Raw genomic sequence first — 57,671 nt, 5'->3', positions numbered from 1 at the left:
CTTGGTGGAACGCGCTCCATGCTGATCCGCGCCTTCTCCTATGAATATATGATGCTGGGGCTCGCCACCGCTGTCTTCGCTCTTTTTGCCGGAGGCGTCTCGGCATGGTTCGTGATTGCCCGTATCATGAAACTGCCGTCCAGCTTCCTGCCGGACGTCGCAATCGGTACACTTGTCGTTGCACTGGTAATGACGGTCGGCATCGGTCTCATCGGCACATGGCGCATTCTCGGCCAGAAGGCCGCCCCGGTTCTTCGACAGGCCGGAGAATAACCTGCGCAAGAGGCCAAAGGCGCTACGACCGGAAAAGTTGTGCGCCACTTAACTTTTGCGATTAAATCTTGGTAATGATCCCAAAAACGTTATCGCTTTTCGCGCATACGGTGTTTTTTCGCCGTTTGAAGGTCTTGTAACTGCGATGGGATCGTCTCATATTCTTCGATAGGCTTGCTGTAGCTCCGCAGCGGCGCCTGGGATATACTCCGCGAGACGGTCATATCCCGACACCGTAGGTATTTCGGAGCTCAAAAGAGGAAACAATGGCTGACTTCAACAACTACCAGAACCGCATGGCCCAGGGCCGTGTACAATCTGGTGCGATGATCGATGAAGGTCTTCGCTCCTACATGCTGAGGGTTTATAACCTCATGGCGCTTGCACTGGTCATTACCGGTGTGGCTTCGTTCGGCACATATACTCTGGCGGTTTCCAATCCAGCATTCGCACAGCTTCTCTATGCGTCCCCGCTGCGTTGGGTCGTCATGTTCGCCCCGCTGGCACTGGTATTCTTCCTTAGCTTCCGCATTCAGAAGATGAGCGTTCCCGCAGCGCAGGCGACCTTCTGGGGCTACGCCGCCCTGATGGGTATCTCGCTGTCGTCCATCTTCCTGGTCTTCACCGGCCAGAGCATCGTTCAGACGTTCTTCATCACCGCTGCTTCCTTCGGCGCGCTGTCGCTTTACGGCTACACGACGAAGAAGGACCTGTCGGGCATGGGTTCGTTCCTGATCATGGGTCTCTTCGGCCTGATCATCGCGTCGATCGTCAACATCTTCCTGCAGTCTTCTGCAATGGGCTTTGCGATCTCCGCAATCGGTGTTCTGATCTTCGCAGGCCTGACGGCCTACGACACCCAGAAGATCAAGGAAATGTACTTCGATGGTGACGACGTCGTGGTTGCCGGCCGCAAGGCCATCATGGGCGCCCTGACCCTTTACCTCGACTTCATCAACCTGTTCATGTTCCTTCTTCAGTTCCTCGGAAACCGGGACGACTAATAGTCTGGAACATCACATGCGAAAGGCGGCCAATGGCCGCCTTTTTTGTATCCCTACATCGCTACACTCTCGACTGGGTCAATCGACCAGCTTCAGCACCTTGTCGAAAACCCGCAGCACCTGCGGCAATTCGTGGCCGCGCTTCAGAATGCGGCCATCCGTGTTGATTACGCAGTAAGCGCCCTGCTTGGCGGCCAGCTTGGGATTCTTCTCGATCCTGAAAAGCGGCATTTCGCCGGAGCGCTTGAATACGGAAAAGACTGCCTTGTCCTTCATATGGTCGATGGCATAATCGCGCCATTCACCCTCGCCCACCATGCGCCCATAGATGCGCAAAATGGCATCCAGCTCCCGCCGGTGAAACGTGACCGGCAGTGGGTCCTTGCTCTGTTTATATTCCCGGAGATCGACGACTGTTGAGCCTTCCCGTGGTGAAGAATGTGCACGGTGCAAATCCGGCTGATCGGTCATCAGGCAACCTCGCTCAACTGCTTATGACGTTTGCAAGACAGTCTGTCCCTGCCCGGCTGAAATTGCAAGCCCGCATATCGCGCCGAAAAAACCAGAATGGCGGTAATAATTTAGGCAGGTCAGAAAGGTGCAAATGCCGTATTTCGGACAAATCATGGCCCGAATTCGATGGAATATTGCTATTGTCAATTGATGCCTAGGCACCAAGATGACCCGGTCCGGTGCATTGACCCTTTACCCCCAGCCCCCAATGCCCGGACCGGATCTCCCCCAGCTTTCGCAGGGAACTTCACTCACTCAGCTTGCATCAGAACATTCGCGCCGACGATGGCCGAAGGGTTGCCCGATGCATCCGTAGTCTGCAGAAGAACTGCGCATCCGCCCGATTTCGCCTTGCTCATCACACTGGCAGGAAGTTTGACGGTCATCGCAGTGCCATCCCACATGCTGACGGTCTGAACGTCGTAGACGCTGTGCCAGTAGGAAATCTTCTTACCCTGATTTTCGCCCTTCTGGACGTCGACCACCTGCTCGCGCGTGAAATAGGCCACCACGACATCGGCCTTGCCTTGTCCGGCACCGATATCGATTTCGATTTCATCGCCGACGCGCTTGGTGTCCACGGGAACGTTGAGCCCCTCGCCCGCCTGTTTGAAGTCATCAAGGCGCTTGTAGATCGACTGGAGGTCCGCACCCTTCACATGGTCGCGCCCGTTCACCACCGCCTGCGGCGTATAGACATTGTTGCGACCGAGCGCTTTGGCGTAACCATATTGCCGCTCGGTATTTTCTTTGGAGGCGAGCGAATCCGCCCAACCTAGATAATTCCAGTAATCGACATGGTAGGACAAGCCAACGACATCGCCGTTCTGAATGAGCTTGCGCAATGTGGCATCAGCAGGCGGGCACGATGCACAGCCTTGCGATGTGAAGAGTTCGACAACGCCTTTCAGTTTTTCCTGCGCGTAAGCGGAATGCCCGAACAGCACGCCAAGCACGCATAGCGAAAGACCGACCGTCCGAGGTCTGTTTCTGAAAAGCCCTGATATCGGCGGCCGAAATTTCTGCGGCATTTACGAGAACCCTTGTCTGGATGCCAATCCAGACCATTGATGCAATCAATCTATGTCGGGACGCAAGGCGGAAAATAGCCCCGAAGCTTGTTCAAGAGAAAGTCACGATGGGGTGAGGGTGATCACATTAGATCACGCTGCAATAGCTGAGCTGTGCGCGTCTCAGGCTAAACCACCGCACGCAAAAACGCCGGGATAGCTCCCGGCGTTTTTTGTCGTCAAATGAATGATCAGGCAGCCAGATCGCGAAGAACGGTCTGGAGAATGCCGCCATTGTTCATGTAGGTCACTTCGTCCAGCGTATCGATGCGGCAAAGAAGCGGAACTTCCTTCACCGTGCCGTCGCCGTAAGTGATCTTGGCAATCTTGGTTTCGCGCGGCTTGATATCGCCTTCGAGACCTTCGATGGTGACGGTTTCGTCGCCCTTCAGGTTAAGGCTGGCCCAGGTCGTGCCTTCAGGCAGCGTGAACGGAACGACACCCATGCCGACGAGGTTCGAGCGGTGAATACGCTCGAAGGACTGCGAGATGACGGCCTTTACGCCGAGCAGGTTGGTGCCCTTCGCCGCCCAGTCACGGGAAGAACCGTTGCCATATTCAACGCCTGCAAAGATGACGAGCGGAACGCCCTCTTCCTTGTACTTCATGGCGGCGTCGTAAATCGACATCTCTTCCTTAGATGGATAATGGATGGTGTAACCACCTTCCTTACCGTTCGGCCCAAGCATGTGGTTGCGGATGCGGATATTGGCGAAGGTGCCGCGCATCATGACTTCATGGTTGCCACGGCGTGTGCCGTACTGGTTGAAGTCCGCAACGGCCACGCCGTTGTCCGTCAGATATTCACCAGCCGGGGAAGCAGCCTTGATCGAACCGGCCGGAGAAATGTGGTCGGTGGTGATCTTGTCGCCGAAGAGACCGAGGACGCGCGCGCCCTTGATATCCTTGAGACCGGAGCCGCTCTTGCCCATGCCAACGAAGTAAGGCGGGTTCTGAACGTAAGTGGACTGATCGTCCCAGGCGTAGGTCTGACCCGCCGGAACCTGAACAGCCTGCCAGTTTTCGTCGCCCTTGAACACGTCCGCATATTTGGTTTCGAACAGTTCGCGGGTCACGTATTTCTGGATGAACTCCTGCACTTCCGCAGAAGAAGGCCAGATGTCCTTCAGGTAGACAGGGTTGCCGTCACGGTCTTCACCGAGCGGTTCCTTGGTCAGGTCGGCCTGAACCGTACCGGCCAGAGCATAAGCAACGACCAGCGGCGGAGAAGCGAGGTAGTTCGCCTGAACGTCAGGAGAGATACGGCCTTCGAAGTTACGGTTGCCGGAAAGAACGCCAGCCGTGATCAGACCCTTGTCGTTGATCGTCTTGGAAATCGGCGCAGGCAGCGGGCCGGAGTTACCGATGCAGGTCGTGCAGCCGAAACCGACCAGGTTGAAGCCGAGAGCGTCGAGTTCCTTCTGGAGACCGGATTTCTCGAGATATTCACCAACGACCTGAGATCCAGGTGCAAGCGAGGTCTTCACCCACGGCTTGGACTTCAGGCCCTTGGCAACCGCGTTACGGGCCAGAAGACCGGCAGCGATCAGAACCGATGGGTTGGAAGTGTTGGTGCAGGAGGTGATGGCGGCAATTGCCACATCGCCGTGACCCAGATCGTAGCTTTCGCCTTCAACCGCGTAACGGTTGCTCAGCTGACCCGGCTTCTTGTAGTCGTTTTCGAGAGCCGTCGCGAAGTTGGGCGCGATGGTTTCGAGCGGCAGGCGGCCTTCCGGACGCTTCGGGCCAGCCATGGACGGTACGACGTCGCCGAGATCCAGTTCCAGCGTGTCGGTGAAGACGAGCTGCGAACCGTCATTGTCACGCCACATGCCCTGAGCCTTGGAATAGGCTTCGACCAGTGCGATACGGTCCTTGGTGCGACCGGACATGTTGAGATAGCCGACGGTTGCTGCATCGACCGGGAAGAAGCCGCAGGTCGCGCCATATTCCGGGCCCATGTTGCCGATGGTTGCACGGTCTGCAACAGGCAGCGTGTCGAGGCCGGGACCGAAGAACTCTACGAACTTGGAAACGACGCCCTTCTTGCGCAGCATCTGAACGACGGTCAGAACGAGGTCGGTCGCGGTGACGCCTTCCTTCAGCGTGCCCGTCAGCTTGAAGCCGACGACTTCCGGCAGAAGCATGGAGACCGGCTGGCCGAGCATGGCAGCTTCGGCTTCGATACCGCCAACGCCCCAGCCCAGAACGCCGAGGCCGTTGATCATGGTCGTGTGGCTGTCGGTGCCGACGCATGTATCCGGATAAGCGGTTGTCTCGCCATCCTCATCCTTCGTCCAGACGGTCTGGCCGAGATATTCGAAGTTCACCTGGTGACAGATGCCGGTGCCCGGAGGAACGACGCGGAAGTTCTTGAACGCCTGCTGGCCCCACTTCAGGAAGCGGTAGCGCTCACCGTTGCGCTGGTATTCCAGCTCCACGTTGCGGGCAAATGCGTTCGGATTGCCGAATTCGTCGACGATGACCGAGTGGTCGATGACGAGATCGACGGGAACGAGCGGGTTGATCTTTTCAGGATCGCCACCGAGTGCCTTGATGCCGTCGCGCATGGCGGCGAGGTCGACAACTGCCGGAACGCCGGTGAAGTCCTGCATCAGAACGCGTGCGGGGCGATAAGCGATTTCAGCTTCCTTGAGACCCTTGTTCTCCAGCCATGCAGCAACGGCTTCGATGTCCGACTTCGTTACCGAACGGCCATCTTCGTTGCGCAGAAGGTTTTCGAGGAGAACCTTCATGGAGTACGGCAGGTTGGCGACGCCCTTCAGGCCGTTCGCTTCCGCCTTCGGAAGGCTGTAATAGACATAGTCCTTACCATCGACGGTGAGAACTGAACGACAATTGAAACTGTCGAGAGATTTAGCCACGGTTATAAACCCCGCTTCCTCTGATAGCCAACACGCGCGTGCGGACACCTATGCACTATCATGCACATCAGGATGCGGGTACGGTCATTTCCGCTGTCCGCACGAGAGGTTGCTTGTCACAACCTGCAGGTCCGGCGCTATATGATGATCACGCCGACCGCTGGCGTGGTTGAGACCCATATAGATAATTTCCCCGAAACGTGCCAGACCAACAGACGACCTAAATCGATTTTTTTTCGATCGAGATGATTAAAATCTTAAACGAGGCCAGAGAGTGCATTTGATAGCAGAAAATCTTGGCGCCAGACGGGGCGAGGATTTTATATTCATGAATGTTTCCCTCCAGTTAACTAATGGAGAAGCACTGCTTCTGACTGGACCGAACGGCTCTGGAAAATCCACCCTTTTGCGCGTCATTGCAGGCCTCATGACCGCTGAACGCGGCACCGTAAAGATAGCCGGCAAAGGAGTTGAACAGGGCGCTCGTCCCGCAGAGGCCAGCCACTATCTCGGCCACCGCAATGCCATGAAGCAGGAACTCACGGTCAACGAAAACCTGTCTTTCTGGAAGAGTTTTCTGGGCAATTTCAATGCAGGTCATGCGCTTTCGGTCGAAGAAGCCGCCGAGGTCGTCGGGCTCTCCGGCATCACGCACCTGCCCTTCGGCTATCTTTCCGCTGGCCAGCAGCGGCGATTCGCAATGGCCAAGCTGCTTGTCGCGTGGCGACCAATCTGGATACTGGATGAACCGACGGCGGCACTCGATGCGCAGGCAGACCAGATGTTCACCGGGCTGGTCAAAGAGCATCTCGGCCGAGGCGGCATGGTCATCGCGGCAACCCATCAGCCGCTCGGGCTGGACAATGCGAAGGCTTTGCGCATGACCGGCTTCGCAGGCGTGGAGGGCATCTGGGAATGATGACTCTTTTCTTGCGCGATCTGAAGCTCTCCATCCGTGCAGGCGGAGGTGCGCTCATCGGCGTTCTGTTCTTCATGACGGTCGTTGCCGTCATTCCTTTCGGCGTTGGGCCAGACCTCAATCTCCTGTCGCGGATAGGACCGGCCATTGTCTGGATCGGTGCGCTTCTTGCTGCGCTGCTGGGTCTTGACCGGCTGTTTCAGGCCGAGCGGGACGATGGTTCGCTCGACCTCATTCTGATGCACGAAAACCCGCTGGTTCTGACCGTCTTCATCAAATGCCTGGCTCACTGGGCCGCCACAAGCCTGCCGCTGGTCATCGCATCTCCTCTTCTCGGGCTCTTCATGAATATGGGTGAGGTGGCAATCGGCGCGGTGATGTTGACGCTCCTTGTCGGAACCCCTGCCCTCACATTCATCGGCGCAGTGGGCGCGGCAGTTGCGGTTGCCTTGCCGCGCGGGGGATTGCTGGTTTCGATCCTCGTTCTGCCACTCGCCATTCCCGTTCTCATCTTCGGCGTAAGCGCGTCTTATGCTGCGGTCCAGGATCCCGCGCCGTTTCTGCCGCCCTTCATGATCCTTGCGGCGATCACGCTCTTTTCATCGGTAATTGGCCCCTTCTTCGCAGCTTTGGCGCTGCGCAGTTCCACGGATTGATAAGGATCAATTGCCGAGGCTCCTTCCTCATTGTAGAAAGGCCAAGCTTCAGGTCAGAAAGACGCCATGAACGATACGAGCCTTGCAATCAAGAAATTCAGCGATCTCGCCAATCCCACCCGGTTTCTGGCACTGACCGCACGCATTCTGCCCTGGCTGGCAGCGCTGTCTGCGCTCTGTCTGCTGGCAGGTCTCTATCTGTCTTTCACGACGGAAGGCGATTATCAGCAGGGCAACACCGTGCGCATCATGTATGTGCACGTCCCAGCCGCATGGCTTTCGATGATGTGCTACACCGTCATGGCGCTTTCGGCCATCGGCACGCTGGTCTGGCGGCATCCACTGGCCGATGTCAGCCACAAGGCGGCAGCCCCCATCGGTGCCGCCTTCACCCTGATTGCGCTCATCACCGGTTCGCTCTGGGGCAAACCCATGTGGGGAACATGGTGGGTGTGGGATGCGCGGCTCACCTCCGTTTTCATTCTTTTTCTGATGTATCTCGGCCTCATCGCCTTCAATAAGGCGATGGACGATCCATCCAAGGCAGCGCGCGTCAGCGCCGTGCTCATCCTCGTCGGTTTCGTCAATATCCCGATCATCAAGTTCTCGGTGGAATGGTGGAACACGCTGCATCAACCCGCCAGCGTCATGCGCATGGATGGCCCGGCAATCGACCCGGAATTCCTCTGGCCGCTTCTGACCATGGCGATTGGCTTCACGCTTCTGTTCTTCACACTGCATGTGGCCGCCATGCGAAATGAGATCCTGCGCAGACGCATCGCCGCGCAACGCCGTCTGGCCGCGCGCGTTGCGGGAAGAGGGGCATGACACCATGAGTCACACATTCTACATCGGCATGTCCTACGCCATGACCGGGCTCATCGTCACCGCACTGATTGCCTGGGTCTGGCTTGATGGGCGCGCCCGCATGAGAGAAATCGCGCAACTGGAAGCCTCTGGCATCCGCCGTCGCTCCAGACCGGCAAAATCAGAGGCGCCATCCGCATGACTGATAAGGATGCCTCCGCCCGCCCTGCATCGCGGGGTCGATCACGCTATGTCCTGGCGCTTCTGCCCCTGCTGGTTTTCGCAGGCTTCGCTGCCGTTGCAGCCAAGATGCTTTACGAGCAGGACGTCAACGGCCTCGATGTCAGCGCCATTCCCTCGGCATTGATCGGCACCAAGGCGCCTTCTCTGGCGTTGCCGCCTTTGGAAGGCGCTAATGTTCCGCCCCTGACCGATACGGCGATCAAGGGCAAGCTGACGCTGGTGAACGTCTTTGCATCCTGGTGCGTCCCCTGCAGGCAGGAACATCCGATGCTGAAGGAGCTGTCAAAGGATGAGCGGCTCAATATCGTCGGCATCAATTACAAGGATAAATCCGACAACGCCCTTCGTTTTCTCGGAGAGCTCGGAAACCCTTACGCCGCCATCGGCATCGATCCGAACGGCAAGGCTGCTATCGACTGGGGCGTTTATGGCATTCCGGAAACCTATCTCGTCGGACCGGATGGCACCATCATTTACAAGAAAGTCGGCCCAATCGACGCTGCGACCTATGATCGCGAACTGATTCCGGCAATCGAAAAAGCGATAGCAGGCGACTGATCAGCCGCCCGGAAGCGCGCTCTGCCATTCCTTGATCGCATCGAGCGGCCAGACAAGCATGACCACGTTCAGCGTCAGATTGTCTCGAATGAGCCAACCGGTGAAAATCTCGAAGAATATGGCGATCAGAAACGTCAGCCAGACAGGAACGCGCGCGGCAAAAAGGAAGCCGAGCGCCATGAAGACCGTATCCATCGCCGAATTCAGGATGCTGTCGCCGCTATAGCCAAGCGCCATGGTAGCGGTGCGGTAACGGTCTATGATGATCGGCGAATTTTCCAGAATTTCCCAGGCAGCTTCCACCAGAACGGCAGCGGAAAGCCGGAAGGACAGTGGCTTTGTGCGAAACAGCAGCCAGGCGAACCAGTAGAACAGGAAGCCGTGGATGATGTGGGAAGGCGTGTACCAGTCTGCGATGTGCTGGGAATTGCCCGGCGTATTCACGCCCGGCTCGAACAGTTTCACATAGCCGCATTCGCAGATCGGAACGCGGCCCATCGCATAGAGAATAACGGTCTGCAAAAGCAGCAGCCCCGCCGCGACACCGAACCATTTGAGCGAGGACGAACGGGAGGCAGGCAGTTCTGCAAGTGTCATTTCTCGTCCTTGTTCAATGGCTCGAGCGAGTGGCGCATGACGAGCGGCATCTGCGCCATGGTGAAGATGATGGTGATGGGCATGGTGCCCCAAACCTTGAAGGCAACCCAGTTATCGGTGCTAAAATTGCGCCAGACGACTTCGTTCAGCACTGCCAGAAACAGGAAGAAGATACCCCAGCGCAGCGTCAGCTTGCGCCAGCCCTCATCCGTCAGCTTGAAGGCGGAATTGAAGACATAACCGAGCAAAGACTGGCCGAAGAAAAGCCCGCCCAGCAGGATGACGCCGAATAGCGTGTTGACGATGGTCGGCTTCATCTTGATGAAGGTGTCGTTTTGCAGATAGAGCGTCAGCGCGCCAAAAACGAAAACGACGATGCCAGAGATCAGCGGCATGATCGGCAGGGTGCGCGTGAGTATCCAGGAAACCGAGAGCGCCAGCGCCGTAGCGATCATGAAAAGACCGGTGGCAATGAAGATCGGCCCGCCGAATTCGTGCAGCACAGGCAGCTTTTCAGCCAGCCACTCGCCCCGGGAATTGGCGAAAAAGAAGACCACGAGCGGCCCGAGTTCGAGCGTGAATTTCAGAAGCGGGCTGATTTCCCGCACCATCTTTTCGCTTTCGCGCTGATTGCTTTCCACGTCCATACTCAAACTCCTGCAATCGCTTTGGCGAAATCGTCCGCTTCGAAGGGCTCCAGATCGTCCACGCCTTCGCCGACGCCGATGAAATAGACCGGCAGCTTATGCTTGGCAGCGATGGCAACGAGGATACCGCCGCGCGCCGTGCCATCCAATTTTGTCATAATCAGGCCCGAGACCCCGGCAACGTTGCGGAAAATCTCCACCTGATTCATGGCGTTCTGCCCGGTCGTCGCATCCAGAGTCTGAAGCACGGTGTGCGGCGCCTCGGGATCGAGCTTGGTGAGAACACGCACGATCTTTTCCAGCTCCGCCATCAGCTCCGTCTTGTTCTGGAGACGACCAGCGGTGTCGATGATCAGGACATCGCTCTTCTTTGCCCGCGCCTGTTCATAGGCATCGTAAGCGAGACCCGCCGCATCCGCCCCAAGCTTGGTGCCGATGAATTCGGAGCCGGTGCGATCCGCCCAGATTTTCAGCTGCTCGATGGCGGCCGCACGGAACGTATCGCCCGCCGCCAGCATGACCTTCAGGCCGGAGCCCGAAAGCTTGGCCGCAAGCTTGCCGATGGTCGTGGTCTTGCCCGTGCCATTGACACCAACGACGAGGATGACATGTGGCTTGTGCGAAAGATCGAGCTCCAGCGGCTTGGCGACCGGCGTCAGAACCTTGGTGATTTCCGCCGCCATGATCTTGGCCACGTCTTCGCCGCTTACATCCTTGCCATAACGTTCGGACGACAATGCGCCGGTAATGCGCATGGCGGTCTCGACACCCAGATCGGACTGGATCAGCAGATCTTCCAGCTCATCCAGCGTGTCGTCATCCAGCTTGCGCTTGGTGAACAGCGCCGAAATCTGGCTCGTCAGCTGCGATGAGGTACGCGCGAGACCGGCACGCAGGCGCTGGAACCATGTCAGCTTAGCTTGAGGGGCGGCCTCGACGGGCTCAACGCGATCCGCAGCGGACGAGAAGCCCTTTGGCAGAGCAGCCGGAACGGCAGAGGCACCCAAGACTTCCGGCTCTTCGTCGACAGCTTCGGCCTCATCCAGCAGATCGTCCATCGCGGTTTCATCGAGCGGCGCGTCCGGCGAGACCTCATCGTCGGTAACGCCATCGACCGCCTCCCCGGCGGCAGCTTCCGCCTCCAGAAGCGACAGCGGCACCATGCCGATATCTCCGACTTGGTCGGCACCGGGCAGAAGCGGAGCATCCTCGTCTCCTGCTACTACAGGCTGAGCGACATCATCGGCAGCATCGGACGCCGGACCACCGGCAGTTTCCATCTCGATGTTGGAAACAGGGTCTTCGGCGGGCAGCGTATGGGCTTCGGCTTCGCTCAAAGCCTCTTCGAAGGAACTGCGCTCTTCCTGATGAAGCGTGGCCTCTTCACCCTCGGGCTTATCGGTTTCGGCCTTGTCCTTGCCGAACGAAAAGACTTTTTTGATGAAGCCGAGGGCCATGACTGTTCCGTCTCTTAATTCTTCAGGCCGCTTGCGCCGTCAGACATTGCATTTTCAAGTGCTTACCGTTGTGACCCGTAATCACAACCCGCGCAAGAGTGCGCGGCGCAAGATCGGGTACAGCGACAAGGGTAAAGTTGTCCGTATGGGCAAAACCGTTGTTTTCAACCAGTATTGTCTGCTCGCTACCCACCATCGCGCCTAAGTGATTAACGCGCAGAACCTCTCCGCGTTCACGCAGTTTTGCCGCCCGCTCCTTGACCAAGGCTCGATTCAGTTGCGGCATGCGGGCAGCAGGTGTTCCGGGGCGCGGGCTGTAGGGGAAGACGTGAAGGCTGGAAATGCCGCATTCCTCCGCAAGCGTCGCCGCATTCTCCGCCATTTCATCGGTTTCCGTGGGGAAACCTGCAATCATGTCCGCACCGAAAGCGATATCGGGACGCAGAGCCCGGACATCGCGACAGAAGCGAATGGCATCGTCGCGCAAATGGCGGCGCTTCATGCGTTTCAGGATCATGTCATCGCCATGCTGAAGCGACAGATGCAGATGCGGCATGAAGCGCTCTTCATCCGCAATCAAATCCATCAAATGCCTGTCCGCCTCGATGCTATCGATGGAGGACAGCCGAAGCCGCAAAATATCCGGCACCTGCTTCAGCAGTGTTTTTGCCAGATACCCCAGCGAAGGTTCGCCCGGCAAATCTGCGCCGTAGCTCGTCGCATCGACCCCGGTCAGCACGATTTCGCGATAACCGCTTTCCGTCAGCTTGCGCGCCTGCTCGACAACGGCCCCCATGGGAACCGAGCGGGAATTGCCGCGACCATAGGGAATGATGCAGAAGGTGCAGCGATGGTCGCAACCATTCTGCACCTGAATGAAGGCCCGCACATGCCCATCGATGTGCTTCACCATCTGCGGCGCGGTGGCCTTCACGCTCATGATGTCGTTGACGCGAAGCTTTTCTTCCGCGGACACGCCAAAATCCGGCAATGCACGATAGGAGGTGCTTTTCAGCTTCTCCTCATTGCCCAACACGGCGTCCACTTCCGGCATATCGGCAAAAGTCTGCTTTTCCGTCTGGGCGGCACAACCGGTGACGATGATGCGCGCATGCGGATTGTCGCGCCGCGCACGGCGAATGGCCTGACGTGCCTGCCGCACGGCTTCGCCCGTCACGGCGCAGGTATTGACCAGCACGGCATTGTTCAGCCCTGCCTTCTCGGCCTCGGCCCGCATCACTTCCGATTCATAGGTGTTGAGGCGACAGCCGAAGGTTATGACCTCGACACCGCTCATAAGGCCTCCTGCTGAGCCTCTGCATCGCGCGCCCAGCTGCCCGTGACAGGATCGACGCGCCCGGCCCATTCCCATTCGGCAGGCCCTGTCATGATGACGTGATTATTCTCGCGCCATTCGATGGTCAGCGGAATGCGAACCGGGCTGGAAGCAACGTCGATTTCAACAATGCGACCCGTTCGGCCGGTTCTTGCCGCAGAAACAGCGGCGGCACAGGCAGCCGAGCCGCAGGCAAGCGTCAGACCTGCGCCACGCTCGAATGTGCGGGTACGCAAGGCGCTATCGGAAATGACCTGCGCCAGCGTGATATTGGCCTTTTCCGGAAACATGGGATGGCTTTCGAGCAGCGGCCCCATCCGCTCCAGATCGAACTCCATGGGATCGCAGTCCACCCAGAAAACGGCATGCGGATTGCCCATGGACATAGCTGCAGGCGAATGGAGGATCGGGTTATCGATTGGCCCGATCTGCAATTCGATGCGGCTGGTATCGTGAAACTCTTCCGACAACGGAATGTCGCTCCAGCGAAAACGCGGCGTCCCCATATCGACGGAAATCATGCCGTCTTCATTCTCGGTGGCATTCAGAATGCCCGCCACGGTCTGGAAGGTGAAAGCCTTTTTGCCGGTCTCGGACGCCAGCGCCTGTACGACACAACGCGTGCCGTTGCCACAGGCCTGAGCCTTGGTGCCATCGCAATTCAAGATATCGATATAGGCATCCGTACCATCGACGCGTGGATCGTGGATCGCCATGATCTGATCGAAAGCGGTGTCTGCATCCGCGTTCAAGGCGATAGCCGCCTGCGGCGTCACCATGTCTTTACGGCCACGCATATCGACAACAAGGATCTTGTTGCCAAGCCCGTTCATCTTCGCGAATTCAACCGTCTGCGTCATGATATTGAACCTGTTCGAGATCAGCGGAGCATTTCTCCCGCATTTTGCCTCTATATGGCGGAATTGCGAGAGGATTACCACCCGCCAGCCAGAAACAAAACACCCCCGGAGCGATCCGAGGGTGCAGAGTTTCTCAAGCGAAATCGCTATTTACTGCCACTCGCGCACATCGACGAAGTGGCCGGCAATGGCAGCGGCAGCCGCCATAGCGGGTGAGACCAGATGCGTGCGGCTCTTGTAACCCTGACGGCCTTCGAAGTTGCGGTTCGAGGTCGAGGCGCAGCGCTCGCCCGGTGCCAGACGGTCGTCATTCATGGCAAGGCACATGGAACAGCCCGGCTCACGCCATTCGAAACCGGCCTCGAGGAAAATCTTGTCCAGACCTTCCTTTTCCGCCTGCTCCTTCACAAGGCCGGAGCCCGGAACGATCATGGCAGACACGGTCGGTGCAACCTTGCGGCCTTCCACGATCTTTGCGGCAGCGCGCAGATCCTCGATACGGCCATTGGTGCAGGAACCGATGAAGACGCGGTCGATGGCGATATCCGTCATCTTGGTACCCGGCTTCAAGCCCATATAATCCAGCGCACGCCATTTGGAATTGCGTTTGTTCTCTTCGCCGATGTCTTCGGGGTCGGGAACAATGCCCTGAACCGACACCACATCTTCCGGCGAAGATCCCCAGGAAACGATGGGGGGCAAGTTGGCTGCATCCAGCACCACAACCTTGTCGTAATGCGCGCCCTCATCGGACTTCAGCGTCTTCCAGTAGGCGATTGCCTGCTCCAGCGTCTCGCCCTTCGGCGCGCGTGGCTTGTCCTTGATGTAGTCGAAAGTCGTTTCGTCAGGCGCGATCAGACCCGCGCGCGCACCGCCCTCGATCGTCATGTTACAGACCGTCATGCGGCCTTCCATGGAGAGCGAGCGGATCGCTTCACCAGCAAACTCGATGACGTGGCCCGTACCGCCAGCGGTGCCGATTTCACCGATGATGGCAAGAATGATGTCCTTGGCGGTCACGCCGTCCGGAATTTTGCCATCGACACGCACCAGCATGTTCTTGGCCTTCTTCTGGATCAGCGTCTGCGTTGCCAAAACGTGCTCCACCTCGGAGGTACCGATACCGTGCGCCAAGGCGCCGAAAGCCCCGTGGGTGGAAGTGTGGCTGTCGCCGCAGACGATGGTCATGCCCGGCAGCGTGAAGCCCTGCTCGGGGCCAACGATGTGGACGATGCCCTGACGCTTGTCGCGCTCTGAATAGTATTCGAGGCCGAATTCCTTGGCGTTCTGCGCCAGCGCTTCGACCTGAATACGGCTTTCTTCGTTCTTGATGCCTTCCAGACGGTCGGCGGTGGTCGGTACGTTATGGTCCACCACGGCCAGCGTGCGGGTGGGCGAATGAACGGGACGACCGGCCATACGCAGGCCTTCGAAAGCCTGCGGCGACGTCACCTCATGCACCAGGTGACGGTCGATGTAGAGAAGACAGGTTCCATCTGGATCGCGGTTGACGACGTGATCATCCCAGATTTTATCATACAGAGTACGCGGTGCGCTCATGGCTTTATCCATTCGATTTTTTGAAAACAGGAATTGGGTCTTGGAATAAAGGCTGACAGCCTTATCAGGCCATCAGGCGAACGTAAGTCGGCTGTTGAGCGCCCCGGCGATGCGCGCGAAAAAGCGTGCCGGCAGACGCTTGTGGTCCTGCAACACGAAAACATTTTGCGCGAGACATCCGAATTTCGATCCCATGGCGGATGTCATAGCAGATCGGCATTTTCTCGGCAACATACATCCGCACGCGTGTCGGCGCGAAGACAGGTGAGTGACCAGCTTCGGAAATAAACGGGATTTTTCTTCGCGGGGAAAGATTTCCCGTTTCGTGCGTTAGGGGTTGCGCATAGTCAACTTCACGATGTTATAACGCGACCGTGAACGGGGCTGGGACACCTTATCGCATCGTGGCTGCATGTGATTTGCAGCCGACAGGGGAGGATACGTCTTGGTATCTGAAAAAGCACTCATCTCAAAAATCACATGGCGGCTGATGCCGTTTCTGGGGCTTCTTTACCTGATCGCCTATATCGACCGCCAGAATGTCAGCTTCGCCAAGCTGCAAATGGTCGGCGACCTTGGCCTCAGCGAATATGCCTATGGTCTTGGCGCATCGCTGTTTTTCATCGGCTACTTCATTTTCGAGGTGCCGAGCAACCTGCTGCTCAACCGCTTCGGCGCCAGACTCTGGTTTGCCCGCATCATCATCTCCTGGGGCCTCGTGACTATTGCTCTGGCCTATACCACCAGCCCGACCATGTTCTATGTCCTGCGCTTCCTTCTCGGCGTCTGCGAAGCGGGCTTCTTCCCCGGCGTTCTCTACCTTCTGACACTCTGGTTCCCGCGCGATTATCGCGGCCGCATGGTCGGCCTGTTCATGATCTTCAGCGCGCTCGCCAACGCCATCGGCGCACCGCTTGGCGGAATGTTGCTCGATCTGGATGGTCTGTGGGGTTATGCGGGCTGGGAATGGGTCTTCCTCGCAACGGGTATTCCTGCCATCATTGCAGGCATCGCCACCATTTTCTATCTGGACGACACGCCGGAAAAGGCGCGATTCCTGTCGCGCGAGGAAAAAGATTGGTTGCAGAAGCGCATCGCCTCTGAAAACTCCGGCATGGAAGAACATGCCGAAGATGGCTTCCGCGCGCTGATCAACCCACGCGTCCTGTTCATGTCGCTTTGCTATGTGGGCTTTCCGCTGGCGGCCTATGGTCTCAGCTACTGGCTGCCGACAATCGTGAAAAGCTTCGGTGTGTCCAACACCGCCAACGGCTTCATCAATATCATTCCATGGCTGGTTGTCGCCGTTGCCCTCTATGTCGTGCCATCGGCTGCCGACCGGTCGGAAAAGAAGACCGCATACATCGTCGCCCCTGCCTTCATCGGCGCTGTCTGCCTGCTGATGTCGGCGCTTCTCACCTCGCCCGCTCTGCAATTTGCTTTCCTCTGCGTCGCAGCAGCAGGCATTTTTGCGGGTCAGCCCGTGTTCTGGAGCCTGCCGGGTCGCTTCCTCAAGGGGGCAGGCGCAGCGGCGGGCCTTGCAGCCATCAACTCGGTCGGCAATCTCGGCGGCTTCGTCGCCCAGAATGTCGTGCCATGGATCCGCGATGAAACGGGCAGCACGATTGCACCTATGTTCTTTCTGGCCGCATGCCTCGCCATTGCAGGCGTTCTCGTCATCATTGCGGGCCGCATGATCGCGTCCCAGCTGCAATCGCAAACCGGTTCTCACGCCTGACCGGAAAGCGCATTCAACGTCCCTGCTTGCGGCGCATTGTCTTTTCGATGCGCCGCAGGATCAGTGAAAGCCCAAGCGTCAGAATGAGATAGACGTAAGCGACGATCAAATAGGTCTCGAAAAAGCGAAACGAACCAGCCGCATAGACCTTTCCAAGCTGCGTAATATCCGCCACCCCAAGAACCGAGACCAGCGAACTGTCCTTCACCATCGAAACGAAATCGTTGGAAAGCGGCGGAAAGATCGTGCGGATGGCCTGCGGGAAGGTGATGAGACGGAAGCGCTGGTAGCGGCTGAGGCCAAGCGCCTTTGCAGCCTCACCCTGGCCAACATCGACCGCTTCGATACCGGCACGAAATATTTCCGCAATGAAAGCGCCATAGCACACGGTCAGTGCAAGGATCGCCCGCCATGTCAGCGAAAAATCCCGAACCATCATCGGCTCAACCCACCCCGCCTGCACCAACGGCGTCAGCAGCCAGTTAATGCCATCCACGAGCACCGGCGCACCGGCGAAAGCGATGTAAAACAGCACGACGAGGATCGGGATGCCGCGCATGGTTTCGATGTAGAAGCGCGAGATTTGCCGCAGCACGATATTATCCGCCATGCCGAGCACCGCGATGAACAGCCCGCATAGGCACGCCAGAAAGAAGGCCACCAGCGTAACGAATATCGTCATGCCGATGCCGTTGATGACGGTGGTGAAAACCTGCGCATAAATGCCGTTGACGGCGATGACGACAGCCAGCACAACGCCGATGCCGATCAACGCCACCAGCCACCATGGAAAATCATCGGCTGCATGGCGGGAACGCGGACCCGTCACGCCGCAAACCCTTGCGAGCATAGGTAGTTCATCGGCTTATTCGCCAAGCTTGTAATCCAGGAACCATTTCTTATCCAGCGCGGCAAACGTGCCATCCGCCTTCAGTGCCACAATGGCAGCATTGATCGGACCGACGAGATCCGACCCCTTCTTGAAGATGAAACCGAAATCATCACCACCCAGAGGGCCACCGATCAGCTTCAGCTTGCCGTCGGAAGCATCGACATAGCCCTTGCCAGCAACGCCGTCCGTCAGAACCAGATCGACATCCCCCGCCCGCAAGGCCTGCACCGTCGCACCGAAAGTCTCCATCAGCTTGACGCGCGGGTTCTGCTCGTTGCCATCGAGAATATCATAGACGGCGGTATAGAAAGGCGTCGTACCCGCCTGCGCGCCCACGAGACCCTTTTCGAAAGCGGCAAAACTCTTGGCATCGGTGAAGCGATTTTCATCCGCCCGCACCAGCATGAACATTTCCGAGCGCATATAGGGAACAGAGAAATCGACCTTCTCCTTGCGCTCTTCCTTGATGCTGATGCCGGTCATGCCGATATCATATTGCCCAGCGGAAACCGCGGGTATCATCGCATCCCAGGATGCATTCTGATACTCGACTTTCGCGTTCAACCGCTTTGCGATCTCATTCATCGCATCATATTCCCAGCCAATGGCCTTACCCGTCTTCGGATCAACGAATTGCAAAGGCGGGTAGGCGTTCTCCGTCACAACCAAAATTTCCTTGCCCTTCAGGTCAGGCAAATCGGCAGCGGATGCCAGAAACGGCGAAAACACGGCGGCGGCAAAAGCGATGAAAAACGAGCGTCTGAACAATTTGGTTCTCCTGCGAACAGCGCTGGAAAATGACACGCTTTAAAGCCGCGGCGCAAGAGATTTACGTTCAAAGAAAGCGGCGCGGTTAGAATACCGCTAGGTCTCCTAACGTGAATTTTGCCGGAATGCCCGTTCAACCTCACCGCCTTGCGTCATCCTGGGGTTTGAGCCACTCTGGAGCGTGTACTCAGCTCTTCCGTTCAGCAATGAACTGCGCTGCCTCGGCAAGTGTCTCTGCCTTATCCCCATAAGGTCTCAGCAATTCCGCAGCCTCGACTACCAGTCCGCGTAGTTTCGCGCGTGCCCATTCTTCTCCGCGCAGGCCGACCAGCGTGCCTTTGCCGCGCGCAGCGTCCTTGCCGGTCGCTTTGCCCATCGTGGCGACGTCGGAGGTGAGGTCCAGAAGGTCGTCGGCGAGCTGGAAGGCGAGGCCGATTTTTTCGCCGAAGCTCCGGAGTGTTTTTCTGTCGGAAGCATCGTTTCCGGCGATGATTGCTCCTGCCTCACAGGCAAAACGCAGCAGCGCGCCCGTCTTCATAGCCTGCAAAGTCAGGATGCCGGTTTCGTCTGGCGCCTGCTTTTCTGCGGCAAGATCAAGCGCCTGTCCGCCTGCCATTCCGCCGATCCCGGCAGCGCGTGCGAGCGAAAGCACGAGGGCCGTTTTCTGATCTCCAGAAAGCTGCGTTTCCGGGGCCGCGATGATGTCGAAGGCCAGCGTCAGAAGGCTGTCGCCTGCGAGAATGGCGGTGGCTTCGTCGAATTTCTTATGCACGGTGGGCTGGCCACGGCGAATGTCATCGTCGTCCATGGCGGGCAGGTCGTCATGAACGAGCGAATAGCAGTGCAGACATTCGAGTGCGGCACCCACCCTCAACGCGGCGTTTTCGTTACCGCCCAGCAGCTTTGCCGTCTCGATGACGAGGAAGGGGCGTAGGCGCTTGCCGCCGTTCAAAACGCCGTGGCGCATGGCGGCAAGAAGATTGGCCGGGCGAGCGATTTCGTCCTCGCCCGTTGCATCGGCCAGCAGTTCCGCCAGCAGAGCTTCCGTCTTCATCGCATTGTCGCGCAGCCGCATTTCGAAGGTCATGGTGAGCGTTCCTTGTGTCAGCGGCTGTTTCGCATGGGGAAAAATGGCTGGCAAATGTTTTGTGTAACGAGGGCGGAACTTCGTTATCGTGAGTAGCCTTGATGGTTCATGCGGAATATGAAAGGCTTGATCTGAACCAGTGGGGACGGGATTTGAGCAGTACGCCGGACAGCGAGACGGATTATGAAGCGCGACCGGAGGATGGGAGCAAGCCGAAGGTGGATGTCCGAAACCTCGTCAAACGCGTGGTGATCTTTTTCGTCGCTCTGTTCATCCTGCCTTACCTGCTGATCCCGGTCTATGCGCTTCCATTCATCCGTCCCGTTTCGACATTGATGCTGGCTGATCTTGTCACCTTCCAAGGCTATGACCGTCGCTGGGTGCCGCTGGAGGATATTTCGCCGCGCCTGGTGCAATCGGTGATGATGTCCGAGGACGGACAGTTCTGTTCCCATGGCGGCGTAGACTGGAACCAGATGCAGACGGTGGTGAATAGCGCACTGGAAGGTGAATCCACGCGCGGCGCAAGCACCATCCCCATGCAGACGTCCAAGAACCTGTTTCTGTGGAATGGCCGCTCTTTCATTCGCAAGGGGCTGGAACTGCCGCTTGCCGTCGTCTCGGATTTCGTCTGGTCCAAGAAGCGGATGATGGAGATTTATCTCAACATTGCGGAATGGGGTCCCGGCATCTATGGCATCGAAGCCGCTGCGCAGCATCATTTCAAGGTGCCCGCTTCGAAGCTGAGCTCGCGTCAGGCGGCCCTTCTTGCTGTTGCCCTGCCCAATCCCATTGATCGGGTTGCAAGCAAACCCGGTCGCGGCATGCAGCGTCTGGCTGGGTTGATAGAGCGCCGGGCCAGGGGTTCCGGCGCCTATGTCGGTTGCGTCCTGAACTAAGCCGTATCAGCTTTTCGAAAAGATATAGTCGGTTTCCTGGACCAGCGTCTCGCCGGGGCGGAGGATCGCCTTCGGGAAGTTTTCGTGGTTGACGGAATCCGGCCAGATCTGCGTTTCCAGGCAGAAGCCTGCGAAGGGGCCGTAATGTCTGCCATCATGGCCGGGAACGGCGGTGTTCAGCTTGAAGGCGGTGTAGAGCTGGACGCCGGGTTCGGTGGTGTGAACTTCAAGCGACACGCCGGATGCCGGTGCGTGGACGCGGGCGACCTTGCGCTTTGCCACACGTTCTGCCGAGAGGCAGAAATTGTGATCGTAAAGAACCTGCTCGCCATTCTCCTCACGCTTCATCGGCGTGGTCTTCCGTAAATCGAAGGCCGTGCCTTCCACGGAGCGGATTTCGCCGGTCGGAATCTGGCGGTCGTCCGTCGGCAGATAATGGTCGGCGGCGATTTCGATTTCGTGACCGAGAGCGGTTTCGGCTCCATCCAGATTGAAGTAGGAATGTTGGCAGATATTGGCGATGGTCGGCTGGTCCGTCGTCGTCTCGTAGAGAACCGAAAGCACGCCGCCTTCGCGGATCGTGTAGGTCGCGGTAATGGTGCAGTTGCCGGGATAGCCGGCGCGGCCATCGGGATCGATGATTTGAAGCACGACGTGGCTTGGGCCATGCTCCATGATCAGCCAGTTGCGCTTGCCGGTGCCGTCGCTGCCGCCGTGGAGATGAGTGATGCCCTTCTCGTTCAGTTCAAGCTGATAGCTCTTGCCATCGATGGAGAATTTTCCGCTGTCGATGCGGTTGGCATTTCTGCCGGGTGTCGCGCCGAAATAGGATGAGTATTTTGGATAATAATCGAAATTGTCGAAGCCGAGCACAAGCGGCGGCTGATGGCCTTCGAGGCGCACATCCTGAATGACCGCGCCCCAGGTGATGACCTTTGCGGTCAGGCCACCGGCGGAAATGGTAACCCGCTCGACCTTTTCACCTGTTGGCGTGAAGCCGAAATTTTCCCGTGCGGCCGCTTCGCTCATCCCGTTCTCTCCAAATCGGTTCAGTTGCGCCGGAGGTTGCGTCATTTTCCGGCCCGGCGCAACGTCTGAATGCAGAGCCGATCAGGCAGCCTTATCGCCGATATTGTCCAACTCGTATGGTGTGGTCTGGTAGATTTCGTTGATCCAGTTGCCGAAGAACAGATGCGCGTGGCTGCGCCAGCGATTGAGCGGCGTGAGTGACGGGTCGTTGTGCGGGAAGTAGTCATGCGGCAGCTTGATCGGCACGCCGGAATCCACATCGCGGAAATACTCGTCCGACAGGGATGTGGAATCATATTCGACGTGATTGAACATATAGAGACGCTTGCCGCGCTTTTCATGCACCAGACACACGCCCATCTCTTCGGATTCCATCAGGATTTCAAGATCGGGATGTTTTTCGATATCGGCACGCCGAACTTCCGTCCAGCGTGATACCGGCACCTGAAAATCATCGGAGAAACCGTTGAGATAGATGGAGGCAGGGCTGAGATTGCGGTGGCGGTAAACGCCGAAGGCCTTTTCCTTCAAGCCATGCTTGGGCACGCCGTGGAAGTGGTAGATGGCCGCCATCGCGCCCCAGCAGACGTTCAGCGTCGAATGGACATTCGTTTCCGTCCACTCGAAAATCTTCCGCATTTCATCCCAATAGGTCACGTCCTCATAAGCCAGCGTTTCCACGGGCGCACCGGTGATGATGAAGCCATCGAATTTGCGGTGGCGCACCTCTTCCCATGTTTCATAGAAGGAAAGCAGGTGTTCTTCCGGCGTGTTCTTGGCGCGGTGCCCGCCGATACGGATCAGCGACAGCTCCACCTGAAGCGGCGAAGCGCCGACGAGGCGCGCCACCTGGACTTCCGTCTTGATCTTGTTCGGCATGAGGTTGAGAAGCCCGATCTGGAGCGGGCGAATATCCTGACGGATCGCCATGGTCTCGGTCATCACCCGCACGCCCTCGTTCACGAGGGTCTCAAAAGCAGGCAGCGTATCGGGAATCTTGATGGGCATCTCGAACTCTCACTTTCAGGCGCAAAGCCGTGAAAACAAAAAAACCGGCAGCGAAATCGCGACCGGTCCTCGGAAATTGCCTGTTTCCTCGACCCTTTAGCGACTTCTTTAAAGTGGCTGCAAGCCGGTCGGCAAATCACCACTGGCGGCTGTCATAATCCTGTCCGGGCTAAAAATCAATATCGACGGTCTGCTGGCGGTTTCAGCCTTCCTTGAGGGGTCGTTTCACGATAAGGCAGGGCATGACTTCGGATCATTTCACCATTCTGCTGGGCGGCGATATCGTCGTGACCGACCGGTTGCGCCAGTCGGTTGCGGACACACGCGTCATCGCAGCCGATAGCGGCATGCGCCACGCCGAGCCTCTCGGTCTTACGCCAGAGCTTTGGATGGGTGATTTCGATTCCTCGGATTCCGATCTCATCAAGCGCTGGCCGGATGTTTTGCAACAGCCCTTTCCGGCAGCCAAGGGTGAAACGGACGGCGAGATTGCCGTGTCGGAGGCTTTGGCGCGTGGCGCCAAGCGGCTGACGCTTGTGGGTGCCCTGGCGGGTGAGCGGTCGGATCATGCACTGTTCCATCTGCTTTACGCGGTGGCGCTGGCGGAGCGTGGTTTCGACGTGACCTTGACCTCCGGCGAGGAGGAGGCTTTTCCGTTGCTGGACAAGGAACTGGTGCTGGATCTGCCTGCCGGGTCTCTCTTTTCCGTGGCGGGATTTACCGCGCTCGAGGGGCTCGACATCGAGAATGTCCGCTATCCCCTCACCGATTTCGCGCTTGCCTTCGGCTCGTCGCGCACTATTTCCAACGTGGCTGAAGGGCAAGTGCACCTTCGCCTCAAAAGCGGCAAGGCCATCGTCCTTGCCCGTCCCTATGATTTGACCGGAGCCTGATGCCTTGGCACCTCCCATTTTGAAACTCGACGATATCAAGCTGACCTTCGGCGTGACGCCGCTTCTGGACGGCGCCAATTTCCAGGTGGAGCCGGGCGACCGCATCTGCCTTGTCGGTCGCAACGGTTCCGGCAAATCGACGCTGATGAAGATTGCTGCCGGTCTGGTGGAGGCACAGTCCGGAGAGGTTTTTCGCCATCCCTCCGCTACGATCCGTTATCTGGAGCAGGCACCGGATTTTGGTGGTTACGAGACGGTGCAGGCCTATGCGGAATCCGGTCTCGGGCCGGGGGATGATGCCTATCGCGTCACCTATCTTCTGGAGCATCTGGGGCTGACCGGACAGGAAAATCCGGCGAGCCTTTCCGGTGGAGAAGCCCGTCGCGCAGCGCTTGCGCGCGTCATGGCGCCGCAGCCGGATATCCTGATGTTGGACGAGCCGACCAACCATCTCGATCTGCCCACCATAGAATGGCTGGAAGGCGAATTGCAGCAGACGCGCAGCGCGCTGGTGCTGATCTCGCACGACCGCCGCTTTCTTGAAAAGGTTTCGACGGCAACGGTGTGGCTCGACCGCGGGCAATCCCGTCGCCTCAATCGCGGCTTTGCCCATTTCGAGGAATGGCGCGACAAGGTTCTGGAAGAGGAAGAGCTGGAACAGCACAAACTCGGCAAGGCTATCGAGCGTGAAGAACACTGGATGCGCTATGGCGTCACGGCGCGGCGCAAGCGCAACATGCGCCGTGTGGGCGAACTGCGGGACATGCGCGCGGCCTATCGCGGGCACACCGGCCCACAGGGTACCGTGCAGGCAACGGTTACGGAGGGTCGCGAATCCGGCAAGCTGGTGATCGAAGCGGATACCATCACCAAGTCCTATGGGGATCGCACCATCGTTGCGCCCTTCTCCCTGCGCGTCAATCGCGGCGATTGCATCGGCTTCGTCGGCCCCAATGGTGCTGGCAAGACGACGCTTCTGAAGATGCTGACGGGCCAGCTGGAACCGGATAGCGGCACGGTGAAGCTCGGCACCAAGCTCGAAATCGCCACTCTCGACCAGAAGCGTGAGGACCTGAACCTCGAGGATACGCTTGCTCATTACCTGACGGACGGGCGCGGCGACAACCTGCTGGTCAATGGCGAGGTCAAGCATGTGACCGGCTATATGAAGGACTTCCTGTTCCAGCCGGAACAGGCGCGCACGCCGATCCGCAAGCTTTCCGGCGGTGAGCGTGCACGCCTCATTCTGGCGCGCATTCTAGCCAAGCCGACCAATCTTCTGATCCTCGATGAGCCGACGAACGATCTCGATATCGAGACGCTCGATCTGTTGCAGGAAATCGTCGCGAATTTTTCCGGCACCGTCATTCTCGTCAGCCACGACCGCGATTTCCTCGACCGCACGGTGACCTCAACCATCGCACCCGCCAACCCGGATGCGCCGGATGGACGCTGGATCGAATATGCTGGCGGCTATTCCGATATGATGGCGCAGCGCAAAGGCGCTGCCGATGACAAGCGCCGGGCGGAAAAGCAGGATAAGGCGAAATCCACCGCAAGCACTGCTGCGGCTTCGGAACCGTCCAAGGCCAAGGGCAAGCTGTCCTTCAAGCAGAAATTCGCGCTCGAAAATCTGCCCAAGGAGATGGAGCAGACGCAGGGCGAAATTGCCAAGCGTGAGGAACGCATGGCCGATCCGCAGCTCTTCGCCAAAGACCCCGGCGCATTCAACAAGCTGGCCGACGAGATGGCAAAGCTAAGGCACAAGCTGGAGGCCATGGAAGAAGAGTGGCTGGAACTGGAGATGCTGCGGGAAGAGCTGGAAGGATAAAAATTCCTGCTCTTGTTGGGATCGTCTCTCCTTAACCGTCTTTGACAGGTAAGCGAATTTACGTTTTCCTATTCAAAACGGGAGGAACCCAGACCATGCGCATGATTTTCGTCAATTTACCGGTCAAGAATATCGAGGCGTCGAAAGCGTTCTTCACCGCGCTCGGCTTCAGTTTCAATCCGGAATATTCGGATGAGCGCACGCTCTGCATGATCGTGGAGAAGAACATCTTCGTCATGCTTCTTCAGGAAGAGCGGTTCCGGGACTTCATCAACGGCGATATTGCGGATGCCAATAGCAGCACCGAAGTCTTGACCTGCCTTTCAGCCTCCAGCCGCGACGAGATAGACAGCATGCTGGCGACGGCGCTCTCTTCGGGCGGGCGCGAATGGAAGCCGGTGCAGGATCATGGCTTCATGTATGCAGGCAGCTTTCAGGATCCTGACGGGCATGTCTGGGAACTGGTGCATATGACCGAGCAGGCGTAACGGCTTGCGCCTTGCCAACGGCCTCATGTGCGATTACATCTTCGCGAAGATCTAACGGGGTGCTTTGTCTTGAGAGACAGGGCTGAGAGGCATCTGCCAACCCGAAGAACCTGATCCGGTTAACACCGGCGGAGGGATTAGACGGCTTCCATCCAGACGCCTATTCCCGTTTGCCCATTCGAGGAGGTGTCTGATGCTGCGTCGTTTGTTCCTGTCTGGCCTTGTTGCCTCGTCGTTTCTTCTGCCCGGCCTCGCCGCAGCGCAGGATAAGAAGGTACTGACGGTCTATACTTACGAAAGCTTCGTTTCCGAATGGGGTCCCGGCCCCAAGGTCAAGGAGGCTTTCGAAAAAACCTGCAATTGCACCGTCAATTTCGTCGGTGTGGCCGATGGTGTTGCGCTGCTCAACCGGCTGAAGCTGGAAGGTACGGGCTCCAAGGCGGATGTCGTCGTGGGTCTCGATACGAACCTCATTGCCGAGGCAAAGCAAACCGGACTTTTCGAAGCTTCGGGGATCGATAGTTCTTCCGCAAAGGTGCCGGGCGGCTTCAAGGATGATGTGTTCGTTCCCTATGATTACGGCCACTTCGCCGTCGTCTACGATACGCAGGTGACGAAGAACCCGCCGAAAAGCATGAAGGAACTGGTCGAGGGCGACCCGTCCCAGAAGATTGCCATTCAGGACCCGCGCACATCGACGCCGGGCCTCGGGCTTCTGCTCTGGGTGAAATCGATCTACGGAGATAAGGCGCCGGAAGCCTGGGCGAAGCTCAAGAACCGCGTTTTGACGGTGACGCCGGGATGGTCGGAATCCTACGGCCTGTTCACCAAGGGCGAGGTGCCGATGGTGCTTTCCTACACCACCTCTCCTGCCTATCACATGGTTGCCGAGCATAGCGAGCGGTATCAGGCAGCGAGCTTCGAGGAAGGCCATTACATCCAGATCGAAGTGGCCGGTATTCTGAAGAATGCGCCGGACAAGGAGCTTGCCAAGCAGTTCCTCGCTTTCATTCTGACGCCGGGCTTTCAGGATGCGATTCCGGAAAACAACTGGATGATGCCGGTGACGGCAACGTCCCAACCGTTGCCGGATGCATTCAGCAAGCTCGTCCAGCCGACGAAGACGTTCCTGATGTCGCCTGAAGAGGTGGCAAAGAACCGCAAGGCGTGGATCGACGAATGGCTGACGGCCATGAGCGTGAAGTAAGCGCGAAAGGTCGCGTTACATGATCGCGCGCAGCGACAGACGCAGGTTCTTGATCGGCGGCACGGCGGCATTCATCACCGTGCTTCTGTTCATTGGGCTCGCCGTCGCTGCGCTGCTGGCTTTCGATACGGGTGCTGCTTCGGAGGCTCTTTTCGATACCTATACGTTGCGCATCCTACGCTTCACGCTCTGGCAGGCGACGCTTTCGACTGTGCTTTCAGTCGTTCTTGGATTGCCCGTGGCGCTGGCGCTGGCGCGTCAGGCCGATTTTCCCGGTCGCATCTGGATCATACGGTTGATGGCGGTTCCCATGGGGTTGCCAGTCATTGTAGGCGCTCTCGGGTTGATTTCCATCTGGGGCAGGCAGGGTTTGCTGAACACGGCGCTGCTGGCCGCGGGTGCGGAGCAGCCCTTCAGTATTTATGGCTTGTCTGGCATTCTCATCGCCCATGTCTTCTTCAATCTGCCGCTTGCCGTGCGCTTCTTTCTGGCAGGGCTTGAGAGAATACCGGGCGAGTACTGGCGGATGAGCGCCAGCCTTGGCATGGGCTCATGGTCCGTTTTTCGCTTTATCGAATGGCCGGTCGTTCAGCGGCTGGTGCCGGGTGTTGCGGGTCTCATCTTCATGCTCTGCGCCACCAGCTTTACCCTCGTCCTGCTGCTTGGCGGAGGGCCAGCAGCGACGACTATCGAGGTTGCGATCTATCAGGCGCTTCGGTTCGATTTCGATCCGCCGCGCGCCATCGCCCTGTCATTGATGCAAATCGTCATGACGGGCCTTCTGCTCGTGCTTCTCTCGCTTTTGCCTGTAGCGGATGCCGAAGGGCAAACGTATGGGCGTAACGCAAGACGGTTCGATGGTGGCCGCATTCTAACGCGCCTGTGGGATGCAACGGCAATTCTGCTCTTGATCCTTTGGGTTGGCTTGCCTTTGGTCGCGGTAGCGGCCTCAGGCGTAACAGCAGATTTAACGCGGCTTCTCGGCACGCAGATTTTTCTTCGTGCGGCTTTGACCAGCCTGTCGATTGCGGTCGTCTCGGCGTTGCTGGCAACGTTGATTTCGGTCGCTCTCAGCCGGGCGCGTCAGGTAATCACCGAAAACAGGAAAGCGGGTGTATCCGCCAGATTCCTGTCCGCCTCTTTCGGCGCAGGCGCATCACTCGTTCTCCTCCTGCCGCCCGTCGTTCTTGGCAGCGGCTGGTTTCTGCTCCTGCGTCCGCTTGGCGATGTCGCGGTTTATGCTCCGGCGCTGGTGGCACTCATCAATATGCTGATGGCCTTGCCCTTTGTCATGCGGGTGCTAGAGCCAGCCTTCATCACGCATCAGGCTCGAACGGGGAAGCTATCGGCAAGTCTCGGCATGAGTGGTCTGTCGCGTTTCCGCCTTATCGACTGGCCAGTGCTCTGGCGTCCGTTCGCCATGGCCTTTTCCTTCGCGATGGCGCTTTCACTGGGTGATCTCGGTGCCGTTGCACTTTTCGGCTCTGAGAGTTTCGTGACGTTGCCTTGGCTGGTCTACAGCAATATGGGCAGTTACAGAACCAATGATGCGGCGGGCTATGCCTTCATTCTGGGTGTCATCTGCCTGTGTCTGGCGGCGGGCGGTGTCTCGCGACAATCCAATCCAGCAAAGGCGGCGGCATGAGTGAGCAGGCATCGGGCGTCCGTCTGGACAAGGTAGCGCTGACGCTGGGCGAACAGGATTTTTCCTTCGATTGCCTGTTCGAAAGCGGCAAGGTAACGGCGGTCGTTGGGCCATCCGGTTCAGGCAAGTCGACACTGCTCAATCTCGTTGCCGGTTTCGAAAAGCCGGATTCCGGGCGCGTTCTGATCGGGCAAGAGGATGTGAGCAATCACGATCCTGCCGAGCGTCCGGTTTCGCTGATCTTTCAGGACAATAATCTCTTCGCGCATCTGGATGTCTTCACCAATGTCGGGCTTGGCATCGATCCATCGCTTCGGCTTTCGCAGGCGCAACGTGAATCCATCAGGACCGCTTTGGAACGGGTGGGGCTTGCCGGTTTCGAGAAAAGGCTGCCTTCCAGCATGTCGGGCGGTGAGCGTCAGCGCGCCGCGCTTGCCCGCGCGCTCGTGCGCAAGCGATCCATCATGCTGCTGGACGAGCCTTTCGCAGCGCTCGATCCGGGTCTGCGGGCGGGCATGGCGGCGCTTTTGAAAGAGTTGCATCTGGAAAGTAACAATACGGTTCTACTCGTCACTCATCACCCGGATGACATACGTCGTCTTGCCGATGAGGTGGTTTTTCTTGGCTCCGGCAGAATCGTTTTTCAGGGAGACACGCAGTCTTTCTTCGCTGCGACGGATATTCACGAAATCGGTACTTTTCTTGATCTTTAGCCTGCCGCAGTGCCACAATTTGGACGCGGCGCGGTGTCAACCCTGCAAATACACACTGATGGTCCGCATATTTTGCACTTGCGAATCTGAACCAACTATTTGAGAAATATGCCGACACCATCTTTCGTCAGAATATTTCCACGCTATGGATCGTTTTCGCAGTTCGAGCATTTGTGTGCCCATCGGGGTAAATCTGGTATTCTGGTCTGCTTATAACGGATGATCAGGAACGTTAGGAGCAGACTGGCAGAATGATGACGCGTGTGAAGGCCTTAGAGGGCCGCACCTCCGGTCAGACAATTGTAAACAGGGTCAGGTCGGGCCGGGGCATTATCGCCCTGACCGCAGCATCGCTTATGCTTACGTCCTGCCAGTCGCTGTTCAGCCCCGCCTACCAGTCTTCGCTGAAACCGTCCGACAATCCGCAAACCGTGGAAGAGGTGCAGAAGAACGATCCGCGCGCGCAGATGGGCGCGCGTGAGCATCCGCGCATCGTGGCGAGCTATGGCGGCGAATATCATGACGACAAGACCGAACGTCTCGTTGCCAGAATTGCAGGTGCGCTGACGGCGGTTTCTGAAAACCCGCAGCAGTCCTATCGCATCACCATCTTGAATTCTCCGGCGATCAACGCCTTCGCCCTTCCGGGCGGCTACCTCTATGTGACGCGCGGTCTTCTGGCGCTTGCCAATGATGCGTCGGAAGTCGCAGCCGTTCTTTCGCATGAAATGGGTCACGTAACGGCCAACCACGGCATCGAGCGTCAGCGCCGCGAAGAGGCCGAAGTCATCGCGAGCCGTGTGGTGGCGGAAGTTCTGTCCAGTGATCTTGCTGGCAAGCAGGCGCTTGCGCGCGGCAAGCTGCGTCTTGCCGCCTTCTCGCGCCAGCAGGAATTGCAGGCGGATGTCATCGGCGTTCGGATGCTGGGCGAGGCGGGCTATGACCCCTACGCCTCTCCCCGCTTCCTCGATTCCATGGCGGCCTATGCGCGCTTCACCTCCGCCGATCCGGATAGCGACCAGAGCCTCGACTTTCTTTCGAGCCACCCGAACACGCCGCAGCGTATTGAGCTTGCCAAGCGCCATGCCCGCGCCTTCGGGCAGGAAGGCGAGGTGGGTGACAAGGGTCGCGACTGGTTCCTGAATGGTATCGATGGTTTGCTTTATGGCGATAGCCCGCAGGAAGGTTATGTCCGCGGCAACACGTTCCTGCACGGCAATCTCGGCATTCGCTTCGATGTACCGGACGGTTTCCAGATCGACAATAAGGTCGAAGCCGTTCTGGCGACGGGGCCGGGCGATATGGCCATTCGATTCGACGGTGTGGCCGACCCCAAGCAGACGAGCCTGCCGAATTACTTGACCAGCGGCTGGGTTGCCGGTTTGCTGCCGGAAACGGTTCGCGAAATTCAGGTGAATGGACTGCCCGCCGCCACGGCCCGCGCCAGCGCGGACAAATGGGATTTCGATGTCACCGTCATTCGCGTCGGTGACCAGATTTTCCGCTTCCTGACGGCGGTGCCAAAGGGTAGCCCACAGCTGGATACGGTGGCGAACGTTCTGCGTTCCAGCTTCCGCAAGATGACGCCATCGGAAATAGCCGCGCTGAAGCCGCTTCGCGTGCGGGTAATAACCGTAAAGCCCGGCGAAACTGTTGCGTCTCTCGCCGCGCGCATGATGGGTACGGACCGGAAACTTGAACTGTTTCGCGTTCTCAACGCGCTCAGCACCACGGCTGCGGTTCAGCCGGGGCAACGAGTGAAGATCATTGCGGAATAAAGCACCCTAAATCGCCTGAACCGAGGGCACGTCGAAGACTTCGCCCGGTCGCATTGCGCGGAAGCGCTCGGACGAGACGCCCTGATCGCCAAGTGCCGCCTTGAGCGCGATGATGGGTGCGTCGATAGACTCATCCGTCAGCTGCACCGTGCCCCAGTGATGACCGCACGCATATTGGGCGCCGCAAATGTTCATGCCTTCTACCGCTTCCGCCGGGTTCTGGTGCTGCCCTTTCATGAACCAGCGTGGCTCGTAAGCGCCGAAGGGCAGGTTGGCGAGGCGGAAGCCGCCATGCTTCTTTGCCGCGGCGTGGTAATTCATGCCGCTGTGAAAGCCCGTATCGCCGATGTGGTAAATCTTGCCGCCCGGCGTTTCGATGACGAAGGCAGCCCATAGCGCCATCCGCCGGTCGTTCAAACCACGCGCGGACCAGTGATGGCAGGGCTCGAAATGGATTTTGACATCGGGACTGACGGCAAGTGCATCGCCCCAATCACCGACTGAGATTTTTGCGGCCTGCACCCTGGTACGGATGATCGCGTCATTGCCAAGCGGTGTGACGAAATACGGTTTGTGATCGACATGCAGCCGGTGCAGCGTGTCGAGATCGAGGTGGTCGTAATGATTATGCGTCACCAGAACGAGATCGATCGGTGGCAGGTCTTCGAAACGGATGCCCGGCGGATTGACGCGCTTCGGTCCCGCAAAGCTGAAGGGGCTGGTCCGTTCCGACCACACCGGATCGACCAGAATGTTCAGGCCCGCCGTCTGGATCAGGAAGGATGCGTGGCCGACGAACGTCACGCGGAGGTCTTTTCCCTCAACGCGCTGGTCCGGCTTGGCTGTGGGAAAAGGGCTCGGATAATTTTCCGGCCATTGCGCCCGCTGGCCGTTGAAACGCCATTTTAAAAGATCGCCAAAGCCGTTCGGCTGCTCCCCATCGGGGTTGAAGAAGCGCACGCCGTCGAAATGGTCGGAAATAGGACCGTTATAATAGGCGCTGGCATAGGAGCGGCTGGCAAAAATGCCGCCGCTGGCTAAAAGCAGGCCGCCAATGGCGGAGAGGCGAAAGAAGTTTCGGCGGTTCATGGATAAGCTATAGGAGGGTGACGGGCTGTCTACAAGCGTTCGAATAGGGGAAGATGAAGCTTTCACGAAGACGTCAATTTGAAGGCGTTTCAGCGAAAAGGCCCGACTTGCCTTGACTTCCCCGCGCATTTCATGTTTATCCCGCCCGATCAGCTGGCAGTTTCAAGACTCCAAGCCGCCGACCGGGACCCGCAAAGGTATAAAGAGATCCCGGAGGTCAACACCCGACAGCGCGATGCGCCCTCGGGTGGTTTTTGGCTATGCTCGCTCTTGGGCGTCTTGTTTTTGATAGCAAAAGCACCGACGTTTCGGGTAACCCGAAACGAAGAAGGATGAAACGATGTTTGAAAACCTCCAGGACCGCCTTGGCTCCATTCTGAATGGACTGACCGGCCGTGGCTCGCTTTCGGAAGCCGATGTTTCCGCAGCGCTGCGTGAGGTTCGCCGTGCGCTTCTGGAAGCGGACGTGGCGCTGGAAGTCGTTCGCTCCTTCACCGACAAGGTGCGCGAGAAGGCCGTCGGTGCCTCGGTTCTCAAATCCATCAAGCCCGGCCAGATGGTCGTCAAGATCGTTCATGACGAACTTGTCGAGATGCTGGGTTCCGAAGGCGTGTCCATCGATCTTCACGCCCCTGCGCCCGTCGTCATCATGATGGTTGGTCTTCAGGGTTCGGGTAAGACCACGACCACCGGCAAGATCGCCAAGCGCCTGACGGACCGCGAAAAGAAGAAGGTGCTGATGGCATCTCTCGATACGCGGCGTCCGGCAGCGCAGGAACAGCTGCGTCAGCTCGGCGTGCAGACCGGTATCGATACGCTGCCGGTTATCGCGGGCCAGTCGCCGACCGATATCGCCTCGCGCGCCGTGCAGGCGGCAAAGCTCGGCGGCCACGATGTCGTGATCCTCGATACCGCCGGTCGTACCCACATCGACGAGCCGTTGATGTTGGAAATGGCCGACATCAAGAAGAATTCCAAGCCGCATGAAATCCTGCTGGTCGCGGATTCGCTGACCGGTCAAGACGCCGTCAATCTGGCGCGCAACTTCGATGAGCGCGTCGGCATTACCGGCCTCGTGCTGACCCGTATGGACGGCGACGGCCGTGGCGGTGCAGCCCTTTCCATGCGTGCCGTCACCGGCAAGCCGATCAAGCTGATCGGTACCGGCGAGCGCATGAACGAGCTGGATGAGTTTCATCCACGCCGTATCGCAGACCGTATTCTTGGCATGGGCGACATCGTTTCGCTGGTCGAAAAAGCGGCAGAAAATATCGATGCCGAAAAAGCCCGCGCCATGGCCGAGAAGATGGCCAAGGGCAAATTCGACCTCAACGATCTGGCAGAGCAGCTTGGCCAGATGAAGAAGATGGGCGGCATGGGCGGCATTATGGGCCTGATGCCCGGCATGGCTGGTATGAAGGACAAGATGGCCGCATCCGGCATGAACGACAAGATGTTCGACCGCCAGATCGCCATCATTTCCTCGATGACCAAGGCCGAGCGCGCCAACCCGGATATTCTGAAACATAGCCGCAAGAAGCGCATCGCTGCCGGCTCCGGAACCGATGCTGCCGAAATCAACAAGTTGCTCAAGATGCATCGCGGCATGGCCGACATGATGAAAGCCATGGGCGGCAAGGGCAAGGGCGGCATCATGAAGCAGATGATGGGTGGCCTTGCTGGCAAGATGGGTCTTGGCGGTGGAATGGGCGGGATGCCCGATCTCGCCAATATGGACCCCAAGCAGCTGGAAGCGCTTCAGAAACAGGCAGAGGCTGCGGGCCTCGGCAAACCGGGCGCCATGCCTCCGGGTCTCGGTGGATTGCCCGGTGGGCTTCCCGGCCTAGGTGGAGGCAAGCTGCCCGGTCTCGGCGGGCTTCCGGGCCTTCCCGGTTTTGGCAAGAAGAAGTGAGCGATCATGACTAATACCGAAGTGAAAGCAAAACTCTCTGAATACCGCCAGTCCATCGATAATATCGATGCCGCACTGGTGCACATGCTGGCGGAACGGTTTCAGCGCACAAAGGCTGTCGGCGTTCTCAAAGCCACTTACGAATTGCCGCCGGCGGACCCGGCGCGCGAAGAATACCAGATCGAACGCCTTCGCCGTCTGGCCAAGGACGCCGATCTGGATCCGGATTTCGCCGAGAAGTTCCTGAACTTCATCATCAAGGAAGTCATCCGGCATCATGAAGCAATCGCCGCTGAACACAGCGGCCTCGACAAGACCGCCTGACCGGCGGGCAAGCCATTATAAGGAGAACTCAACATGGCACTGAAAATTCGTCTCGCACGCGGTGGTTCCAAGAAGCGCCCGTACTACCAGATCGTTGTTGCTGACGCCCGTTCGCCACGCGACGGCCGTTTCCTCGAGAAGGTCGGTTCCTGGAACCCGATGCTGGCCAAGGACAACGCCGACCGCATCCAGATCAATGCCGACCTGGTAAAGGAATGGCTTGCAAAGGGCGCACAGCCGACCGACCGCGTTCTGCGCTTCCTCGCAGAAGCTGGCATCACCACGCGCGACGCACGCAACAACCCTGAAAAGGCAAAGCCAGGCAAGAAGGCTCTCGAGCGCGTTGCCGAGAAGAAGCAGAAGGCTGAAGACGCCGCTGCTGCTGCCGCTGAAGCATCCGCTGCCGAGTAATCGACAGTCTGAATTCAAAGACGGGTGGTGCGGTTTCCGCGCCACCCGTTTTCATGTTTTAATTCCGCTTGGTTGGGCTTAAAAGCAAAAGCGGAACACGCAATAACGGACGGTCCGATGGCAAAGCTGGAAAACCCGATTCTCATGGCCAAGATTGGCGCAGCGCAAGGTTTGCGCGGCGAAGTGCGGGTCAGTTCCTATACGGACGATCCGACGGCGCTCGGCGATTACGGCAATCTGGTCGCTGCCGATGGCCGCGTGTTTGAAATTCTGGAAATCCGCGAAGCAAAGACCGTCGTCATCGTGCGTTTCCGCGGCGTCAACGACCGCAACGCTGCCGAGGCACTGAATGGTCTCGAACTTTTCATCGATCGCGATAATCTGCCCGATGACGATCTGGACGAGGATGAGTTCTTTTACACCGATCTCGAAGGTCTCGACGTGGTCGATGCCGATGGCAAGAGCTATGGCGCCGTCAGTGCCGTCTATGATTTCGGCGCAGGTGATCTGCTGGAACTGAAGGGTGCGGGCCGTCGCCCGGCGCTTATACCTTTCACCGAGGCAGCCGTGCTGGAAATCGATCTGGAAGGCGGCAAGATTTTGATCGACCCCTTTGCTGCTGGGCTGATCGATAACCCGGAAGATGGCAAGGATGATCCCGATCATCCGATCTTCGGCAAGAGCAAGAAATAAGCCGATGAGCTTCAAGGCAACCGTGCTGACGCTCTACCCGGAAATGTTTCCGGGCCATTTGTCCTATTCCCTCGCAGGCAAAGCGCTGGAGCGCGGCCAGTGGAGCATGGAGCCGGTGCAAATCCGCGACTTCGCCACCGACAAGCATCGCAGCGTGGACGATACGCCTGCGGGTGGCGGCGCTGGTATGGTGCTGAAGCCCGATGTGCTGGCGGCGGCAATCGATGCTGTTTCCGAGGGCGATACGCGCCCCCGGCTGCTGATGAGCCCGCGCGGCAAACCGCTGACACAGGAACGCGTGCGCGAACTTGCAACTGGCGAAGGCGTGATCATCGTCTGTGGACGTTTCGAAGGTGTAGACCAGCGGGTGATCGATGCGCGCGGTCTCGAAGAGGTTTGCATCGGCGATTATATTCTCTCAGGTGGAGAGCCTGCAGCTCTGACGCTGCTCGATGCCGTGGTCCGCATCATTCCCGGCGTGATGGGCAACGATCTCTCGGGCGCGCATGAAAGTTTCGAGGGCGGGCTCTTGGAGCATCCGCATTATACCCGCCCGCAAATTTGGGAAGAGCGCGAGATTCCTGCCGTTCTGACTTCCGGCAATCATAAGCTGATAGAGAAATGGCGGCACGAGCAGGCGCTGGCACTCACGAAAGAACGCCGCCCGGATTTGCTGGCGGACCTTCAGCCTGTGAAGAAATAATAGCCCGTCAGTAGCAGGCCGACCGTGATCACCAGTGCGCGGACGATCCATTGCGGAACACGTCGGGCCACATAAACCCCGCTATAGCCACCGAGTGCTGATGCGGGAATCATGATCAGTGCCGCATGCCATGCGACCACACCACCACCGACGAAGACAACAATGGCCACTGCTGCGATGACGACGGCCAGCAGGTTTTTCAGCGCGTTGAGGTGATGATAGGTGCCGCCTGCGGTGAGGCCCAGCACAGCCAGCATCATGATGCCCATGCCCGCACCAAAAAATCCGCCATAGATGGAGGTGAAGAACTGGCCGATGAGGCTTGCGGCATTGCTGGTGGGGTGTTCTCCGGCTGTGCGAGGGCGCAGCCATGGTCCCGCAGCGAAGAGGGCTGTTGCGGCCAGCAGGAGCCACGGCACCATCTGGCGGAAGGAGGGGTTGTCGAGCGAAAGCAGTAGCAGCGCTCCCGCTGTCGAGCCGAGGATCGATAATATCGAGAGGAGGATTGCGCCCTTCCAGTGCGCTCGAATTTCCGGCCAATAAGCGATGACGGATGTGACATAGCCCGGAAATTGGACGATGGATGAGGTTGCGTTGGCCGAGATCGGTGCGATACCCGCAACCGTCATGGCGCCAAAGGTGAGGAAGGTGCCTCCGCCTGCAATCGCGTTGACGGCACCGGACAGGAAGCCGCTCGTAAAGAGAAGCAGAATGATAGCGATGGACATGACCCCTCCCGAGTTGTCCATTTGCATATCCGGTCCCAAGATTCCCGGCAATCGGGTGCCAGAGCATTTCCAGCAAAAGTGCGAAGCGGTTTTGCGTCCGGACAATGCGTCAAGCAAAGAGCTGGAGCTTTTTCGCGTTTCGGAGAAAAGCGGAAATGCTCTGGCTGACAAATTATTGTCACGAAAGGGATGACAAAGGCGGCTTCTTGCTGTATGCCCCCGCGTGGAATTGGGGTTTGCCCCATAGACCGAAAGCAAAGAACGGTGAACCGCTCCTGCCGCAAGGCATAATTCCAAGGCATTGACCCAAGGAATGATCGTTGAGCGCTCTGGCTGTTTCAGAAGAAATCAGAGGTTAACATGACCAATATTATCGCACAGCTGGAAGCCGAACAGGCCGCCAAGATCGAAGCCAAGCGCAAGCTTCCTGAATTTTCCCCGGGCGACACGGTTCGCGTCAACGTTCGCGTTACCGAAGGTAACCGTACCCGCGTTCAGGCCTATGAAGGCGTTGTCATTGCCCGTTCGGGTGGCGGTCTCAACGAAAACTTCACCGTTCGCAAGATCTCCTACGGCGAAGGCGTAGAGCGCGTATTCCCGGTTTACTCTCCGCTGGTTGAAGGCGTTGAGATCGTTCGCCGTGGTAAGGTTCGCCGCGCGAAGCTCTACTACCTGCGCGACCGTCGCGGTAAGTCCGCACGTATCGTTGAAGACACCGGCGTTCGCGCTCGCAAGCTCAACGATGCAGAGCGCCAGGCCGCTGCCGAGGAAAAGGCTCGCATCGAAGCTGAAAAGGTTGCAGCAGCACAGGCTCTGGCCGCCGAAAAGGCAGCAGCAGAAGCCGCTGAAGCCAAGGCAGCTGAAGAAGCCGCAGCAGCAAAGGCTGCTGAAGGTGCAGCTGAATAAGATTTTCCTTTTAGGAATTCCAGAAAGGCGGTCTTCGGGCCGCCTTTTTTGTTTTGGTTATCAAGGCGCGCTAAAAAGCCGCGTCATGCGCCATCAGAATAGCGATCACCACTGGAACAGGGATATTCCGTCATCTGTTTTCGAAAAGCCTGTGGATGGGCATAAGGCAGACCACCGCATACGGCGGTTCGGTACTCAGGGCAGTTTCTTTCGCTATCTTTGGCTAGCTAGCCGTAGCCGCGAGCCTGCGCGAGGTCGAAGCCCCTTCCGAGCCAAAAGGCACAGCCTTTATCAAGTCGGCGCGCGCGATGTTGGCGCCACGCTTGCCGATATCAATGTCAATCGGTGGTGACCCTGTTTTCGGCTCTGTCTGCCCGACAGATAGAGATTATCCCGGATCCTACGATCCGGCTTATTATGACTTCGGCTGATGGTCGAATACCAGTCGATGCGGTGTCGGCTTCGCCTAGGAACCGGCGAGCATCGTGACCGTGCAATTGAAGACCAGCAAAACCCTGCGTCTCGTTACCAATAATCTCAACGCTTCGGCGCAAGAGGTCGCCGACCTAGACAAGCAACGCTGCCAAGGTTGAGAACGCTGTCAGGTCAAGCCCAACAGCGCTCTGTTAATCATCAACCGTTCTGCGTAAGCGGCGAAATCAGCACTTCGACGCGGCGGTTCTGTGCGCGGCCGTCTGCTGTTGCGTTGGAGGCAATCGGCTGCGATGGGCCGAAGCCCATGGTGGAGATGCGGCGCTGATCGACACCGCCGCGTTCGCCTAGGTAATTGGCGACCGATGCGGCGCGGCGCTCGGAGAGGGCCTGGTTATGCGCAAGGCTGCCGGTGGAATCCGTGTGGCCGTTGATGTCGATATAGGTCTTGTTGAACTTGTTCAGCACGATTGCGACCGAGTTCAGCGTTGGGTAGAACGGCGGGATCACCTGATCCTGATCCGTTGCGAAGGTGACGTTGGACGGCATGTTGAGAACGATGCTGTCGCCACGGCGGGTCACGGAAACGCCCGTATTCTGCAACTGCTGGCGAAGTTCGGCTTCCTGATTGTCCATATAGCCGCCGATGGCGCCACCGGCGAGAGCGCCGATGCCGGCGCCGATCAGCGCGTTACGGCCCTTGTTGCCGCCGCCGATGGCAAGGCCGCCAACAGCACCAGCGAGAGCGCCGAGACCGGCACCGCCTGCCATATTGGATGTCTTCTGCTCACCGGTATAGGGGTCGGTGGTGGTGCAGGCAGAGAGGTAGGTTGCGGCAAGCGCGAGAACAGCAAACTTCTTGATCATGAATTCCAGTGCTCCTCAGAGTTTCAGGAGGTAAGACAGATGAATTCCGGCATTTTCGCGGTCGATACTCACTCCGCCGCATCCTTTTGACCGAAACGTTTTTCGATGTAGTCGATAACGAGCGCCTCGAAATCCTTGGCGATATCAGGACCGCGCAACGTCAACGCCTTCTCACCGTCGATGAAGACGGGAGCGGCGGGCGTTTCGCCGGTGCCCGGCAGCGAAATGCCGATATCGGCATGCTTGCTCTCACCGGGGCCATTGACGATGCAGCCCATGACCGCAACATTCAGCGCTTCGACACCCGGATATTTCTCACGCCAGACCGGCATGTTTTTGCGAATGTCGTTCTGAATGTTCTGCGCCAGTTCCTGAAACACGGTAGACGTGGTGCGTCCGCATCCGGGACAGGCCGCAACCACCGGAATGAACTGTCGAAAGCCCATAACCTGCAGCAATTCCTGCGCCACCTGCACTTCGCGGGTACGGTCACCATTCGGCTCCGGCGTCAGCGAGACGCGGATCGTGTCACCAATGCCGTGCTGCAACACATAACCCATGGCCGCCGACGATGCGACGATGCCCTTCGAGCCCATGCCAGCTTCGGTCAGGCCCAGATGCAGCGCGTGGTTCGACCGCTCCGATAGCATCGAATACACCGCAATCAGATCCTGCACCTGACTGACCTTGGCGGACAGGATGATGCGGTTGCGCGGCAGGCCGATATCCTCGGCAAGCTCGGCGGAAATCAATGCGGACTGAACAATGGCCTCACGCGTGACCTGACGGGCGGAGAGCGGAAAACCCTCTTCCTTGTTCTTGTCCATCAGCGTGGTCAGAAGTTCCTGATCGAGCGAACCCCAATTGACACCGATGCGCACCGGCTTGTCGTAACGGATCGCCATTTCGATGATATCACCGAACTGCTTGTCCTTTTTGTCCTTGAAACCGACATTGCCCGGGTTGATGCGATATTTCGCCAGAGCTTCAGCGCAAGCGGGGTGATCCGCCAGAAGCTTGTGGCCGATATAGTGGAAATCCCCGATCAGCGGCACATCCATGCCGATCCGCAGCAGGCGCTCACGGATTTTCGGAACAGCTGCCGCGCTCTCATCGCGATCTACCGTGATGCGGACCATTTCCGATCCGGCACGGAACAATGCCGCGACCTGCTGCACCGTTCCGTCGATATCGGCAGTGTCCGTGTTGGTCATGGACTGCACCACGACCGGCGCACCGCCGCCCACGATAACACCGCCCACATCGACAGCGACGGAAGCGCGGCGTGGCTTGGGATCGTAATCGGCGTGTGACGTCATATTCTTCTCTGCGAATAACGGTAAAACTTGATCATTCAGGTGGAACAAGGCGCGCGCCTTGTCAACAATCGAAGCAATCAACTCCTACTTTACCGCAATCATGGCGAAATTCGAGACTCCGCCATGTTAAAGATAAAGGTGTACGTCAGTGGCCGCTTGCCCCATCGGCATGGCGCGCGAGCTTGGCGAGCGAAAAAACCACGATGTGCAGCAGTGGAAGGCCGATGAAGACACTGGCAAGACCCGTATGTTCGGCAATGAAGCCGATGGCCGACGGCGCAACGAGAATGCCGGAATAACCCATGGTGGTGACGACCGAGAGGCCGATACCGGGTGCGAGACCCGGCATATTACCAGCCGCGGAAAAGGCAATCGGCACCATGTTGGAGATACCGATGCCCGCAATCGCAAAGCCCGCGATGGCGATGAAGGCATTTCCGGCGAGACCTGCAATCAAAAGGCCGAGGATCGACATGGCCGAGCAGAATTGCAGGGTGCGAACGGCGCCGAACCGGTCACGCACCAGATCGCCGGCAAAACGCATGATGGCCATGGTCATCGAGAAGGCGGCGAAGCCGAAGCCTGAGAATGCGACCGAGGCACCGAGTTCGTTGCGGAGATAAAGCGCGCCCCAATCGAGAATAGCGCCTTCTGGAATCATGGAGAATAGTGCAATGATGCCAATGATCCACGGCAGCGGCGTCATGGGAAGACCACCCTTTGGGCGCTCCTCTTCCGGGTGCGGACGGTCTACCATGACGCGTGGCCATGCCACAGCGAGCAGGATAGCGGCAATAATTGTGAGCGCGATTGCGTGACCGTATATGCCAGCCTTGGTGATGAGAAGACCGCCGAGACCCGCGCCGAGAAGGCCGCCAAGGCTCCAGAATGCATGGCAGGAGGACATGATGGCCCGGCGCATGCTGCGCTCCACGGCAACGGCGTTGGCATTCATCCCCACATCCATCGCGCCCGTCAGGCCGCCAAAGAGAAACACGGTGATGACGCCCGCCCAGATCGTATTCGACAGAGTGATGAGAAGGAGTGTCGGCACGAAGATGAAGGCAACGGTGAGCGTAACCGTGCGCGAACCGAAGCGGGCGATCTGCGAACCGGCAATCGGCATGCAGGCCAGCGAGCCGAGGCCGAAGACGAGGATGACGAGGCCGAGCGCGCTCTCACTCAGCGACAGCCGCTTGGCAAATTCGGGAATCATCGGCGCCCAGGACCCCATCATGAAGCCATTCATGAGGAAGAGAAGAGAAACGCCGAGACGCGTTCTCGTCATATAGGGCATGCGGGTGGAGGTGGTTGTCTGCGTGGCAGAGCCGGTCATCGGGACTGGTCCTTCAATGAATGCGGATGGGATGATGAGCGGGCTGGGTGTCCCGCAAAATGGATGTCGAGGTCTTTTTCTTCGAGCCCAAGAACGAAATCGGCATCCGCACCCGGCTCCAGAACAAGCGTCAATGACGGATCGAGCGGTGCGACGTGGAAGGCAGCGGCCGTTCCAAGTTTCCCGCTGGTAATGGCGGCCAGAACCTTGGCGCTGGCTTGGCAGGCAAGCCGCTTGAAAACGGCATCCTCGTAAATATCGGCAGCCAGACCGCGCTCCAAAGTCAGCCCGCAAACGCCGACGATGCAGAGATCGGGACGCATCTGCTCCAGTTGACGGATGGCTGTGGTATCGATTGCCGCACCGACAGCCGGGTCTATTCTGCCGCCGATTGTGATCAGTTCGATGCCGGAACGCCCCATCAACTCCGCGGCGATGACCGGCGTATTGGTAATCACGGTCAGCCTCATGCCTATTGCCAAATGTCTTGCCACGGCAAGATTGGTCGAACCGGCATCGATGAAGGCCGTCATTCCATCCTGCAGCAGCGAGGCGGCAGCAAGCCCAAGACTATCCTTGCGCTCCTGCATTTCATTCATTCGGTTCTTCAGCGGAACGGTCTTGCCGCTCGAAAGCAGGGCACCACCATAGACACGCTCGCATTCGCCCCGCGCCGCCATCTCCCGGAGATCGCGACGGACGGTGTCTTCGGAGACATCGAAACTCTGCGCCAGCTCCTGCGCAAGAACGCGGCCCTTGGCTTGAAGCTCGGCATAGATGAGCGCCTGACGCTCGCTGACAAAATGATCTGTTTTGGACATTCGGCATCAACAGGATGAATCGTGCATAAACATGCGTACCGGGTCATGCACGATTGTACAAGCAGAAATGCCCGCCGGGTGGCGGGCATTTCATCAAGCTTTGTGACTGCGCGTTACTCGGCGTAGGTGACGAGCAAATCCTTGGCGTCGATCTGATCGCTCGGACGAACGAGAATCTCGGCGATCTTGCCGTCGCGTTCAGCGTGCAGCGCCGTTTCCATTTTCATCGCTTCGATGGAAACAAGAACGTCGCCCGCCTTCACCTCTTGGCCCGCATTGGCGAAGACACGGGAGATGACACCCGGCATCGGCGCGCCGACATGGGCTGCATTGCCCGGTTCCGCCTTACGGCGAACGGCAGAGCCGGTTGCGCCATGGGCACGATCCGGCACCTTGATGCGGCGCGGCTGACCGTTGATCTCGAAGAAGACGGTCACCATCCCCTTTTCATCCGTACCGGACGAGGCCTGATTGACGATGACGAGCGTCTTGCCGCGCTCGATATCGGCAAACAATTCCTCACCATCTTCCATGCCGTAGAAATAGGCGTGAGTCGGTAGTACCGAAACCGGGCCGTAAGTTTCGGAGGCAAGCGCGAAATCCGTAAAGACCTTCGGGTACATCAGGTAGGACGCGAACTCGAAATCATCGACCGGTCGTTCCAGCTTGGTTTCGATGGTCTTGCGCTCCGCATCGAGATCGGCATCGGCCAGCAGCGAGCCGGGCCGCACCGTGTAGGGCTGCTCACCCTTCAGCGCCTTTTTCTGCAACGCCTCCGGCCAGCCGCCCGGCGATTGACCGAGATCACCCTTAAGCATGGAGACGACGGATTCCGGGAAGGACACTTCCTTGTCCGGGTTCTCGACATCCGCCACCGTCAGATCCTGGCTGACCATCATCAGCGCCATGTCACCGACGACCTTGGAGGACGGCGTGACCTTAACGATATCGCCGAACATCTGGTTCGCATCGGCATAGGCCTGCGCCACCTCATGCCAGCGGCTTTCCAGACCGAGCGAGCGGGCCTGTTCCTTGAGGTTTGTGAACTGGCCGCCGGGCATTTCGTGCAGATAGACTTCCGACGCCGGGCCCTTCAGATCGCTTTCGAAGGCGACATACTGGTTGCGCACAGCTTCCCAATAGAAGGAGATGCGGCGAATCCATTCCGTATCCAGCCCTGTGTCCCGCTCCGAACCGGCCAGCGCTTCCACGATGGAGCCAAGGCATGGCTGCGACGTATTACCGGAGAAAGCATCCATGGCAGCATCGACGGCATCCACACCGGCATCGACAGCAGCCAGTACCGTCGCAGCAGAAATGCCCGACGTATCATGCGTGTGGAAATGGATCGGCAGGCTCGTAGCTTCACGCAGCGCCTTGAACAGAACCTTGGCAGCCGCTGGCTTCAAAAGGCCCGCCATGTCCTTGACGGCTATGATATGCGCGCCTGCCTTTTCCAGTTCGGCAGCAAGGTTGGTGTAGTATTTGAGGTCGTATTTCGGGCGCGCGGAATTGAGCAGATCGCCCGTATAGCAGATGGTCGCTTCGCAGAGCTTGTTCTCTTCCGCGATGGCATCCATCGACACGCGCATATTCTCCACCCAGTTCAGGCAGTCGAAGACGCGGAAAAGGTCCACGCCGCCCCTCGCCGCCTGGCGGACGAAATATTTGACGACATTATCCGGATAATTCTTGTAGCCGACACCGTTTGCGCCGCGCAGCAGCATTTGTAGCAGCAGGTTCGGCGCACCCTCGCGGATCAGCGACAGGCGCTCCCAAGGGTCTTCTGTCAGGAAGCGCATGGACACGTCGAAGGTCGCGCCACCCCAGCATTCGAGCGAGAGCAGTTGTGGCAAGGCCTTCGCATAGACGCTGGCCACGCGGGCAATGTCATGCGTGCGCACACGGGTCGCCAGAAGCGATTGATGGCCGTCACGCATCGTTGTGTCGGTTACCAGCACGCGCTTTTCATTACGCATCCACTCGGCAAAGCCCTTGGGCCCGAGCCTGTCCAGCAGCTGCTTGGTTCCGTCAGGCGTTGGTGCGTCGATATAAGGAATGATCGGCTTCACCGCCTTGGCGGACGGCGTGGCACGGCCCTTGGTCTCCGGGTGGCCATTGACGGTCACATCCGCGAGATAGGTCAGAAGCTTGGTGGCGCGGTCCTGACGCTTGACCTGCGCGAACAGTTCCGGCGTCGAATCGATGAAGCGCGTCGTGTAGGAATTGTCACGGAAACTGGCATGGCCGATGATCGCCTCAAGGAAGGTGAGGTTGGTGGCCACGCCGCGAATACGGAACTCGCGCAACGCACGATCCATACGGCTGATTGCCTCTTGCGGCGTGCCGCCGGATGCCGTGACCTTGACGAGAAGCGGATCGTAGTAGCGCGTGATCACCGCCCCGGTATAGGCCGTGCCGCCATCCAGACGAATGCCGAAACCGGCAGCGGAGCGATAGGCGGTGATGCGACCATAGTCGGGAATGAAATTGTGCTCAGGATCTTCCGTGGTGATACGGCACTGGAGCGCATGGCCGTTCAGGCGGATATCCTTCTGCTCGGGCACGCCGGATTCGGGCGTGCCGATCGCAGCGCCCTCGAGAATATGAATCTGCGCCTTGACGATATCGATGCCGGTGACGACTTCGGTGACCGTATGCTCGACCTGAATGCGCGGATTGACTTCGATGAAGTAGAATTTCTGGGTATCGGCATCCATCAGATATTCGACAGTGCCCGCACCGATATAATTCGTCGCGGCTGCGATCTTCAGAGAGTAATTGGCCAGTTCCTGCCGCTGCGCCTCGGAAAGATAGGGCGCAGGCGCACGCTCGACCACCTTCTGGTTTCGGCGCTGAATGGAGCAATCGCGCTCGAAGAGATGCACGACGTTGCCATGCGTATCGCCGAGAATCTGGCTTTCCACGTGGCGGGCACGCTCCACCAGCTTTTCCAGATAGACTTCATCTTTGCCGAATGCGGCCTTGGCTTCGCGCTTGGCTTCGGTCACTTCACGCGCAAGATCTTCCTTTTTACGGATGGCGCGCATGCCGCGACCGCCACCGCCCCAGGACGCTTTCAGCATCACCGGATAGCCGATTTCCTCGGCCATACGCTCGACCTCGGCCATATCCTCCGGCAGCGGCTCCGTCGCAGGCACGACAGGAACGCCGACCGAAATGGCCAGATTACGCGCGGCAACCTTGTTGCCGAGCTGGCGCATCGTTGCCGGGCGTGGGCCGATGAAGGTAATGCCCGCGGCATCGCAGGCATCCACGAATTCCGGGCTCTCAGACAGCAGGCCGTAGCCGGGGTGAATTGCGTCAGCGCCAGAAAGCTTTGCGACACGGATCACTTCCTCGATCGAAAGATAGCTCTCAATCGGACCCATGTCTTTCGCCAGATGCGGCCCGCGACCAACCTGATAGCTCTCATCCGCCTTGAAACGGTGCAGCGAAAGCTTGTCCTCTTCCGCCCAGATAGCGACCGTTTTTATACCGAGCTCGTTGGCGGCACGGAACACTCGGATCGCGATCTCCGAACGATTGGCAACGAGTATTTTCGATATTTTCAAGACGGCCTCCCAAACCAGACTAAAGCAACATTTGCTGCAATGCGGAATTAAGCAGCAAATATCCGGCTTGGAAAGGGCGTTTTTCAGCTTGGCGTTACGCCGCCGAAACGACAACGTTTCAGGCGATGAGTCCAGACCGGAAAGCAAGTGCTATGACGTGCTGACGGTTTTTCGCGTCGAACTTGCGCTGGATGCCATTGATATACCAATCGACAGTGTGGCTGGATATGGAAAGTGCCTTGCCGATTTCCGGCGATGTATTGCCCTGCGCCAGAAGCGCCAGCACATCCAGTTCGCGCCGCGTCAATTGCGCGACGGACAGATCGGGAACGGTCAACAGCTCATCCGAATGGCCGGAAAAATCGACCAGACGCCAGAAGGCGGCGCGCATGGCGGCATCGAGAATGGAAAGCTCCGACGTGTTGAAATAGCAGCCCTGCCCGCCGATGAAGACTCCCCCCAGCAGACCACTGCGACCATGGATCGGGAATGCATAGCCTTCACGCAAACCATAGCGGGCGGCATCCTGAAACATCTTGGATGCGCGTTTGCGATGCGTCGCCTGCGGCAGCAGATTGACCACATCGCGCCAGCGGAACGGCTTTTGCAAGAGGCCGAGGGTCTTTTTGACCGGATCGACATTGCCGTATTTCTTGGCGTGATAGACTGCGGACCATCCCTCCGGCAAGCGCTCGGCAAGGATGCTGCCGGTCATGGTCAGGTCATCGACGCTGCGACGAGCCACGCGATAATACTCGAAACCGTAATGGCTGGTGAGGTTCTGGAAGGAGACAAGAAAACGGTCCCTGCTTGTCGCTTCGTCGCTTGTCGACAGGAACTCAAGGACATTCTGCATCAAAAAGTGGATCCCGGTAGATTATGAGACAACATGGACGTATTTGAGGAGTAGACCCCTCCCGGAACATCATGTTGCTCGGACCCCGCCGCGCTCAGCTTTCGCCCGATAAGGTTATTATTAATTAAAACCATTCCGCGAAATATAATGTTTTCACGTTTTCACTCAATCCAAATTCCAGAAAATCCATTTTTTTCGTGCTAGAGCGCCAAATTGCCCGCCGTTAAGCGCCCATTCATGTAGAAAAAGCGATAAAACAACAGCTTGCATAACCCGCAATCGCTTCTGCGCCATGCGCAGAGATATCGCGCTCAAAAGCGCTGGACTGGCATGAAGACGGGATTTGAGAATTGACACTGTTTCAGGTTTACATGCGCGCGATGCGCTATCTGTCCACTCACAAGTGGCGCGTGACCATCGTCGTTATCGCCAACGTCATTCTTGCTGCGATAACGATTGCAGAGCCGGTACTGTTCGGCCGCATCATCGACGGTCTTTCTTCCGGCTCTATACCGACGAATATCCTCATCATCTGGGGAGCGTTTGCCCTGTTCAATACGGTGGCCTATGTCGCCGTTGCGCGTGAGGCGGACCGCCTGGCGCATGGCCGCCGCGCATCGCTTCTGACCGAAGCCTTCGGGCGCATCATTTCGATGCCCTTGTCCTGGCACCATCTGCGCGGCACATCCAATGCGCTGCACACGCTGCTGCGCGCCAGTGAGACGCTTTTCGGCCTGTGGCTCGAATTCATGCGCACGCACCTGGCGACCTTCGTTGCGCTGGCATTCCTCATTCCAACAGCGATCTCGATGGACCTGCGCCTCAGCCTCGTGCTGATCACGCTTGGCATTTTCTACTGGTTCATCGGCAAGTGGGTGATGAACCGCACCAAGGAAGGCCAGGCCTCCGTCGAAGAGCATTATCACACCGTATTTGCTCACGTGAGCGATTCGATCAGCAACGTTTCGGTGCTGCACAGCTACAACCGGATCGAAGCGGAAACCAAGGCCTTGAAGTCCTTCACCGACCGCCTGCTGAGCGCTCAGTACCCGGTTCTCGACTGGTGGGCTTTCGCCAGCGCGCTCAACCGCACGGCCTCTTCGCTCTCGATGCTGATCATTCTCGTCATCGGTTCGATCCTCGTGAAAAACGGAGAGCTGAAGGTCGGTGACGTCATTGCCTTCATCGGCTTCGCCAATCTTCTGATCGGTCGTCTGGACCAGATCCGCGCCTTCGCGACGCAGATTTTCGAGGCCCGCGCCAAGCTCGTGGATTTCTTCAAGCTGGAAGATTCGGTTCAGGATCGTGAAGAGCCAAGCTCTGCCAAGGAACTCGGCCATGTCGAAGGTACCGTGGAATTCCGCGAGGTGAATTTCGGCTTCGCCAAGACCAAGCAGGGCGTCCACGACGTTTCGTTCACGGCAAAGGCCGGCCAGACGGTTGCTATCGTCGGCCCCACAGGTGCCGGCAAGACAACGCTGATCAATCTTCTGCAGCGCGTCTACGATCCGAATTCCGGCCAGATCCTCGTTGATGGCATCGATATTTCGACGGTGACACGCCAGTCGCTGCGTAACTCGATTGCCACCGTCTTCCAGGATGCCGGTCTTCTCAACCGCACAATTCGTGACAATATCCGCCTTGGCCGCGATACGGCAACAGACGATGAAATCGCTCAGGCAGCAGCTGCTGCCGCAGCAACCGACTTCATCGACAGCCGCCTGAACGGTTACATGACGCAGGTCGGTGAGCGCGGTAACCGTCTCTCAGGTGGGGAGCGCCAGCGTATCGCCATCGCACGCGCCGTGTTGAAGAACGCGCCGATCCTCGTTCTGGATGAGGCTACCAGTGCGCTCGATGTGGAAACGGAAGCGCGGGTGAAGGAAGCTGTCGACGCTCTGCGCAAGGACAGAACGACCTTCATCATCGCCCACCGTCTCTCGACCGTCCGCGATGCCGACCTTGTCCTCTTCATGGACAATGGCCGGATCATCGAGAAGGGCACCTTCGATGAGCTCAGCATGCGCGGTGGCCGGTTCACGTCATTGCTCAAGACAAGTGGTCTGGTTGCGAATGATGAGAAGACCGGGGCGCCTGCCCTAACGTCTTCGCTCCGCCAGGCCGATCCGGTCTGAGCGTCAAGCTGAACGAGATGAGATGTTACGAACCTCCGCAGCAATGCGGGGGTTTTTTGTATCTCGCCTTAAGGCCAAGCACAAAAAAGCCCCGGGAAAACCGGGGCCTGATGTCTTCTGGAGCTGAGCCCGAAAATTAGTAGTTGTCGTCCTCGTCTTCGTCCTTTCGGGTAGACTTGAGCGAGCTGAGCTTGGCGAAAACGGCGTTGGCGTCGATTTCTTTTTCTTCTTCGCGCTCGTAATTGAAGCCGAGACTTTCCGTTGCAGCGGCTGGCTGCAGGGTCGCGTCCAGCTCTTCCTGGGTTGGAAGAGGACGGCCGCGCGATGCGCGTTCGACTTCAAGGTCGAGATCGATCTGGCTGCAGAGACCGAGCGTTACCGGGTCCATCGGCGTCAGGTTGGCCGAGTTCCAGTGCGTGCGGTCGCGAATCTGTTCGATGGTGGACTTCGTCGTGCCGACGAGGCGCGAAATCTGCGCGTCCTTCAGTTCGGCATGGTTGCGAACCAGCCAGAGAATGGCGTTCGGACGGTCCTGACGCTTGGAAACCGGCGTGTAACGCGGGCCGCGGCGCTTGGATTCGGGAACGCGAACCTTCGGCTCGGAAAGCTTCAGCTTGTGGTTCGGGTTGCCTTCGGCGCGTGCGATTTCGTCGCGGGACAGCTGCCCGGTCGCAATCGGGTCGAGGCCCTTGATGCCCTGCGCTGCTTCACCATCGGCGATTGCCTTGACTTCAAGCGGATGCAGCTTGCAGAACGTGGCGATCTGATCGAACGACAGCGCCGTGTTGTCAACGAGCCAGACGGCTGTCGCTTTCGGCATGAGCAGTGTTTGAACCATAGATACAATCCTTCTGTGCGTCCGCGCCGGTGTCGCGGGCGTGGAATTAAACCACTAATTTCCGGGATATGTGCGCTCTATAACCGGATTGCATCAGAATTGCAATTGTTTGAGCAACAAATGACCTTTGTCTAATTGCCGGATGTCACCGAACTGCTATGAATTGGGCACATGACTGGAACTGAGGAGTTTCCAGCAGGACTGATGACATTTTGCTTGAGGAGAAGTTCATGTCTGCAAAGATCTACCCGGTTCTGAAATCGGTTAAGACCGGCACCTTGATCGACAACGAGCGCTATCTGAAATGGTATCAGGACAGCGTCGAAGACCCGGAGAAGTTCTGGGGCAAGCATGGCAAGCGCATCGACTGGTTCAAGCCCTACACGAAGGTCAAGAACACATCCTTCAAGGGCAAGGTGCCGATCAAGTGGTTCGAGGACGGGCTGACCAACGTTTCCTACAATTGCATCGACCGCCATTTGAAGACCCACGGCGAGCGCACGGCAATCATCTGGGAAGGCGACAATCCCTATATCGACAAGAAGATTACCTATAATCAGCTTTATGACGCCGTCTGCCGCCTTGCCAACGTACTGAAGAAGCAGGGTGTGAAGAAGGGCGATCGCGTCACCATCTACATGCCGATGATCCCGGAAGCAGCCTATGCGATGCTCGCCTGCGCCCGTATCGGCGCCATTCATTCCGTGGTGTTCGGTGGCTTCTCACCGGAAGCGCTTGCCGGACGTATCGTCGATTGCCAGTCCACCTTCGTCATCACCTGCGATGAGGGCGTGCGCGGCGGCAAGCCGATCCCGCTGAAGGAAAATACCGACAAGGCGATCCACATCGCCGCGCGCCAGCACGTCATCGTCAACAAAGTTCTGGTCGTCCGCCGCACCGGCGGCAAGACCAACTGGGCGCCGGGCCGCGACCTCTGGTATCATCAGGAAGTCGCAAGCGTGAAGCCGCATTGCGAGCCGGTGAAGATGAAGGCGGAAGACCCGCTCTTCATTCTTTATACATCCGGCTCCACCGGCAAGCCAAAGGGCGTGCTGCACACCACGGGCGGCTATCTGGTCTACGTGTCGATGACGCATGAATATGTCTTCGATTACAAGGATAACGACATCTACTGGTGCACCGCCGATGTGGGCTGGGTGACCGGCCACTCCTATATCGTCTACGGACCGCTGGCCAACTGCGCCACGACACTGATGTTCGAAGGTGTGCCGAATTTCCCCGATCAGGGCCGCTTCTGGGAAGTCATCGACAAGCACAAGGTCAACATCTTCTACACGGCGCCAACAGCGCTTCGTTCGCTGATGGGGGCAGGCGACGAGTTCGTCAAGCGCTCATCGCGCTCCAGCATCCGCCTTCTCGGCACGGTCGGTGAGCCGATCAACCCGGAAGCGTGGGAGTGGTATTACCATGTGGTCGGCGAGGATAAGAGCCCGATAGTCGATACCTGGTGGCAGACGGAGACCGGCGGCATCCTGATTTCACCGCTGCCCGGTGCGACCGACCTGAAACCCGGCTCCGCGACGCGCCCCTTCTTCGGCGTCCAGCCGCAACTGGTCGATGCCGAAGGCAAGGTGCTGGAAGGTGCGGCAGACGGCAATCTGTGCATTACCGATAGCTGGCCGGGCCAGGCACGCACCGTCTATGGCGACCACCAGCGCTTCATCGATACCTACTTCTCCACCTACAAGGGCAAGTATTTTACCGGAGATGGCTGCCGCCGCGACGAGGACGGCTACTACTGGATCACCGGTCGCGTCGATGACGTGCTGAACGTTTCCGGCCACCGCCTTGGCACGGCCGAAGTGGAATCGGCGCTGGTGTCTCACAATCTCGTTTCCGAGGCTGCCGTCGTCGGCTATCCGCACTCCATCAAGGGACAGGGCATTTATTGCTATGTAACGCTGATGGCAGGCCAGACGGGTGATGATGCGCTGAGGGCTGAACTGGTCAAACATGTTCGCGATGAAATCGGCCCAGTCGCGACACCCGACAAGATTCAGTTCGCGCCGGGCCTGCCGAAAACCCGTTCAGGCAAGATCATGCGCCGAATCCTGCGTAAAATCGCTGAAGACGATTACGGCTCACTCGGCGACACATCGACACTGGCCGATCCCGCAGTTGTCGATGATCTGATCGAAAACAGACAGAACAAGCCAGTCGCGGCCTGAATAGAGGCTCGACAAACCATCCAGCTCCATCATCGTCCTTATGGCGCTGCTGTCTGGCCTTAACTGAGTGGGTAGTTTGGCGCGAAAACCGCTCCCTCACCCGTCACCCCGGCCTCGAGCCGGGATCCAGCAGACGCGCGTCTGCGCGGCGAGAAAAGCTATTTCAGACCAAAACGCCCGGCGACATCACATCGCCGGGAGTTCTTGTATCTGCATATGGAAGCTTAAAGCCCGCGCACTTCCTTTAGCTTTGCCTGAATGCCATCGACCACATCCGCGCCGATCTGCGCCTTGTGCTTTTCGTAAACGATGGCCGACTTTTCGCGGATACGCGTCTGCTCATCCGCCGACAAGACGTTCACTTCCAGACCGGCCTGCTTGATCTTGTCCAGCGATTTCTGGTTCAGCGCACGGATGACTTTGCGCTCCTCGTCACGACCGACGACGGCACACTCGCGCAGTGCGGTCTGTTCTTCGGGCGTATAGCTGTCGAAGATCGGCTTGGAGAAGAGGAAGAGGAACGGCGTATAGGCGTGGTTGGTTTCGGTAACGTATTTCTGTACCTCGTAGAACTTAGAGGTATCGATGGTCACGTAAGGGTTCTCCTGCGCGTCGATTGCGTTGGTTTCGAGCGCCGAGAAGACCTCGCCGAAGGCCATGGGCGTGGCGTTGGCGCCGAGGTTCTGGAAGGTATCGAGGAAGATGTTGTTCTGCATCACGCGGACTTTCAGCCCGGAGAAATCTTCCCATTTATTGACCGAATGCTTGGAGTTGGAAAGGTTGCGGAAACCGTTCTCCCAATAGGCAAGGTTGACCAGACCCTGCTCTTCCAGCTTCTTGTTCATCATGTCGCCGAACTCGCCATCCAGCACGGCATCGACTTCCTTTTCATTGGCAAAGAGGAAGGGCAGATCGAAAACGCCGAGTGCCGGGATGAGCCCGACCAGTGGCGAAGACGAGGTGACAACCGCCTCCTGAACGCCGGAGCGCAGCGCCTGCGTTGCCTGGAGATCGCCACCGAGCGCGCCGCCCCAGAATGCGGTTAGCTTCAGCTTGCCGCCGGATTTCTCATCGAGGCAAGCCTGCATGGCCTTGATGCCATTACCGACCGGGTGATCCTGATTGATGCCGTTCGACACGCGGATCGTGCGGCTGTTGAATTCCGCGAATGCGGGAGCGGCGGCACTGGCTGTGAATGCGATGGCCGTGGTGGCCAGAAGTAGCTTTCTCATATTTTCCTCCCATGGATTTGAGAAACTCATTTCAGGTCATCTTAGATATTGCAGCGGCACCATGACGATCTGCGGAAAGATCACCAGAAGGGCCAGGACGATGGTTTCGGCCACGAGGAACGGCCAGACACCGACCGTGACCTTGCCGAGCGGAATGCGCCCGACGCCCGAAACCACATTGAGAACAACCCCAACCGGCGGCGTGATGAGGCCGATGGCATTGTTGATGATGAAAAGCACGCCGAAATAGACCGGATCGATACCCGCCTGCTTGATGATGGGCATAAGCACAGGCGTCAGGATCAGGATCGTCGGCGTCAGATCGAGTGCGGTGCCGACGATGAAGACCAGCACCATGATGACGGCCATCAGCAGCATCGGGCGGTCGATCAGCGGCTCGATATAACCGGCGACTTCCGCCGGAATATTGGCCGCGGTGATGAGCCAAGCGGAAACGAGGGCGGCAGCCACGAGGAACATGATGATCGAGGTGCTCTTTGCGGCGCGCAGCAACACATGACCGAGGTCGGCGGGCTTCAGTTCCCTGTAGATCACCATTCCGACGAAGAGAGCATAAGCAGCGGCAACGACCGCCGCTTCCGTCGGCGTCATGATGCCCGCCTTGATACCGCCGAGAATGATGACTGGCATGCCGAGCGCCCATCCGGCGCGGCCTGTCGCGACCAGCCGCTCCTTCGCGGTGGTTTTCGGCAGCGGCTTGATGTCATCCTTTCGCACCACGATCAGCCAGGCAATGATGAGCGAGGTTCCCATCAGGATGCCGGGCACGATGCCTGCGAGGAAAAGCTGCGTGATGGAGACGTTGGCCGCCACACCGAAAACGATGAAGGCCATGGATGGCGGGATAACGGGCGCGATGATGCCACCTGCCGCGATCAGGCCACCGGAACGGGGAATATCGTAACCGGCCTTCGCCATCATCGGAATGAGGATTGCCGCGAGAGCCGCCGTATCCGCCGCAGCCGAGCCGGAAATGCTGGCCATGATGATGGCCGCGACGATTGCAACGATACCTAGACCGCCGCGAATATGGCCGACCAGTGCGATGGCGAAATCGATGATGCGGCGCGACAGACCGCCGGAATTCATCAACTCACCCGCCAGAATGAAGAAGGGGATGGCAAGCAGCGTGAACGTATCGGCACCGGAAATCATGTTCTGCGCAATGATCGCGGTGTTGAACATGCCCATGTACCACATGAGCACGACACCACAGAACATCAGCGAGAAGGCGACGGGAACGCCGATGGCCATGGCGCCGAGAAGCGAGCCGACGAAAACCAGAAGTGTCATATGTCAGCGCTCCGAAAGCTGTTCGATGGTGAGATTTTCACCGGCAAAGGCAGCGATTTCCTCTTCCGTCACCTTGCCCGTGAGCAGCCGGTAGAGCCGTTCCAGCGCGATGATGAACATGATGCCGCCGGTAAACATGCCGATGCCATAGACCCAGATCATCGAAAGACCCGTGACGGGTGCGTGCATGCTGGCATTGATGCCGGACTGCTTCCATGTTCCCCAGAAGAAGATGGCGGAGCAGAGCAGGATCACGATGTTGGAGAGGATCATGCAGAAGATGCGTTTGCCCCTGGACAGGAACATGACCAGCGTCTCGATGCCCATATGGCTGTTTTCGCGGAACGTGACGACCGCACCGATGAAGGTGATCCAGACGAAGAAATAACGCGCCAGTTCTTCGGAAACATTGATGCCCGAATTCATGGTGTAACGCATCACCACATTGACGAAGACCATGATCGCCATGCCTGCAAGAAGCGCAACGAGAATGACCTCGAGAATGCGGTAAAAAAGATTGATGACTTTCTGCATCTTCCCCTCCCGAGAATGATCTGGAGCGGCACGCACCTTTAGCGGCGCGCGCGTGAATGCACTCCAAGCCCTTAAAATCTGCGTATCGCCTCCGACGGAAACCGATTGGGCTTCCGCACCGATACGTCAGAGAAGCCCGCGCTTTGCGAGATTGCGCATCAGCGCCGTCGTGCCGAATGTCCATTCCGGGCATTCGGATGTGCTTGCCACCCAGTTGACCAGCCGCCCCAGCTTCGGCGAGGAAATCTCCACCCGGTCACCCTTGGCATGGGTAAACCCAAGCCCCGGCCCGTTACGGTCCTTGACCGGCGCAAACATGGTGCCGAGGAAAAAGACAGCGCCATCTGGATATTGATGATCGCGATTGAGAAGCTGCGACACGAGATTTTCCGGCGTGCGGCTGATCGCCTGCATGGGGCTGACGCCGGTCATGGTAAAGCCGTCCTCACCTTCGACCAGAAGCGAAATCTGCGCCTTCTTCACATCGTCCAGCGTAAACTTTCCGTCGAACAAGCGAATGAACGGGCCGATGGCGCAGGAAGCGTTGTTATCCTTAGCCTTGCTCAGCAGAAGTGCGGACCGACCTTCGAAGTCGCGCAAATTGACATCGTTGCCCAGTGCCGTTCCCACGATACGACCGTCAGAGGTCACCGCAAGCACAACTTCCGGCTCCGGATTGTTCCACTGAGACTTGGGATGAACGCCGATCAGCGCACCGCAGCCAACGGACGACATGGGCTGCGCCTTGGAGAATATCTCCGCATCCGGGCCGATGCCGACTTCCAGATATTGCGACCAGAGCCCCATCTCCTGCAGCAGCGCCTTCACTTCCGCTGCCTTCTGCGATCCGGCTTCGAGACCCTTCAGATTATCGCCCAAAACAGGAGCGAGACGGGAGCGAATATCTTGCGCGCGCAGGGGATCGCCCTTGGCCTGCTCCTCGATCACGCGCTCCAGCATGCTATCGGCAAATGTAACACCGGCAGCCTTGACGGCCTGCAAATCGTTCGGCGCAAGCAACTGTCCAGCCGAACCGTCGAGGAAGGCCTCGAGCGATCCGAGAGCCGGAAACTGCAAGGTGTCCGCCAGGAGACCGATGAGATCGTGTTTTTCGAGCAGCTCGGAAACTGTCGGCGCCAATCTCGAAAGATCGTAGAGAACGCCGTCCTTTAACAGAACCGGACACGGTCCGTCCTCGGATTTGGACCAGACCCGGCCAATCAGAACCGCGTCCTGATGGTCCTCCGGCAAAATTGCAGCAGCATCGACAGACCTGATCCCCGCCAAGCTTAGTCCTCCCATTTTTCAGCGCATCCGACCGCTGCCTCCACAGCATCGTATTGTCTGGATGTCTGACAACCTGAATACGTCGTTTCTTCTTAGTATGAGAGAGTGGCTTAGTCCAGTCTCGTCACCGTCAAATTTTAGAGGAAAATTACGTAATGCGTGTCGGTGCCGACGTCTTGTCCCGACAACCTAGAGATAGACTTCCAGATCGAGGTTCACGCGCCGGGCTGCGCCCACCAGATGGGCGCGCATGGCGGCGCGTGCGGCTGCGGCATCGGAGGCGACAACCGCATCATAGATCGCCACATGCTCCGCAATCGTCGTCTCGAGGATTTCGCCGAAAACAGCGCGCGAGAAGGCGATATTGATCGCAGAACTGATGCGTTCGGCGATGAAGCCGAGAAACATCGAAAAGTAGGCGTTCTGGGTGGCTTCGGCCAGAGTACGGTGAAAATCGAGATCGGCGGCAATGCCATCCTTTTCCCATTCCGGCGCATTGCGCATATTGTCCAGCGCGGCTTTCAGCGTCTTCAGCTGCGCAGGCGTGTGGTGAACCGCCGCAAGGCCCGCCGCCTCGATTTCCAGCGGCATGCGAAGCTGAAAAAGATCACGGAAGTTATCGGGATCGTTCAGTTTCGAGCGCTCGATGCGAATGGAAACGCGCTGGCGCGGATCGGTAACGAAAGCGCCGACGCCCTGCCGTGTTTCAACGACGCCCTCGTTGCGCAATTGCGCAATCGCTTCACGGATGACCGAACGGCTGACGCCGAATGTCTTGGAAAGCACGTGCTCGGTGGGAAGCTTGTCAC

General features: G+C 58.2%; 52 protein-coding genes and 2 riboswitches (2 of these 54 only partly in view). Of the genes, 24 read left to right on the top strand and 28 right to left on the bottom strand.

Features of this window, described 5'->3' with window-relative positions; all coding sequences use genetic code 11:
• Both CFBP5473_RS01990 and CFBP5473_RS01985 read left to right on the top strand, forming a co-directional pair.
• Positions 1-273, top strand: partial view of an ABC transporter permease gene (locus CFBP5473_RS01990; protein ID WP_027673636.1) — the 3' end only. The gene continues 2,277 nt to the left of window position 1, outside the view; 273 of the gene's 2,550 nt are visible here — the last part of the coding sequence; the start codon falls outside the window, past its left edge; its stop codon occupies positions 271-273.
• Positions 274-539: 266 nt separating this feature from the next.
• Complete coding sequence (locus CFBP5473_RS01985) at positions 540-1,277, top strand: Bax inhibitor-1/YccA family protein (protein ID WP_027673635.1); 738 nt, start codon at positions 540-542, stop codon at positions 1,275-1,277.
• Positions 1,278-1,355: 78 nt separating this feature from the next.
• Here the strand turns inward: CFBP5473_RS01985 and CFBP5473_RS01980 are convergent, their stop codons facing one another.
• The 3 genes from CFBP5473_RS01980 to acnA form a co-directional block, all read right to left on the bottom strand.
• Positions 1,356-1,748, bottom strand: coding sequence for a DUF2794 domain-containing protein (locus tag CFBP5473_RS01980; protein ID WP_027673634.1), 393 nt, complete (start codon positions 1,746-1,748; stop codon positions 1,356-1,358).
• Between the two features lie 293 nt (positions 1,749-2,041).
• Positions 2,042-2,821 carry a DUF1223 domain-containing protein gene (locus tag CFBP5473_RS01975; RefSeq protein WP_084631418.1) on the bottom strand — a complete coding sequence of 260 codons (780 nt, stop codon included), beginning with the start codon at positions 2,819-2,821 and terminating at the stop codon, positions 2,042-2,044.
• A gap of 230 nt (positions 2,822-3,051) precedes the next feature.
• Entirely contained in the window at positions 3,052-5,745 is a 2,694-nt protein-coding gene (gene acnA, locus CFBP5473_RS01970) for an aconitate hydratase AcnA (RefSeq protein WP_027673632.1), read from the bottom strand.
• A 274-nt stretch (positions 5,746-6,019) separates the two neighbouring features.
• Here acnA and ccmA point away from each other — a divergent pair, with 274 nt between their 5' ends.
• From ccmA to CFBP5473_RS01945, 5 genes are all read left to right on the top strand, one after another.
• On the top strand, positions 6,020-6,664 hold the full coding sequence (ccmA, locus tag CFBP5473_RS01965; protein ID WP_027673631.1) for a heme ABC exporter ATP-binding protein CcmA: 645 nt from the start codon (positions 6,020-6,022) through the stop codon (positions 6,662-6,664).
• On the top strand, positions 6,661-7,320 hold the full coding sequence (ccmB, locus tag CFBP5473_RS01960) for a heme exporter protein CcmB (protein WP_027673630.1): 660 nt from the start codon (positions 6,661-6,663) through the stop codon (positions 7,318-7,320). Before ccmA ends, ccmB begins: the two co-directional genes overlap by 4 nt.
• A 66-nt stretch (positions 7,321-7,386) precedes the next feature.
• Positions 7,387-8,148, top strand: a complete 762-nt coding sequence (locus tag CFBP5473_RS01955; RefSeq protein WP_027673629.1) for a heme ABC transporter permease — start codon at positions 7,387-7,389, stop codon at positions 8,146-8,148.
• Between the two features lie 4 nt (positions 8,149-8,152).
• Positions 8,153-8,329 carry a heme exporter protein CcmD gene (gene ccmD / locus CFBP5473_RS01950; protein WP_027673628.1) on the top strand — a complete coding sequence of 59 codons (177 nt, stop codon included), beginning with the start codon at positions 8,153-8,155 and terminating at the stop codon, positions 8,327-8,329.
• Entirely contained in the window at positions 8,326-8,928 is a 603-nt protein-coding gene (locus CFBP5473_RS01945; RefSeq protein WP_027673627.1) for a DsbE family thiol:disulfide interchange protein, read from the top strand. The genes ccmD and CFBP5473_RS01945 overlap by 4 nt, the downstream gene beginning before the upstream one ends.
• Here the strand turns inward: CFBP5473_RS01945 and CFBP5473_RS01940 are convergent, their stop codons facing one another.
• The 6 genes from CFBP5473_RS01940 to leuC all read right to left on the bottom strand — a co-directional run bounded on the left by CFBP5473_RS01940 (position 8,929) and on the right by leuC (position 15,385).
• Complete coding sequence (locus tag CFBP5473_RS01940) at positions 8,929-9,525, bottom strand: DUF2585 domain-containing protein (RefSeq protein ID WP_027673626.1); 597 nt, start codon at positions 9,523-9,525, stop codon at positions 8,929-8,931.
• Complete coding sequence (locus tag CFBP5473_RS01935; RefSeq protein ID WP_027673625.1) at positions 9,522-10,172, bottom strand: septation protein A; 651 nt, start codon at positions 10,170-10,172, stop codon at positions 9,522-9,524. Before CFBP5473_RS01935 ends, CFBP5473_RS01940 begins: the two co-directional genes overlap by 4 nt.
• Positions 10,173-10,174: 2 nt before the next feature.
• Positions 10,175-11,629, bottom strand: a complete 1,455-nt coding sequence (gene ftsY, locus CFBP5473_RS01930; RefSeq protein ID WP_027673624.1) for a signal recognition particle-docking protein FtsY — start codon at positions 11,627-11,629, stop codon at positions 10,175-10,177.
• Between the two features lie 22 nt (positions 11,630-11,651).
• Positions 11,652-12,926, bottom strand: coding sequence for a tRNA (N(6)-L-threonylcarbamoyladenosine(37)-C(2))-methylthiotransferase MtaB (gene mtaB / locus CFBP5473_RS01925; RefSeq protein ID WP_027673623.1), 1,275 nt, complete (start codon positions 12,924-12,926; stop codon positions 11,652-11,654).
• On the bottom strand, positions 12,923-13,825 hold the full coding sequence (gene dapF / locus CFBP5473_RS01920) for a diaminopimelate epimerase (protein WP_027673622.1): 903 nt from the start codon (positions 13,823-13,825) through the stop codon (positions 12,923-12,925). Before dapF ends, mtaB begins: the two co-directional genes overlap by 4 nt.
• A gap of 150 nt (positions 13,826-13,975) precedes the next feature.
• Positions 13,976-15,385 (bottom strand): 3-isopropylmalate dehydratase large subunit, encoded by a 1,410-nt coding sequence (gene leuC / locus CFBP5473_RS01915; protein WP_027673621.1) that lies wholly within the window; start codon positions 15,383-15,385, stop codon positions 13,976-13,978.
• 445 nt (positions 15,386-15,830) lie between these two features.
• Here leuC and CFBP5473_RS01905 point away from each other — a divergent pair, with 445 nt between their 5' ends.
• Positions 15,831-17,123 carry an MFS transporter gene (locus CFBP5473_RS01905; RefSeq protein WP_027673620.1) on the top strand — a complete coding sequence of 431 codons (1,293 nt, stop codon included), beginning with the start codon at positions 15,831-15,833 and terminating at the stop codon, positions 17,121-17,123.
• 13 nt (positions 17,124-17,136) lie between these two features.
• Here the strand turns inward: CFBP5473_RS01905 and CFBP5473_RS01900 are convergent, their stop codons facing one another.
• The 3 genes from CFBP5473_RS01900 to CFBP5473_RS01890 all read right to left on the bottom strand — a co-directional run bounded on the left by CFBP5473_RS01900 (position 17,137) and on the right by CFBP5473_RS01890 (position 19,870).
• Entirely contained in the window at positions 17,137-17,973 is an 837-nt protein-coding gene (locus tag CFBP5473_RS01900; protein ID WP_051441133.1) for an amino acid ABC transporter permease, read from the bottom strand.
• Positions 17,974-17,988: 15 nt separating this feature from the next.
• A complete protein-coding gene (locus tag CFBP5473_RS01895; protein ID WP_234881792.1) occupies positions 17,989-18,762 on the bottom strand; it encodes a transporter substrate-binding domain-containing protein in 774 nt (257 codons plus the stop codon).
• Positions 18,763-18,970: 208 nt separating this feature from the next.
• Complete coding sequence (locus tag CFBP5473_RS01890; protein ID WP_037170648.1) at positions 18,971-19,870, bottom strand: polyprenyl synthetase family protein; 900 nt, start codon at positions 19,868-19,870, stop codon at positions 18,971-18,973.
• Between the two features lie 152 nt (positions 19,871-20,022).
• Here CFBP5473_RS01890 and mtgA point away from each other — a divergent pair, with 152 nt between their 5' ends.
• Entirely contained in the window at positions 20,023-20,769 is a 747-nt protein-coding gene (gene mtgA / locus CFBP5473_RS01885) for a monofunctional biosynthetic peptidoglycan transglycosylase (RefSeq protein WP_027673616.1), read from the top strand.
• Between the two features lie 6 nt (positions 20,770-20,775).
• On the opposite strand, the gene CFBP5473_RS01880 is transcribed toward mtgA, so the two are convergent.
• On the bottom strand, positions 20,776-21,798 hold the full coding sequence (locus tag CFBP5473_RS01880; protein ID WP_027673615.1) for an aldose epimerase family protein: 1,023 nt from the start codon (positions 21,796-21,798) through the stop codon (positions 20,776-20,778).
• Between the two features lie 81 nt (positions 21,799-21,879).
• A complete protein-coding gene (gene metA / locus CFBP5473_RS01875) occupies positions 21,880-22,806 on the bottom strand; it encodes a homoserine O-acetyltransferase MetA (protein WP_027673614.1) in 927 nt (308 codons plus the stop codon).
• A gap of 76 nt (positions 22,807-22,882) precedes the next feature.
• Positions 22,883-22,959, bottom strand: a riboswitch (SAM riboswitch).
• A gap of 89 nt (positions 22,960-23,048) precedes the next feature.
• On the opposite strand from metA, the gene CFBP5473_RS01870 reads away from it, so the two are divergent.
• The 7 genes from CFBP5473_RS01870 to CFBP5473_RS01840 all read left to right on the top strand — a co-directional run bounded on the left by CFBP5473_RS01870 (position 23,049) and on the right by CFBP5473_RS01840 (position 31,361).
• Complete coding sequence (locus CFBP5473_RS01870) at positions 23,049-23,699, top strand: thiamine diphosphokinase (protein ID WP_027673613.1); 651 nt, start codon at positions 23,049-23,051, stop codon at positions 23,697-23,699.
• A 4-nt stretch (positions 23,700-23,703) separates the two neighbouring features.
• The gene (locus CFBP5473_RS01865; protein WP_027673612.1) at positions 23,704-25,530 is read left to right on the top strand and encodes an ABC-F family ATP-binding cassette domain-containing protein; all 1,827 of its coding nucleotides are present in this window, start codon (positions 23,704-23,706) and stop codon (positions 25,528-25,530) included.
• A gap of 95 nt (positions 25,531-25,625) precedes the next feature.
• Positions 25,626-26,018, top strand: a complete 393-nt coding sequence (locus CFBP5473_RS01860) for a VOC family protein (protein WP_027673611.1) — start codon at positions 25,626-25,628, stop codon at positions 26,016-26,018.
• Positions 26,019-26,063: 45 nt separating this feature from the next.
• Positions 26,064-26,172: riboswitch (TPP riboswitch) on the top strand.
• A gap of 39 nt (positions 26,173-26,211) precedes the next feature.
• Complete coding sequence (thiB, locus tag CFBP5473_RS01855) at positions 26,212-27,225, top strand: thiamine ABC transporter substrate binding subunit (protein WP_027673610.1); 1,014 nt, start codon at positions 26,212-26,214, stop codon at positions 27,223-27,225.
• Between the two features lie 19 nt (positions 27,226-27,244).
• Entirely contained in the window at positions 27,245-28,870 is a 1,626-nt protein-coding gene (thiP, locus tag CFBP5473_RS01850) for a thiamine/thiamine pyrophosphate ABC transporter permease ThiP (protein ID WP_027673609.1), read from the top strand.
• Positions 28,867-29,583 carry a thiamine ABC transporter ATP-binding protein gene (locus tag CFBP5473_RS01845; RefSeq protein WP_027673608.1) on the top strand — a complete coding sequence of 239 codons (717 nt, stop codon included), beginning with the start codon at positions 28,867-28,869 and terminating at the stop codon, positions 29,581-29,583. The genes thiP and CFBP5473_RS01845 overlap by 4 nt, the downstream gene beginning before the upstream one ends.
• Positions 29,584-29,837: 254 nt before the next feature.
• On the top strand, positions 29,838-31,361 hold the full coding sequence (locus tag CFBP5473_RS01840; RefSeq protein ID WP_459562891.1) for a M48 family metalloprotease: 1,524 nt from the start codon (positions 29,838-29,840) through the stop codon (positions 31,359-31,361).
• Between the two features lie 6 nt (positions 31,362-31,367).
• Here the strand turns inward: CFBP5473_RS01840 and CFBP5473_RS01835 are convergent, their stop codons facing one another.
• Positions 31,368-32,450 (bottom strand): MBL fold metallo-hydrolase, encoded by a 1,083-nt coding sequence (locus CFBP5473_RS01835; RefSeq protein ID WP_051441140.1) that lies wholly within the window; start codon positions 32,448-32,450, stop codon positions 31,368-31,370.
• Between the two features lie 340 nt (positions 32,451-32,790).
• Here CFBP5473_RS01835 and ffh point away from each other — a divergent pair, with 340 nt between their 5' ends.
• The 5 genes from ffh (at position 32,791) to trmD (ending at position 36,493) form a co-directional block, all read left to right on the top strand.
• Entirely contained in the window at positions 32,791-34,362 is a 1,572-nt protein-coding gene (gene ffh / locus CFBP5473_RS01825; RefSeq protein ID WP_027673605.1) for a signal recognition particle protein, read from the top strand.
• A gap of 6 nt (positions 34,363-34,368) precedes the next feature.
• Positions 34,369-34,686 carry a chorismate mutase gene (locus tag CFBP5473_RS01820; protein WP_027673604.1) on the top strand — a complete coding sequence of 106 codons (318 nt, stop codon included), beginning with the start codon at positions 34,369-34,371 and terminating at the stop codon, positions 34,684-34,686.
• 33 nt (positions 34,687-34,719) lie between these two features.
• Entirely contained in the window at positions 34,720-35,097 is a 378-nt protein-coding gene (gene rpsP / locus CFBP5473_RS01815; RefSeq protein ID WP_027673603.1) for a 30S ribosomal protein S16, read from the top strand.
• Positions 35,098-35,214: 117 nt separating this feature from the next.
• Positions 35,215-35,790 (top strand): ribosome maturation factor RimM, encoded by a 576-nt coding sequence (gene rimM / locus CFBP5473_RS01810; RefSeq protein WP_027673602.1) that lies wholly within the window; start codon positions 35,215-35,217, stop codon positions 35,788-35,790.
• Between the two features lie 4 nt (positions 35,791-35,794).
• Positions 35,795-36,493 (top strand): tRNA (guanosine(37)-N1)-methyltransferase TrmD, encoded by a 699-nt coding sequence (gene trmD, locus CFBP5473_RS01805; RefSeq protein WP_027673601.1) that lies wholly within the window; start codon positions 35,795-35,797, stop codon positions 36,491-36,493.
• Here the strand turns inward: trmD and CFBP5473_RS01800 are convergent.
• Positions 36,475-37,221: a sulfite exporter TauE/SafE family protein gene (locus tag CFBP5473_RS01800; protein WP_027673600.1), complete on the bottom strand. Its 747-nt coding sequence runs from the start codon at positions 37,219-37,221 to the stop codon at positions 36,475-36,477. The genes trmD and CFBP5473_RS01800 overlap by 19 nt on opposite strands.
• A gap of 360 nt (positions 37,222-37,581) precedes the next feature.
• On the opposite strand from CFBP5473_RS01800, the gene rplS reads away from it, so the two are divergent.
• Positions 37,582-38,127 carry a 50S ribosomal protein L19 gene (gene rplS / locus CFBP5473_RS01790; protein ID WP_027673599.1) on the top strand — a complete coding sequence of 182 codons (546 nt, stop codon included), beginning with the start codon at positions 37,582-37,584 and terminating at the stop codon, positions 38,125-38,127.
• 633 nt (positions 38,128-38,760) lie between these two features.
• On the opposite strand, the gene CFBP5473_RS01785 is transcribed toward rplS, so the two are convergent.
• The 6 genes from CFBP5473_RS01785 to CFBP5473_RS01760 form a co-directional block, all read right to left on the bottom strand.
• The gene (locus CFBP5473_RS01785) at positions 38,761-39,426 is read right to left on the bottom strand and encodes a YiaD family glycine zipper/OmpA-like lipoprotein (protein ID WP_027673598.1); all 666 of its coding nucleotides are present in this window, start codon (positions 39,424-39,426) and stop codon (positions 38,761-38,763) included.
• A 68-nt stretch (positions 39,427-39,494) separates the two neighbouring features.
• Positions 39,495-40,745: a flavodoxin-dependent (E)-4-hydroxy-3-methylbut-2-enyl-diphosphate synthase gene (gene ispG, locus CFBP5473_RS01780; RefSeq protein WP_027673597.1), complete on the bottom strand. Its 1,251-nt coding sequence runs from the start codon at positions 40,743-40,745 to the stop codon at positions 39,495-39,497.
• A 145-nt stretch (positions 40,746-40,890) separates the two neighbouring features.
• Complete coding sequence (locus CFBP5473_RS01775; RefSeq protein ID WP_027673596.1) at positions 40,891-42,081, bottom strand: MFS transporter; 1,191 nt, start codon at positions 42,079-42,081, stop codon at positions 40,891-40,893.
• Positions 42,078-42,902 (bottom strand): DeoR/GlpR family DNA-binding transcription regulator, encoded by an 825-nt coding sequence (locus tag CFBP5473_RS01770; RefSeq protein ID WP_051441132.1) that lies wholly within the window; start codon positions 42,900-42,902, stop codon positions 42,078-42,080. Before CFBP5473_RS01770 ends, CFBP5473_RS01775 begins: the two co-directional genes overlap by 4 nt.
• Positions 42,903-43,015: 113 nt before the next feature.
• Complete coding sequence (pyc, locus tag CFBP5473_RS01765) at positions 43,016-46,477, bottom strand: pyruvate carboxylase (protein ID WP_027673595.1); 3,462 nt, start codon at positions 46,475-46,477, stop codon at positions 43,016-43,018.
• A 118-nt stretch (positions 46,478-46,595) separates the two neighbouring features.
• On the bottom strand, positions 46,596-47,333 hold the full coding sequence (locus tag CFBP5473_RS01760; protein ID WP_027673594.1) for a helix-turn-helix transcriptional regulator: 738 nt from the start codon (positions 47,331-47,333) through the stop codon (positions 46,596-46,598).
• A gap of 350 nt (positions 47,334-47,683) precedes the next feature.
• Here CFBP5473_RS01760 and CFBP5473_RS01755 point away from each other — a divergent pair, with 350 nt between their 5' ends.
• The gene (locus CFBP5473_RS01755) at positions 47,684-49,468 is read left to right on the top strand and encodes a glucan ABC transporter ATP-binding protein/ permease (protein WP_027673593.1); all 1,785 of its coding nucleotides are present in this window, start codon (positions 47,684-47,686) and stop codon (positions 49,466-49,468) included.
• Positions 49,469-49,604: 136 nt separating this feature from the next.
• Here CFBP5473_RS01755 and CFBP5473_RS01750 read toward each other — a convergent pair whose 3' ends face one another.
• A complete protein-coding gene (locus CFBP5473_RS01750) occupies positions 49,605-50,306 on the bottom strand; it encodes a DUF1013 domain-containing protein (RefSeq protein ID WP_027673592.1) in 702 nt (233 codons plus the stop codon).
• 230 nt (positions 50,307-50,536) lie between these two features.
• Here CFBP5473_RS01750 and acs point away from each other — a divergent pair, with 230 nt between their 5' ends.
• Complete coding sequence (gene acs, locus CFBP5473_RS01745) at positions 50,537-52,495, top strand: acetate--CoA ligase (RefSeq protein ID WP_027673591.1); 1,959 nt, start codon at positions 50,537-50,539, stop codon at positions 52,493-52,495.
• Between the two features lie 224 nt (positions 52,496-52,719).
• Here the strand turns inward: acs and CFBP5473_RS01740 are convergent, their stop codons facing one another.
• From CFBP5473_RS01740 to CFBP5473_RS01720, 5 genes are all read right to left on the bottom strand, one after another.
• Positions 52,720-53,727, bottom strand: coding sequence for a TRAP transporter substrate-binding protein (locus CFBP5473_RS01740; RefSeq protein WP_027673590.1), 1,008 nt, complete (start codon positions 53,725-53,727; stop codon positions 52,720-52,722).
• Positions 53,728-53,763: 36 nt separating this feature from the next.
• Positions 53,764-55,041, bottom strand: a complete 1,278-nt coding sequence (locus CFBP5473_RS01735; protein ID WP_027673589.1) for a TRAP transporter large permease — start codon at positions 55,039-55,041, stop codon at positions 53,764-53,766.
• A 3-nt stretch (positions 55,042-55,044) separates the two neighbouring features.
• Positions 55,045-55,575, bottom strand: coding sequence for a TRAP transporter small permease (locus CFBP5473_RS01730; RefSeq protein ID WP_027673588.1), 531 nt, complete (start codon positions 55,573-55,575; stop codon positions 55,045-55,047).
• 126 nt (positions 55,576-55,701) lie between these two features.
• Positions 55,702-56,862 (bottom strand): fumarylacetoacetate hydrolase family protein, encoded by a 1,161-nt coding sequence (locus CFBP5473_RS01725; RefSeq protein WP_027673587.1) that lies wholly within the window; start codon positions 56,860-56,862, stop codon positions 55,702-55,704.
• A gap of 189 nt (positions 56,863-57,051) precedes the next feature.
• Positions 57,052-57,671, bottom strand: the 3' portion of a protein-coding gene (locus tag CFBP5473_RS01720; protein ID WP_027673586.1) for a FadR/GntR family transcriptional regulator. It continues 100 nt past the right edge of the window; only the last 620 of its 720 coding nucleotides appear in the window; its start codon lies beyond the right edge, outside the window — the gene reads right to left on this strand; it ends in the stop codon at positions 57,052-57,054.

This window comes from Agrobacterium larrymoorei (assembly GCF_005145045.1).
Lineage (GTDB): Bacteria > Pseudomonadota > Alphaproteobacteria > Rhizobiales > Rhizobiaceae > Agrobacterium > Agrobacterium larrymoorei.
The sequence above is the reverse complement of the archived record's forward strand: the minus strand, read 5'-3'. Positions and strand labels throughout refer to the sequence as shown.

Excerpts from the sequence above, each read along its gene's own strand:
- CFBP5473_RS01735 (WP_027673589.1), bottom strand. The coding sequence starts at position 55,041 with ATGACACTTCTGGTTTTCGTCGGCTCGCTTCTCGGCGCCATGGCCATC.
- CFBP5473_RS01740 (WP_027673590.1), bottom strand. The coding sequence starts at position 53,727 with ATGAGAAAGCTACTTCTGGCCACCACGGCCATCGCATTCACAGCCAGT.
- trmD (WP_027673601.1), top strand. The coding sequence starts at position 35,795 with ATGAGCTTCAAGGCAACCGTGCTGACGCTCTACCCGGAAATGTTTCCG.
- CFBP5473_RS01760 (WP_027673594.1), bottom strand. The coding sequence starts at position 47,333 with ATGCAGAATGTCCTTGAGTTCCTGTCGACAAGCGACGAAGCGACAAGC.
- CFBP5473_RS01860 (WP_027673611.1), top strand. The coding sequence starts at position 25,626 with ATGCGCATGATTTTCGTCAATTTACCGGTCAAGAATATCGAGGCGTCG.
- mtaB (WP_027673623.1), bottom strand. The coding sequence starts at position 12,926 with ATGAGCGGTGTCGAGGTCATAACCTTCGGCTGTCGCCTCAACACCTAT.
- rimM (WP_027673602.1), top strand. The coding sequence starts at position 35,215 with ATGGCAAAGCTGGAAAACCCGATTCTCATGGCCAAGATTGGCGCAGCG.
- CFBP5473_RS01835 (WP_051441140.1), bottom strand. The coding sequence starts at position 32,450 with ATGAACCGCCGAAACTTCTTTCGCCTCTCCGCCATTGGCGGCCTGCTT.
- thiP (WP_027673609.1), top strand. The coding sequence starts at position 27,245 with ATGATCGCGCGCAGCGACAGACGCAGGTTCTTGATCGGCGGCACGGCG.
- acs (WP_027673591.1), top strand. The coding sequence starts at position 50,537 with ATGTCTGCAAAGATCTACCCGGTTCTGAAATCGGTTAAGACCGGCACC.
- dapF (WP_027673622.1), bottom strand. The coding sequence starts at position 13,825 with ATGACGCAGACGGTTGAATTCGCGAAGATGAACGGGCTTGGCAACAAG.
- CFBP5473_RS01785 (WP_027673598.1), bottom strand. The coding sequence starts at position 39,426 with ATGATCAAGAAGTTTGCTGTTCTCGCGCTTGCCGCAACCTACCTCTCT.
- CFBP5473_RS01870 (WP_027673613.1), top strand. The coding sequence starts at position 23,049 with ATGACTTCGGATCATTTCACCATTCTGCTGGGCGGCGATATCGTCGTG.
- CFBP5473_RS01770 (WP_051441132.1), bottom strand. The coding sequence starts at position 42,902 with ATGTCCAAAACAGATCATTTTGTCAGCGAGCGTCAGGCGCTCATCTAT.
- rplS (WP_027673599.1), top strand. The coding sequence starts at position 37,582 with ATGACCAATATTATCGCACAGCTGGAAGCCGAACAGGCCGCCAAGATC.
- CFBP5473_RS01880 (WP_027673615.1), bottom strand. The coding sequence starts at position 21,798 with ATGAGCGAAGCGGCCGCACGGGAAAATTTCGGCTTCACGCCAACAGGT.
- CFBP5473_RS01775 (WP_027673596.1), bottom strand. The coding sequence starts at position 42,081 with ATGACCGGCTCTGCCACGCAGACAACCACCTCCACCCGCATGCCCTAT.
- CFBP5473_RS01940 (WP_027673626.1), bottom strand. The coding sequence starts at position 9,525 with ATGACACTTGCAGAACTGCCTGCCTCCCGTTCGTCCTCGCTCAAATGG.
- CFBP5473_RS01820 (WP_027673604.1), top strand. The coding sequence starts at position 34,369 with ATGACTAATACCGAAGTGAAAGCAAAACTCTCTGAATACCGCCAGTCC.
- CFBP5473_RS01800 (WP_027673600.1), bottom strand. The coding sequence starts at position 37,221 with ATGTCCATCGCTATCATTCTGCTTCTCTTTACGAGCGGCTTCCTGTCC.
- CFBP5473_RS01890 (WP_037170648.1), bottom strand. The coding sequence starts at position 19,870 with ATGACCTTCGAAATGCGGCTGCGCGACAATGCGATGAAGACGGAAGCT.
- ccmB (WP_027673630.1), top strand. The coding sequence starts at position 6,661 with ATGATGACTCTTTTCTTGCGCGATCTGAAGCTCTCCATCCGTGCAGGC.
- ftsY (WP_027673624.1), bottom strand. The coding sequence starts at position 11,629 with ATGGCCCTCGGCTTCATCAAAAAAGTCTTTTCGTTCGGCAAGGACAAG.
- CFBP5473_RS01900 (WP_051441133.1), bottom strand. The coding sequence starts at position 17,973 with ATGCTCGCAAGGGTTTGCGGCGTGACGGGTCCGCGTTCCCGCCATGCA.
- metA (WP_027673614.1), bottom strand. The coding sequence starts at position 22,806 with ATGCCCATCAAGATTCCCGATACGCTGCCTGCTTTTGAGACCCTCGTG.
- CFBP5473_RS01955 (WP_027673629.1), top strand. The coding sequence starts at position 7,387 with ATGAACGATACGAGCCTTGCAATCAAGAAATTCAGCGATCTCGCCAAT.
- CFBP5473_RS01945 (WP_027673627.1), top strand. The coding sequence starts at position 8,326 with ATGACTGATAAGGATGCCTCCGCCCGCCCTGCATCGCGGGGTCGATCA.
- ispG (WP_027673597.1), bottom strand. The coding sequence starts at position 40,745 with ATGACGTCACACGCCGATTACGATCCCAAGCCACGCCGCGCTTCCGTC.
- ffh (WP_027673605.1), top strand. The coding sequence starts at position 32,791 with ATGTTTGAAAACCTCCAGGACCGCCTTGGCTCCATTCTGAATGGACTG.
- CFBP5473_RS01840 (WP_459562891.1), top strand. The coding sequence starts at position 29,838 with ATGACGCGTGTGAAGGCCTTAGAGGGCCGCACCTCCGGTCAGACAATT.
- CFBP5473_RS01985 (WP_027673635.1), top strand. The coding sequence starts at position 540 with ATGGCTGACTTCAACAACTACCAGAACCGCATGGCCCAGGGCCGTGTA.
- CFBP5473_RS01980 (WP_027673634.1), bottom strand. The coding sequence starts at position 1,748 with ATGACCGATCAGCCGGATTTGCACCGTGCACATTCTTCACCACGGGAA.
- CFBP5473_RS01750 (WP_027673592.1), bottom strand. The coding sequence starts at position 50,306 with ATGGTTCAAACACTGCTCATGCCGAAAGCGACAGCCGTCTGGCTCGTT.
- CFBP5473_RS01845 (WP_027673608.1), top strand. The coding sequence starts at position 28,867 with ATGAGTGAGCAGGCATCGGGCGTCCGTCTGGACAAGGTAGCGCTGACG.
- CFBP5473_RS01975 (WP_084631418.1), bottom strand. The coding sequence starts at position 2,821 with ATGCCGCAGAAATTTCGGCCGCCGATATCAGGGCTTTTCAGAAACAGA.
- leuC (WP_027673621.1), bottom strand. The coding sequence starts at position 15,385 with ATGAGCGCACCGCGTACTCTGTATGATAAAATCTGGGATGATCACGTC.
- CFBP5473_RS01730 (WP_027673588.1), bottom strand. The coding sequence starts at position 55,575 with ATGCAGAAAGTCATCAATCTTTTTTACCGCATTCTCGAGGTCATTCTC.
- rpsP (WP_027673603.1), top strand. The coding sequence starts at position 34,720 with ATGGCACTGAAAATTCGTCTCGCACGCGGTGGTTCCAAGAAGCGCCCG.
- thiB (WP_027673610.1), top strand. The coding sequence starts at position 26,212 with ATGCTGCGTCGTTTGTTCCTGTCTGGCCTTGTTGCCTCGTCGTTTCTT.
- ccmD (WP_027673628.1), top strand. The coding sequence starts at position 8,153 with ATGAGTCACACATTCTACATCGGCATGTCCTACGCCATGACCGGGCTC.
- CFBP5473_RS01935 (WP_027673625.1), bottom strand. The coding sequence starts at position 10,172 with ATGGACGTGGAAAGCAATCAGCGCGAAAGCGAAAAGATGGTGCGGGAA.